40 protein-coding genes (2 of these 40 cut by a window edge) are annotated in these 57,671 nt (G+C 33.7%); 26 read left to right on the forward strand and 14 right to left on the reverse strand.

Translation table 11 applies throughout. From position 1 onward, the window contains the following. The 16 genes from Q0912_RS00260 to Q0912_RS00335 form a co-directional block, all read left to right on the forward strand. A protein-coding gene (locus Q0912_RS00260) for a glycoside hydrolase family 2 TIM barrel-domain containing protein (protein ID WP_299110693.1) crosses the window boundary here: on the forward strand, nucleotides 1-2,579 show its 3' portion. The gene continues 616 nt to the left of window position 1, outside the view; only the last 2,579 of its 3,195 coding nucleotides appear in the window; the start codon falls outside the window, past its left edge; it ends in the stop codon at nucleotides 2,577-2,579. A gap of 12 nt (nucleotides 2,580-2,591) precedes the next feature. Beyond that, nucleotides 2,592-4,052, forward strand: coding sequence for an Ig-like domain-containing protein (locus Q0912_RS00265; RefSeq protein WP_299110695.1), 1,461 nt, complete (start codon nucleotides 2,592-2,594; stop codon nucleotides 4,050-4,052). A gap of 10 nt (nucleotides 4,053-4,062) precedes the next feature. Beyond that, nucleotides 4,063-4,932: a glycoside hydrolase family 16 protein gene (locus Q0912_RS00270; protein WP_299110697.1), complete on the forward strand. Its 870-nt coding sequence runs from the start codon at nucleotides 4,063-4,065 to the stop codon at nucleotides 4,930-4,932. Between the two features lie 16 nt (nucleotides 4,933-4,948). Beyond that, nucleotides 4,949-5,776, forward strand: a complete 828-nt coding sequence (locus Q0912_RS00275; protein ID WP_299110698.1) for a PKD domain-containing protein — start codon at nucleotides 4,949-4,951, stop codon at nucleotides 5,774-5,776. A 126-nt stretch (nucleotides 5,777-5,902) separates the two neighbouring features. Continuing rightward, a complete protein-coding gene (locus Q0912_RS00280; RefSeq protein ID WP_299110701.1) occupies nucleotides 5,903-9,349 on the forward strand; it encodes a hypothetical protein in 3,447 nt (1,148 codons plus the stop codon). Between the two features lie 10 nt (nucleotides 9,350-9,359). Further along, nucleotides 9,360-10,652 (forward strand): glycosyl hydrolase family 17 protein, encoded by a 1,293-nt coding sequence (locus tag Q0912_RS00285; RefSeq protein ID WP_299110703.1) that lies wholly within the window; start codon nucleotides 9,360-9,362, stop codon nucleotides 10,650-10,652. A 93-nt stretch (nucleotides 10,653-10,745) separates the two neighbouring features. Next, nucleotides 10,746-12,254: a glycoside hydrolase family 30 protein gene (locus tag Q0912_RS00290; RefSeq protein WP_299110705.1), complete on the forward strand. Its 1,509-nt coding sequence runs from the start codon at nucleotides 10,746-10,748 to the stop codon at nucleotides 12,252-12,254. A 2-nt stretch (nucleotides 12,255-12,256) separates the two neighbouring features. Continuing rightward, nucleotides 12,257-13,687, forward strand: coding sequence for an MFS transporter (locus Q0912_RS00295; RefSeq protein WP_299110706.1), 1,431 nt, complete (start codon nucleotides 12,257-12,259; stop codon nucleotides 13,685-13,687). 187 nt (nucleotides 13,688-13,874) lie between these two features. Beyond that, on the forward strand, nucleotides 13,875-14,414 hold the full coding sequence (locus Q0912_RS00300; RefSeq protein WP_299110708.1) for a hypothetical protein: 540 nt from the start codon (nucleotides 13,875-13,877) through the stop codon (nucleotides 14,412-14,414). A gap of 45 nt (nucleotides 14,415-14,459) precedes the next feature. Beyond that, the gene (locus Q0912_RS00305; RefSeq protein ID WP_299110710.1) at nucleotides 14,460-15,887 is read left to right on the forward strand and encodes an MFS transporter; all 1,428 of its coding nucleotides are present in this window, start codon (nucleotides 14,460-14,462) and stop codon (nucleotides 15,885-15,887) included. Between the two features lie 6 nt (nucleotides 15,888-15,893). Continuing rightward, nucleotides 15,894-16,811: a glycosyl hydrolase family 17 protein gene (locus Q0912_RS00310; RefSeq protein WP_299110712.1), complete on the forward strand. Its 918-nt coding sequence runs from the start codon at nucleotides 15,894-15,896 to the stop codon at nucleotides 16,809-16,811. A gap of 19 nt (nucleotides 16,812-16,830) precedes the next feature. Further along, on the forward strand, nucleotides 16,831-17,721 hold the full coding sequence (locus tag Q0912_RS00315) for a glycosyl hydrolase family 17 protein (protein ID WP_299110714.1): 891 nt from the start codon (nucleotides 16,831-16,833) through the stop codon (nucleotides 17,719-17,721). A gap of 83 nt (nucleotides 17,722-17,804) precedes the next feature. Further along, a complete protein-coding gene (locus tag Q0912_RS00320; RefSeq protein WP_299110716.1) occupies nucleotides 17,805-21,101 on the forward strand; it encodes a CRTAC1 family protein in 3,297 nt (1,098 codons plus the stop codon). A gap of 197 nt (nucleotides 21,102-21,298) precedes the next feature. Further along, on the forward strand, nucleotides 21,299-22,804 hold the full coding sequence (locus Q0912_RS00325; protein WP_299110718.1) for a T9SS type A sorting domain-containing protein: 1,506 nt from the start codon (nucleotides 21,299-21,301) through the stop codon (nucleotides 22,802-22,804). A 106-nt stretch (nucleotides 22,805-22,910) separates the two neighbouring features. Then, the gene (locus tag Q0912_RS00330; RefSeq protein WP_299110721.1) at nucleotides 22,911-25,028 is read left to right on the forward strand and encodes a thioredoxin domain-containing protein; all 2,118 of its coding nucleotides are present in this window, start codon (nucleotides 22,911-22,913) and stop codon (nucleotides 25,026-25,028) included. 36 nt (nucleotides 25,029-25,064) lie between these two features. Next, nucleotides 25,065-26,078 (forward strand): LacI family DNA-binding transcriptional regulator, encoded by a 1,014-nt coding sequence (locus tag Q0912_RS00335; RefSeq protein WP_299110723.1) that lies wholly within the window; start codon nucleotides 25,065-25,067, stop codon nucleotides 26,076-26,078. Here Q0912_RS00335 and Q0912_RS00340 read toward each other — a convergent pair. From Q0912_RS00340 to Q0912_RS00360, 5 genes are all read right to left on the reverse strand, one after another. After that, a complete protein-coding gene (locus Q0912_RS00340; RefSeq protein WP_299110725.1) occupies nucleotides 26,068-28,032 on the reverse strand; it encodes a DUF3857 domain-containing protein in 1,965 nt (654 codons plus the stop codon). The two genes, Q0912_RS00335 and Q0912_RS00340, sit on opposite strands and share 11 nt — an antisense overlap. 9 nt (nucleotides 28,033-28,041) lie before the next feature. Continuing rightward, nucleotides 28,042-29,997 (reverse strand): DUF3857 domain-containing protein, encoded by a 1,956-nt coding sequence (locus tag Q0912_RS00345; protein WP_299110727.1) that lies wholly within the window; start codon nucleotides 29,995-29,997, stop codon nucleotides 28,042-28,044. After that, nucleotides 29,972-33,265 carry a tetratricopeptide repeat protein gene (locus Q0912_RS00350; protein ID WP_299110729.1) on the reverse strand — a complete coding sequence of 1,098 codons (3,294 nt, stop codon included), beginning with the start codon at nucleotides 33,263-33,265 and terminating at the stop codon, nucleotides 29,972-29,974. Before Q0912_RS00350 ends, Q0912_RS00345 begins: the two co-directional genes overlap by 26 nt. Nucleotides 33,266-33,375: 110 nt before the next feature. Continuing rightward, nucleotides 33,376-33,756: a hypothetical protein gene (locus Q0912_RS00355; protein WP_299110731.1), complete on the reverse strand. Its 381-nt coding sequence runs from the start codon at nucleotides 33,754-33,756 to the stop codon at nucleotides 33,376-33,378. Nucleotides 33,757-33,854: 98 nt separating this feature from the next. Further along, complete coding sequence (locus Q0912_RS00360) at nucleotides 33,855-35,090, reverse strand: glycosyltransferase N-terminal domain-containing protein (protein WP_299110733.1); 1,236 nt, start codon at nucleotides 35,088-35,090, stop codon at nucleotides 33,855-33,857. Between the two features lie 123 nt (nucleotides 35,091-35,213). On the opposite strand from Q0912_RS00360, the gene Q0912_RS00365 reads away from it, so the two are divergent. The 7 genes from Q0912_RS00365 to Q0912_RS00395 all read left to right on the forward strand — a co-directional run bounded on the left by Q0912_RS00365 (nucleotide 35,214) and on the right by Q0912_RS00395 (nucleotide 46,503). Continuing rightward, entirely contained in the window at nucleotides 35,214-36,374 is a 1,161-nt protein-coding gene (locus Q0912_RS00365) for a DegT/DnrJ/EryC1/StrS family aminotransferase (protein WP_299110735.1), read from the forward strand. Nucleotides 36,375-36,377: 3 nt separating this feature from the next. Then, nucleotides 36,378-37,397 (forward strand): UDP-glucose 4-epimerase GalE, encoded by a 1,020-nt coding sequence (gene galE / locus Q0912_RS00370; protein WP_299110737.1) that lies wholly within the window; start codon nucleotides 36,378-36,380, stop codon nucleotides 37,395-37,397. Between the two features lie 4 nt (nucleotides 37,398-37,401). Further along, the gene (locus Q0912_RS00375) at nucleotides 37,402-38,682 is read left to right on the forward strand and encodes an amidohydrolase family protein (RefSeq protein ID WP_299110739.1); all 1,281 of its coding nucleotides are present in this window, start codon (nucleotides 37,402-37,404) and stop codon (nucleotides 38,680-38,682) included. Nucleotides 38,683-38,964: 282 nt separating this feature from the next. After that, nucleotides 38,965-40,521: a helix-turn-helix domain-containing protein gene (locus tag Q0912_RS00380; protein ID WP_299110741.1), complete on the forward strand. Its 1,557-nt coding sequence runs from the start codon at nucleotides 38,965-38,967 to the stop codon at nucleotides 40,519-40,521. 517 nt (nucleotides 40,522-41,038) lie between these two features. Next, nucleotides 41,039-44,275: a TonB-dependent receptor gene (locus Q0912_RS00385; RefSeq protein WP_299110743.1), complete on the forward strand. Its 3,237-nt coding sequence runs from the start codon at nucleotides 41,039-41,041 to the stop codon at nucleotides 44,273-44,275. A gap of 13 nt (nucleotides 44,276-44,288) precedes the next feature. Beyond that, entirely contained in the window at nucleotides 44,289-45,731 is a 1,443-nt protein-coding gene (locus Q0912_RS00390; protein WP_299110745.1) for a RagB/SusD family nutrient uptake outer membrane protein, read from the forward strand. Nucleotides 45,732-45,744: 13 nt separating this feature from the next. After that, the gene (locus Q0912_RS00395; protein ID WP_299110747.1) at nucleotides 45,745-46,503 is read left to right on the forward strand and encodes a hypothetical protein; all 759 of its coding nucleotides are present in this window, start codon (nucleotides 45,745-45,747) and stop codon (nucleotides 46,501-46,503) included. Between the two features lie 61 nt (nucleotides 46,504-46,564). Here Q0912_RS00395 and lspA read toward each other — a convergent pair whose 3' ends face one another. The 3 genes from lspA to Q0912_RS00410 are packed head-to-tail and all read right to left on the reverse strand — an operon-like array spanning nucleotide 46,565 to nucleotide 48,940. Continuing rightward, nucleotides 46,565-47,065 carry a signal peptidase II gene (lspA, locus tag Q0912_RS00400; protein WP_299110749.1) on the reverse strand — a complete coding sequence of 167 codons (501 nt, stop codon included), beginning with the start codon at nucleotides 47,063-47,065 and terminating at the stop codon, nucleotides 46,565-46,567. Between the two features lie 12 nt (nucleotides 47,066-47,077). Continuing rightward, complete coding sequence (fabD, locus tag Q0912_RS00405; RefSeq protein ID WP_299110751.1) at nucleotides 47,078-47,971, reverse strand: ACP S-malonyltransferase; 894 nt, start codon at nucleotides 47,969-47,971, stop codon at nucleotides 47,078-47,080. Nucleotides 47,972-48,007: 36 nt separating this feature from the next. Then, the gene (locus Q0912_RS00410; RefSeq protein WP_299110753.1) at nucleotides 48,008-48,940 is read right to left on the reverse strand and encodes a dihydrofolate reductase; all 933 of its coding nucleotides are present in this window, start codon (nucleotides 48,938-48,940) and stop codon (nucleotides 48,008-48,010) included. Between the two features lie 298 nt (nucleotides 48,941-49,238). Between Q0912_RS00410 and Q0912_RS00415 the strand changes: the two genes are divergently transcribed. After that, nucleotides 49,239-49,535, forward strand: a complete 297-nt coding sequence (locus Q0912_RS00415; RefSeq protein WP_299110755.1) for an isoamylase early set domain-containing protein — start codon at nucleotides 49,239-49,241, stop codon at nucleotides 49,533-49,535. A gap of 76 nt (nucleotides 49,536-49,611) precedes the next feature. On the opposite strand, the gene Q0912_RS00420 is transcribed toward Q0912_RS00415, so the two are convergent. From Q0912_RS00420 to Q0912_RS00445, 6 genes are all read right to left on the reverse strand, one after another. Continuing rightward, nucleotides 49,612-50,436: a thymidylate synthase gene (locus tag Q0912_RS00420; RefSeq protein WP_299110757.1), complete on the reverse strand. Its 825-nt coding sequence runs from the start codon at nucleotides 50,434-50,436 to the stop codon at nucleotides 49,612-49,614. Between the two features lie 207 nt (nucleotides 50,437-50,643). Then, nucleotides 50,644-52,443, reverse strand: a complete 1,800-nt coding sequence (locus Q0912_RS00425) for a nucleoside transporter C-terminal domain-containing protein (protein WP_299110759.1) — start codon at nucleotides 52,441-52,443, stop codon at nucleotides 50,644-50,646. A 16-nt stretch (nucleotides 52,444-52,459) separates the two neighbouring features. Continuing rightward, nucleotides 52,460-53,074, reverse strand: a complete 615-nt coding sequence (locus tag Q0912_RS00430; protein WP_299110761.1) for a bifunctional nuclease domain-containing protein — start codon at nucleotides 53,072-53,074, stop codon at nucleotides 52,460-52,462. A 154-nt stretch (nucleotides 53,075-53,228) separates the two neighbouring features. Continuing rightward, the gene (locus Q0912_RS00435) at nucleotides 53,229-54,191 is read right to left on the reverse strand and encodes an electron transfer flavoprotein subunit alpha/FixB family protein (protein WP_299110763.1); all 963 of its coding nucleotides are present in this window, start codon (nucleotides 54,189-54,191) and stop codon (nucleotides 53,229-53,231) included. A 99-nt stretch (nucleotides 54,192-54,290) separates the two neighbouring features. Beyond that, nucleotides 54,291-55,037, reverse strand: a complete 747-nt coding sequence (locus Q0912_RS00440; protein WP_299110765.1) for an electron transfer flavoprotein subunit beta/FixA family protein — start codon at nucleotides 55,035-55,037, stop codon at nucleotides 54,291-54,293. Between the two features lie 196 nt (nucleotides 55,038-55,233). Continuing rightward, a complete protein-coding gene (locus Q0912_RS00445; RefSeq protein WP_299110767.1) occupies nucleotides 55,234-56,361 on the reverse strand; it encodes a T9SS type A sorting domain-containing protein in 1,128 nt (375 codons plus the stop codon). Nucleotides 56,362-56,480: 119 nt separating this feature from the next. On the opposite strand from Q0912_RS00445, the gene Q0912_RS00450 reads away from it, so the two are divergent. Continuing rightward, the gene (locus Q0912_RS00450; protein ID WP_299110769.1) at nucleotides 56,481-57,458 is read left to right on the forward strand and encodes a pyruvate dehydrogenase complex E1 component subunit beta; all 978 of its coding nucleotides are present in this window, start codon (nucleotides 56,481-56,483) and stop codon (nucleotides 57,456-57,458) included. Between the two features lie 78 nt (nucleotides 57,459-57,536). Beyond that, on the forward strand, nucleotides 57,537-57,671 hold the 5' end (the start) of the coding sequence (locus Q0912_RS00455; RefSeq protein WP_299110771.1) for a DUF5686 and carboxypeptidase-like regulatory domain-containing protein. Its footprint extends 2,376 nt past the window's final position; the window shows 135 of its 2,511 coding nt (coding positions 1-135); the start codon lies at nucleotides 57,537-57,539; the stop codon falls past the right edge of the window.

Genomic DNA, 57,671 nt, shown 5'->3' on the forward strand with positions numbered 1-57,671 from the left:
TGAATGAAGTTACTAAAGCTATGAAAGCTATAGATACTAATCACCCAGTTGCAATATGTAATGGTGATGTTTTATTTATAGATATAATAGCTGAGGAATGCCCTGATATAGATATTTATGGAACTAATACTTATAGAGGTGTATCGTTTGGCGATATGTTTCAAGTTGTAAAAGACAAGCTAAATAAGCCTGTAATGTTTACTGAGTTTGGTGCTGATGCATTTAGCGCAAAAGATAACAAAGAAGATCAGTACTCTCAGGCTTTTTATATGGTTGGAAATTGGAAAGAAATTTATGAAAATGCTGCAGGATTAGGAAAAACAGGAAACTCAATAGGAGGGTTTACATTTCAATTTAGCGATGGTTGGTGGAAATTTGGTTTTGACGATAGAAAGAATGCTGATGTTCATGATAATAATGCATCTTGGTCTAATGGTGGTTATTCCCGAGATATGGCAAAGCCTGGTGATAATAATATGAACGAAGAATGGTTTGGGATTTGTGCCAAAGGTCCAACAGATCCAAGAGGACTTTACGAATTATATCCTAGAGCAGCATATTATGCCTTAAAAGATGCGCATCAACTAAATCCGTATTCCGAAGGAATGACCTTAGAGTTTGTAAATGATTATTTCAATAATATACAACTCATGGATGCTGTTTTGAGAGCCCGAGGAGATAAAGCTGCACTAGATGGTGGGGGTGATCAAAAAATTAGAATAAGTAATTTACAGGCTAGGTTTACTACTTTTAATACTGGTGGATCATTAATAACCACACCTGATAATGAAAATCCTAATGAGAATGTATTTCCAAACCAGCTAGGATTTGATCATATGCAATCTTACTTTGTAGGGGTTGAAGGTAATCCTGCTCCTAATATGAGGGCTAAGGTTAATTTTAACATATTAGGTAATGTAGCAGAAAACCCTATTAATGAAATATTCTATGAAAGTGTAGGAAGACCTATTACAGTAACAGGTGTTGATGGTGGTAATAATACAGATGTAGAAATTAATGATTTTAACAGGCTAAGGGTTTATCAAGCAGAATTTGAATGGAATGCCAAAGATTTTGATTTAAGAGGGTTTTATAGAACAGGACATTATCATTGGGGTTATGAAGGGGATTTCTTTGGTCTTTATCCAGAGTCTAACTATGGTCCAAACCTAGATATTTACAATGGTGAGATTTTAGGTTTAGAAATTGATGCTAAAGGAAAACTAGATGGATTAAAAGCTGCTTTTGGCCCTCAACTATGGTGGGGAGCCAACCCAACAGCATTATTAAAATATCATAGAAGGTTTGGACATTATGACGTTACAGGTATATATCACAGAGATTTACAAACAGAATTAACCTTTGATGATACTGGCCGACGTGTATTAGATGCAAATCAGGTTCGAAGTGGTGTGATTCCCGCTTGGCCAATGGAAAGAGCTACAATTGCAGTAGAACGAGAGTTTGGCAAGGTAGGTGTTACTTTAGGTGGAATCTGGGCTGGTAATCCTCTTAATGGAAGTTCGTTTCAGGCAATGGATGGTAATACTGTAGTGGTAGATAAAATTACAAGTAAAGATAATTGGGGTGGTAAAGCAAAAGTCACTTATGAAGGAGGAAAGTTTAATTGGTATGCCCAAGGCTCGGTAATGGGATTGGTTGCTAATGGAGGAGTTGATCAGACATTAACCTTTACGGGATGGAGATTGAAGGATAGTGGTAGTGGTAATATGTCTAATTTCCTTACAGGATTTACTTATGCTACTGGCGATTTCCAAATAGCGCCAAACTTTATGTATCAGAAACCATTAGTTGATCCAATGCCTAGTGGAGTAAATGGGCCAGGTAGATTAAGAAATTTTATAGATGACCCCTTTGCAGTAAGAGGAGGTAACCGGGAAATGACAGCAGGAGAGATTTTAATTACATATGACCCTGAGCCAGGAACTTGGTTCTATGAATGGAATAATGATAGAGCTGAGGATGCGAAATTTGCAATGAATTTAGGTTTTGTTTATCGCAGTTTGCCTACAGCTCAAGATGCTCACATTGGTTTCTTAGCTAATCGTACTTTCTTTGCATTTCCTGATTCTGCACCAGCTGAAGATTTATGGGAAGTGCACTCAAGAATGGTATCTAAATTAGGTTCGGATTTTGGCGTAATTGGTAATTTCTATTATGGCAACGGACAAGGTAATGGAGATAGTGATAGAACTATTAAGCGATTTGGAGGAGATATCAGAGCTATTTATAAAAAGTTAAAGTTAGAAGGTCATGTAAAAGTCAACGATTGGGGACCTTTCGATTATCATAGAGATTTTAACTTAACCTACCCTTTACAGTTAATGCTAGATTTATCTACTTCACTGGGCAAGCCAGATTGGTTCATTTTACCTAGCACAACAGTTGGTATTAGAGGTATGTGGCGTTCATTAGATAGATTTTCACCAAGGTATTCACCAACTAACACCTTCACACCTAATACATTTCCTCCAGAACTTACATTAAGTCCTGCTGGATTTCCTAATGGTTCAGAATGGGAAATAAGAACCTATGTACATATTAATATTGGCAAATAAAATAAGCAGACGATGAAAAACATTAAATTATTTAAATTAAGAAACACCATCATTGCAGGATTATTACTTGTAATTACCTATGGTTGTGATAGAGATCTTACTGATGATATTGTTGATGCGACTTTTCCAAGTACAGCAGATGTGTTTATTGATAATCCAGTAGGACTTACAGATGAATTTTTTGAATCGTTCGATCCAGCAGAGGGTTATAATACAGAAGATACTTTTGAGGTTGTTGATGATGAGGCTTACGAAGGAACATCTTCTATAAGAATTGACGTTCCTTCTCCCGATAACCCTAATGGATTTCTAGCAGGTGGTATTTTTAGAGACCGTGGAACAGGCCGTGATTTAACAAGTTACGATGCTTTAACATTTTGGGCTAAGGCTACAACAACAGCCACTTTAGCTAGTGTTGGTTTTGGTGCAGATTTTGACGAAGACAAATTTACAGTTGTTAGATCAGATGTTCAACTAAATACAAATTGGACTAAATATATAATACCTATTCCAGATGCGTCTAAACTTGTCCAAGAAAGAGGTTTGTTTTCATTTATCGCTGCTCCTTTCGATGTGTTAGGAGATGGTCCTAATGGCAATGAAATAGGGTGGACATTATGGATAGATGAAATACGATATGAAGCACTAGGAACCCTAGGTCAATCGCGACCTCGCATTTATAATGGAGCAGATTTAGTAGAAGAAACGTTTACGGGTTCTTCTTTTCAGGTTACTCCCCTAACTTATACTGCTAATTTGCCGACAGGTATTGATGCAACGGTTACTCCTGCATTTAGTTATTTTACATTTGAAAGTTCAAACCCTTCTGTGGCATCTGTAAGTGAGTCAGGTGAGGTTTTTGTTTTAGGGGATGGTACGGCTACCATTACAGCTACGTTAGCAAATAATCAAGCCGAAGGCTCTTTACAAATTAATGCCGCAGGAGCATTTGTAAATGCCCCTGACCCAACCGAACCTGCCGCTAATGTTATCTCTATATACAGTGATTCTTATACAGGAGTTAATGGTTTAAATGTTGGCGCTTTTAATAATGCAGATATTAATATTCAAACGCAGACATTTGATAGTAATGGGCATATTGTATATGAGAATCTTGAATTTGTTGGCATGAGTTGGGATGGTACTATAGATGTGTCTGGTATGACCCATGTACACTTAGATGTTCAGTTAACTAGCCCAGGTTCAACGCTTATCGTAGAATTGATAGATTTTGGACCTGATAATACCGATAATGGATTAGTAGGAACAGATGGTTCTGCAGGTGGATTTAATGCAACAAGTCAACTTATGGAAGGTGACTGGGTCGGTATTGACATTCCGCTTAATGCGTTTACCCTACCAACAGGAGGTGGTGGAGCAGGAAACCCTAATTTAAATAATATGGGGTATGTTGTTTTAGTCTCTAATGGCGGATCTGTTTTAGTTGATAATGTTTATTTCTACAATCAATAAATTTTAAATCATGAATGTAATAATTAAAAAAAATATAACGGCATTGATATTAATCTCTGGATTAATTTTCACTAGTTGTGATCTTGATGAAACCCAAGAAGTAGCAACACTAGATAATTTAGTAATGCAAGATGAGTTTGATGTAGATGGGGCACCTAACCCAGGCATGTGGAACTACGAAATTGGCGATGGAACTGCGCAAGGCATCCCAGGGTGGGGAAATAATGAATTACAATATTACACAGATCGACCAGAAAATGTAAAAGTTGAAAACGGTATGCTAGTACTTACAGCTCGCGAAGAATTATTTGAAGGGTCAAGTTATACTTCGGCGAGAATTACTACGCAAAACCTATTCGAACAGAAATATGGCCGTTTCGAAGCACGCATTCGTTTACCTTGGGGTAAAGGAATATGGCCAGCATTTTGGTTATTAGGCAACGATTGTGATCAAAACCCTTGGCCAAATTGTGGTGAAATAGACATTATGGAATACCTTGGCAATTCACCGACGGTAGTGTTTGGTAGTGTTCATGGTCCAGGATATAATGGTGGTGATTCTGTTTCAAAAGAATATGGGATTGAAGATGGTCGTTTTGATACTGATTTCCACGTATTTGGTATAGAATGGAGTCCTAACCGCATTAACTACTATGTTGATGACGAATTGTACCAATCTATAACTCCAGAATCCATAGCCGAAGATGCTCAAGAATCTATTGAAGATAGTGAACTTTCTAATGCTGGAGACTGGGTATTTAATCGTCCGTTTTATATCATTATAAATATGGCTGTAGGTGGAGATTTACCTGGTCCGCCAAATGCTCAAACTGTATTTCCGCAAACAATGTTAGTGGACTATGTTAGAGTTTATAATTAATTAAAAAACTAAAAGCATGAAATCATTAAAATATAAAATAGCATTACTTTCTATTATTATTCTATCGTCTTCAATCATATCTTGTGAGGATAATGATAGTGGTGTTTCCTTATTAGGTTTAGAGGCAAGGTTTTTAGCAGAAGTTCAATCTAGTACTATAACTTTTACTAATATCTCAAATGATGCAACGAGCTATATGTGGAATTTTGGAAATGGTGATACATCCACTCTTGTAAACCCTGTAGTCACCTTTGACAATGGAACATATAATGTAACCTTAACTGCATATGATGATAATGGAAATTCTGACATATTTTCTGAAACGTTTACAATAGATTGCGAAACATCAGAAAACATTGACCCTGCTAACGGTAATCTTAACTGGACGTTTTTTACTGTATCAGATGATACAACATTTGATGCATTTGGTAATACAGCAGGTTTTATCGTAGAAAATCCTGTTATAGATGCGGTTAACTCTAGTTGTAGTGTGCAACGTTATGAAAAAACAGCAGGATGTTTCACTTTTGCAGGATTAGGTGTTGGGTTTGATACGCCAATAGATTTTTCTCTGCCAGAAACGGGAAAAACCTTTACAATGAAGGTACTTGCTGAAACACAACTAACAGATGTTACATTACGATTAGAATTTATGCCATTTCCAAATACAGAACCTTCTCAAGACAGAGTGGCTAGTATTACACAATTGGGAGAGTGGCAAGAACTAACATTTGACTTTACTGATGTGCCTTCTGGAACGTTTCAGAGTATGATTATTTACTTCGAAAGAAATGCACCTTGTGACGGCGATATCTATTATTTTGATGATATAATTCAACAGTAAAAACATATCAAATATGGTTTTGTTAAGTCTATAAATGACTAACAAGTTTTAATAAAAATCACTAATAATTTTCAAGATTTCAGTTTTACTACAATATGTTAAACTGAAATGTTAAGTAGCTAGCTAATGCCTAACACACAAATATTAGATAAGACAGTGAAATTAGAAGAAGTTTCAATTGATAATAAAGCTTATTTTAAGATTTCAAATAGCAATGAGATGCGCCCATTTTTTATGAGCATTGTCAGTGATTCTAACCATTGGATGTTTATATCGAGCAATGGTGGGCTAACTGCAGGGCGAAAAAACTCAGAATTTGCGTTATTCCCCTATTATTCTGATGATAAAATTACAGAATCCTCAGAAATTACAGGTGCAAAATCTATTTTTCAAATCATAAAAAATGGTGAGAAATTTATTTGGGAACCTTTCTCAATAAGATTTCAGGATAACTACGATACAAGAAATAATCTTTATAAAAGTGTTTATGGCAATTCCATCATTTTTGAAGAAGAAAACCTGGATTTAGAGCTTACGTTTAAATACGAATGGTGCTCTAGTAATGCTTATGGGTTTATTAAAAAATCCACCTTAAGTAATAATTCGGATTTGCCTGTTGAGATAAGTGTATTAGATGGTATTCAAAATGTTATGCCATATGGTGTTAGTAGTGCATTACAAAATGCAAGTAGCAATTTAGTGGATGCATATAAACGTACAGAATTAATTGAACAAACAGGTATTGGGATTTTTGCATTAAGTGCCATTATTGTAGATAAGGCTGAGCCAAGCGAAGCTTTAAAAGCAAATATAGCTTGGTCTCTAGGCTTAGATAATCCCAAATACCTTTTGTCATCATTACAATTGGATAACTTTAGGAATTTTGAAAACGTAAGTCAAGAAACAGACATTAAAGCAGAAAAGGGTGCTTACTTTGTTAATTCTAGAATTCAATTATCTCCTCAAGAGCATAAAGATTGGGTTATCGCAGCTAATGTAAATCAAGATACTTCAGATATAGTTCATATTTCTAAACAAATAAATGAGGATAGTCAATTATTAAATAAACTTGAAAAAAGCATTGCGCTGGGTACAAAACGACTTATTAAGTTAAATGCATCTTCAGACGCATTACAATTAACATCAGATAGTTTTAGAGATACAAGACACTTTTCGAATACACTTTTCAATATTATGAGAGGTGGTATTTTTGATGATGGTTATACTATTGAAAAATGGGATTTTAATAAGTATATGGTTAATGCTAATGAAAAAGTTGCAAAGCATAATGAAACTATTATTGAGGCTTTACCAGAAAAATTTACTATAAGTGACCTAAAACAAATGGCAGACAAAAGCTCTGATAAAGATTTTTCACGTCTTTGTTTAGAATATATGCCTTTAAAATTTAGTCGCCGTCATGGTGATCCAAGTCGTCCTTGGAACAAATTTTCCATTAATACAAGAAGCGAAATAGATGGCTCTAAAATATTAGACTACGAAGGCAACTGGCGTGATATTTTTCAAAATTGGGAAGCATTAGCCTATTCTTACCCAGAGTTTATTGAGAGTATGATTCATAAGTTTTTAAATGCCACAACTTTTGATGGTTACAATCCTTATCGCGTAACTAAAGGTGGCTTTGACTGGGAAATTAGCGAACCAGATGATCCTTGGTCTTATATTGGCTATTGGGGCGACCATCAAATTATTTACCTACTCAAGTTTTTAGAGTTTATAGAAGATTATAAACCAGGTAAATTAAAAAGTCTGTTTAATAAAGAGCTGTTTGTATATGCCAATGTGCCCTACAGAATTAAATCTTATCAGGATTTATTAAAAAATCCAAAAGATACCATAGAGTTTGATGAAGATTCTGACGAAGAAATTAGAGCAAAACGAGATAAAATAGGTGCAGATGGAGCATTATTGCAATATGCAAATGGTAATGTGGTTAGAGCCAATTTTATAGAAAAAATATTGGCAACAACTTTAGCTAAACTTTCCAATTTTATCCCAGAAGGAGGTATATGGATGAATACACAACGCCCAGAGTGGAACGATGCCAACAATGCATTAGTTGGTAATGGAATCTCAATGGTTACGTTATACTATTTACGACGATTCTTAAAGTTCTTTGAAGGTGTATTTGAAAACAATTCTACAGATACAGTAGAGGTCGCTTCTGAGGTCGCTGACTTTTTTAACGCCGTTAAATCTACTTTTATACAGAATGAGAGTCTATTAAATAAACCTATAGATGATAGGAGTAGAAAAGAAATATTAGATGCTGTAGGTAATGCTGGTAGTGTTTTTAGAGAGAATATTTATAAAAATTCATTTTCAGGAGATAAATCTAAACTTCAATTTAAAGCTATTAAAGCATTTACTCATTCAGCATTAAAACATTTAGAACATTCAATTGAGGCTAACAAACGTCATGATAAAATTTATCATGCCTATAATTTAATGACAATTGAGGATGGTAATGCGGTTTCAATTGCTTATTTAGATGAAATGTTAGAAGGCCAGGTAGCGGTTCTAAGTTCAGGATATTTAAGTTCTAAAGAAAATTTAGCAGTACTAGATGGACTTAAACAAAGCAAACTATTTAGAGACGATCAGTACAGCTATGTTTTATATCCATATAAAAACCTAAAAGGGTTTATGGATAGAAATACTATACCAGTAAACGCAGTAGAGAGTTCAGAATTACTAAAAACTTTAATTGTAGATGGAAATACGCTTATAATAGAAAAAGATGTAAACAACGACTACCATTTTAACGGTAACTTTAAAAACGCTAATGATCTTAGTGAAGCACTGAAAAATTTATCAGGAACAGATTATGAGAATCTAGCCTCTAACGATGAATCTAAAGTGCTTAAGATTTTTGAAGATGTCTTTAACCATAAAGCATTTACAGGTCGTTCAGGTACTTTCTATGGTTATGAAGGGTTGGGTTCTATATACTGGCATATGGTATCTAAACTTCTATTAGCTGTTATGGAATGTTGCCAAAAAGCAATAGAAGAAAACGAAAGAGATGAAGTCATAGGTAGGTTATTAGAACATTACTATGAAATTAATGAAGGTATAGGTGTACATAAGTCACCAGAACTATACGGAGCCTTTCCAACAGATCCATATTCTCATACTCCAGCAGGTAAAGGAGCTCAGCAACCTGGCATGACAGGGCAAGTCAAAGAAGACATTCTAAGTCGTTTTGGCGAATTGGGTGTATTTATGAAGGAAGGAAAATTAGTGTTTAACCCATGCATGCTTCGTAAAGAAGAATTTTTAGACGAGACCAGAACATTCAATTATATTAATGTTGAAGGGAATACATCTCAACTAAAAATTAATAAAGGAGAATTAGTGTTTACATATTGTCAGGTCCCAGTAATTTATAGCCTATCAGAAACACACAAATCTGAAGCTAAACTAAAAGGTAGTTCAGCACAGACTTTTGAGGGCTTAGGTCTTAATAAAACCATGAGTCGAGAAGTATTTAACCGTTCAGGTGAGGTAGAACTTATTAGAGTATATATTAAAGAAAATTATTTAAAATAGTATAAGTGTCATGAAAAAAGGAGTAATTGTAGTTTTTGTTTTATCTCTAGTGTTCATGATGTCTTGTAGTAAAAATAAAAAAGGCGAACCGTCTTCAACCCAAATTAAGAAAGAAGTGACAGCAAAAGATATATTAGGTAATCCAGAGTATTTAGCCATTTCGTATGGCGGGTATCGCAAAAAATCGAGGGACAGTCAACCTACGCTATCAGAGCTTAAAGAAGATTTAAGAATCTTATCTGCTATGGGCATTAAAGTATTAAGAACATATAACGTTCAGCCTAAATTACCACATGCTTCAAATGTATTAAAAGCAATTTCCGAACTTAAAAAGGAGGATGCAAACTTTGAGATGTATGTTATGTTAGGAGCTTGGATTGATTGTTTAAACGCATGGACAGGTAAAGAACCAGACCATGATACTGAAAGCCCAAATAATGCAGGTGAGATAAAAAGAGCTGTTAAATTAGCAAACAAGTATCCAGATATCGTTAAGGTTATAGCTGTTGGTAACGAAGCCATGGTAAAATGGGCTACTGAATATTACGTTCAACCTGGTGTTATTTTAAAATGGGTTAATCATCTTCAAAATTTAAAGACAGAAGGGAAGCTGTCAAAAGACTTGTGGATTACCAGTTCAGATGATTTTGCATCTTGGGGTGGTGGAGAAACGCAGTATCATGTTGAAGATTTAAATAAGCTCATCAAAGCTGTAGATTACATTTCTATGCATACCTACCCATATCACAATACACATTACAACCCAGAATTTTGGGGAGTGCCAGAAGCGCATGTAGATATGCCAGATACAACAAAGATAGAAATGGCTATGGAGCGTGCTATAAAGTTTTCTCAAAAACAATACGATAGCGTTACCAATTACATGAAAAGTGTTGGAGTTAACAAACCTATACATATTGGTGAGACAGGATGGGCAACAATTTCTAATGGTCAATATGGCGATAATGGATCTCGTGCTACTGATGAGTACAAACAAGGCTTGTACCATGAGCAAATGCGAAAGTGGAATAATAGAGCTGGTATTTCCTGTTTTTATTTTGAAGCCTTCAATGAGCAATGGAAGGATGCCCATAATGCGAAAGGATCAGAAAATCACTTTGGGTTGTTTACTATTGATGGTAAGGCTAAATATCCTATTTGGGATTTGGTAGATAAAGGAATTTTTGAAAGCTTAACCAGAAATGGTAATGCGATTACAAAAACCTATAATGGTAATAAAGAAGCACTTTTAAAAGAAGTCTTAGTGCCACCATCAGAAGAAGAAATCATGGCAAATAGATAAATCATGAAATGAGCCATGTCATAAAGGTTAATCTGACTTTAAACGATTAATGGGGAATTATACGTGACCTATAAAGCAATAAAAACAGAACACATGAAACTATTAAGATTTGGCATTTGTTGTCTTTTAATAACGACTATGAGTTGTAATAAAGAAGAAAAAAACGAACTGGTATTAGAAGTTTTTGAAACTTCTGCAAGTGGTAATAAATTAACTAAAATTAATGAATATACTAAAGTAGATTCTGCTACAGTCATTAAAATAAACCCAGATAAAAAATTTCAAACCTTAACAGGTTTTGGTGGTGCTTTTACAGAATCTTCGGCTTATCTTCTTAATAAGTTGAGTAAAAAAAACAGAGATACCATTATGCAAGCTTACTTTGCTGAAGATGGAGCTAATTACTCATTGTGTAGAACACACATGAATTCTTGCGATTTTTCCTTGTCTCAATATTCATATACTCCAACAGAAGATAAAGAGTTAAAGGATTTTTCGGTTAAAGAAGATATGGATGATTTAATTCCAATGATAAAAGAGGCTAACCTTATTTCAAAAGATGGATTTAAGCTGTTTGCTTCACCATGGACAGCTCCACCGTGGATGAAGGATAATAAAGAATGGGTTGGTGGTAAGCTATTATCAGAACATTACCCTACTTGGGCATTATTTTTTTCAAAATATATAGAAGCCTACAAAGCTCAAGGCATAGAACTTTGGGGTTTTACTGTAGAGAACGAACCTCATGGTAATGGTAATAATTGGGAGAGTATGCATTTTTCACCTGAAGAGATGACAGATTTTGTTCAAAATCATTTAGGACCAAAATTAGAAGCCGATGGTTATGGTGATAAAATCATTCTGGGATATGATCAAAACAGGGCTGGTCTAAAAGAATGGGTCGATGTTATGTATGCTACTGAAGCTTCTTCTAAATATTATGATGGTACAGCTATTCATTGGTACGAAAGTACTTATAAAATTTTTGCAGAAGATTTACAATATGCTCACAACAAAGCTCCAGACAAATATTTAATAGAAACTGAAGGTTGTATAGATTCTCAAGTTCCAGAATGGAAAGATGATGCATGGTACTGGAAAAAAGAAGCCACAGATTGGGGCTGGGATTGGGCGGCAGAAGACGAAAAATACTTACATCCAAAGTATTCTCCAGTAAATAGATATGCAAGAGATATTATAGGATGTTTAAATAATTGGGTAGACGGTTGGGTCGATTGGAATATGGTTTTAGACCGACAAGGTGGGCCTAATTGGTTTGAAAACTGGTGCGTAGCACCAGTCATTGTAGACCCTGATGCAGATGAGGTATACTTTACTCCACTATATTATACAATGGCGCACTTTAGCAAATACATGAGACCAGGAGCCGAGGTGTTAGGTGTAGAAAATACAGATGATGATTTAATGGTTACAGCCTGTAAAAATCCTGATGGTTCCATCGCAGTTGTAATTTTTAATGAAGGAAAAAAAGCTAAGAATTATGCCCTAAACCTAGACGGTAAAACGAAAAACATCGGTATAAAAGGACAAGCAATACAAACTATAGTAATACCTAATAAAGAACTAACTAACACCAAATAATTATGTCAAACCAAAAAACAGCCGCAATTGATAAAGTTCCTTTAGGTCAAAAGGCAGCCTTCGGAGCAGGGCATTTAGTTCTTAATTTATTACCAGGTGCCTTAGGTGTCTTTATGTTTTTCTTATTAACGGTCTTTGGAATGGATCCTCTACAGGCCGGAATATTAGGGGGATTACCGCGAATTTTTGATGCCATTACCGATCCTGTAATGGGTTTTATATCAGATAATACGAGCTCAAAATATGGGAGAAGAAGACCTTACATTTTTGTTGGTGCCATTTTAAGTGCCATATTTTTCGTTTTGCTTTGGCAGATGGATGAAAACAATACTGCCACGTTCAACTTTTGGTATTTTTTGATAATGTCTTTAGTTTTTTTAATAGGTAATACCATGTTTGCGACACCATTGGTTGGATTAGGTTTTGAGATGACCTCAGATTATAATGAACGTACCAAATTAATGGCCTTTTCACAAACCGTTGGTCTAATAGCCTGGGTAATAGTCCCGTGGTTTTGGCCAATGATACCAAATGAAAACCTTTTCGAAAGTCAGGCAATTGGGATAAGAACATTAGCTCTATATGTTGGGTTAGGCTGTTTGCTTTTGGGAATTCTACCTGCCATATTTTGTCGAGGTATAGATGCTGGACATATGGAGGATAGAAAAAAATTGACGCTTAAGACCATATTCAGTAACTTAAAAGATTTAGTTTCGAGTATAGGTGAAGCCGTAAAAAATAAGCCTTTTATGAAGCTGTGTGGTGCAACATTTTTAGTCTTTAATGGATTTCAAATCGTAGCTTCATTTAGTTTCTTTATCATAGTATTTTATTTATTTAATGGTGATTATGGCGCAACGGGTTTTTGGCCTGCTTGGTTTAGTTCAATAAGTGCTTTAGTATCTGCTATAGTGGTAATTCCTATTGTGTCTGCTATGGCCTCAAAATGGGGCAAAAAGAATGCTTTTATTATAGCAACCGCAATTTCTATAGTTGGATATATTTTAAAATGGTGGACATTTATACCAGATAATCCTTGGTTAATGTTTATTCCAATACCATTGATGTCATTTGGTTTAGGAAGTTTATTTACATTGATGATGTCTATGACTGCGGATGTTTGTGATTTAGATGAATTAGTAAATGGCATGCCCCGTAAAGAAGGAACCTTTGGTGCATTGTATTGGTGGGTTGTAAAATTAGGGCAAGGTCTGGCTCTAGTGTTCGGAGGTCTCGTGCTACAAATTATAGGATTTGATGGTGGTCTCGCAACACAATCTGAAGAAACTTTAGTGAATCTTAGAATTGCTGATATTGTTTTTCCAGTAGTCACAGCGGCTTTAGCTATATGGGTCATGTGGAAATATAGCCTATCTGAGGAAAGAGCTAAGGACATCAAAAATGAACTAGAAGAAAGAAGAGGTAAGCTATAAGTTTTATAGTGCCTGTAAACATATATAATCATTAAGAAATAAAAATTTGAAATACAATTTTATATTATCTCTTAATAAATACTAAATCAAAATGTCAACAAAAGAAATAATCTTATTAATTGGAATTATTTTAATAATAATTGCAATTTTAAGTAGTATAAAAAGAAAAAATTCTGAGGCTCGGTTATTGAGCACAAAAGTTGGTGTACCTATAGGAATATTAGGCGTTCTAATGGTAATGTATACAAGTTACTCTGGATCTGGTTACAGTCATAACCAACTCGAGCAAATCTCATCAGGTAACAAATTAAAAATAGAAGGGCCAGTTAATACTATTAAGGTGATATCACCTATTGATCAAGATTCCGTGGATTGTCGTATTCTCACAATGGGAGTTTATCCAGAATCCCACAATAAAGATATTTGGGTAATAATAAGACCAACTGATGATAGATATTACCCGCAATCTGATCATACAAATACATCTTATAAAAGAGATGGTGAGTGGCAAGTTGTTACGCGTTTTGGGGGAGATAAAGGTGAAGCTTATGGTCTGATTATTTATGAAGCTGATTCTGTAGCTTCATCATTTTTTAGTTCAACTATTGAAAAATGGAAAGAAGCCGATGATTATCCTGGTTTAAAATTAGAAGAATTACCAACAGGAGCGAAGGAAGTAGATCGCATTAAAATTTACACCAGGAAAAACTGTAGAGGAGTTTTTTAGTATAAATTTTAAGAAATTAAATTACTTAATGTATGAATTACTATAATGCACACTGTATATAAAGATAAAGTTCCATTTGGTCAAAAAGTAGCTTTTGGTATTGGTATGCTTGCCAATCAAATGTTTCCTGCTGCACTTGGAATATTTATGGTAGTCTTAGTGAAAGATTTAGGTTTTGAAGGATGGCAATGGAGCCTTATTTATTTTTTACCTAGAATTTTTGATGCATTCACTGACCCAATAATGGGCTTCATTTCTGATAATACAAAATCAAAATGGGGCAGAAGAAGGCAATATGTATTTCTTGGGGCTATTATAATGGGTATCTCTTTTGTTATAATGTGGCAACTTTATCGCGAGAACACTATTGAATATAATTTCTACTATTTTATGTTCTGGTCCTTTATATTCTATTTAGGCCTTACTATTTTTAGTGTTCCATATGTAGCCATGGGTTATGAAATGAGTGATGATTTTCATGAGCGAACTAATATAATGGCTGTTGCTCAGTGGATCGGACAATGGGCTTGGGTTATTGCACCTTGGTTTTGGGTGATTATGTATGATCCAGAATGGTTTTCAACTGCAGATGTCGCAACAAGATCACTTGCTATTTGGGTAGGTGTTGGCTGTGCTATCCTAGCGATTGTACCTGCTATATTTATTAAAAGTAAATCTACGGTAAATGAAGATTATATGCCTTTAACTTTGGGTAACGCAAGAAAAAGTTTAGTTGAGATTTTTGATGGATTCAAAGAGGCGTTTAAATCTTTGCCATTTAGAAGACTTTGTATTGCCACATTCTTCATTTTTAATGCTTTTAATACAGTAGCTGCGTTTTCTTTCTTCATTGTTGTCTATCACTTATTCAGTGGAGATGCTGGGGCTGCTGGTATTTGGCCTACTTTGTTTGGGAGCATAGGTGCTCTTATTACAACATTCGCAGTGATTCCTATTGTTACATGGATGTCTAAAAAAATGGAGAAAAAAAGAGCGTTTTTAATATCTCAAGGAATTTCAATAATTGGTTACATATTACTATGGTTCTTATTTGTACCAGGTAAACCCTACATGTTTATTTTTGCTTTACCATTTTTCTCTTTTGGCATAGGAAGCTTGTTTACCTTAATGATGTCAATGACAGCAGATGTGATTGATTTAGATGAACTTAATACAGGCAAACGTAGAGAAGGTGTTTTTGGAGCTATTTATTGGTGGATGGTAAAATTTGGATTTGCAATTGCAGGTGGGTTAAGTGGTTTAATATTGACTTATGTGGGTTTTGACTCAACACCAAACGCTATCCAAACAGTAGAATCAATAACAGGATTAAGATTGTTTTTTTCAGGAGTACCAATATTTGGAACTTTAGTAGCTATAGCTGTGATGTGGAATTATTCTGTATCTGAGCAACGCGCAAATGAAATAAAGGAGGAACTCATAAAACGTAGAGAAAGTTTAACAATAACATAAGATTAAATGTCATATAGAGAAGGACACTATTTTAAAAAAAATTCATATAGTCAAATAGCTACGCAAGGTATTGATTTATCGAGATACAGTTTAGAGGAATTAAAAACTTTGTGGAGAAGAACTTTAGAAGAAGGTATGCATGGGATTTGCTTTAGTATGTACGAAGATGGTCAGAGACCAGGAGATACCATAACAGAGCAACAAGTAGAGCGGCGTGTAAAACTCTTAAAGCCTTACGCAAAATGGATTCGTTCGTTTTCATGTATTGAAGGTAATGAGCATGTAGCACGTTTATCAAAAAAACATGGAGTAAAAACTCTGGTTGGTGCATGGTTGGGAGATGACAAAGATGATAATGAACAAGAAATTGAAGGTTTAATTCAGTTAGCAAAGCAAGGTTGTGTTGATGTAGCTGCGGTAGGAAATGAGGTATTATACAGAAATGATTTAACGTTAGATGAACTAGTAGGTTATATCAACCGTGTTAAAGAAGCACTTTCGGGTATGAATATTCCAGTAGGTTATGTAGACGCCTATTACGAATTTTCTCGTCACCCTATACTTGTAGAAAGTACAGATGTTGTATTAGCTAATTTATATCCTTACTGGGAAGGGTGTCCAATAGAGTATGCTCTGGGTCATATGCAAGCCATGTACGGGCAGGTTGTTGACGCAGCGCAAGGCAAACCAATTATTATTACGGAAACAGGATGGCCAAGCCAAGGTGGAGGTCTAAAAGGTGCGGAGGCAGGTGAAGAAGCTGCCATGAAGTACTTTATAGATGCTATGAATTGGACTAAAGAAAATCATATCCCTATCTTTTATTTTTCATCATTTGATGAGTCATGGAAAGTAGGACCAGAAGGTGAAGTAGGTGCCTATTGGGGACTATGGGATAAGCATGAAAAACTTAAATATAGTTAATATACAAGCCTAAAAGATCATGTCCATCAGAGAAGAAAAATTTTTAGCATTAGCGTCTATTGATTACGATGGAATGTCTATTGAAGATTTACAAAAGTTCTTTAGAAAAACTTTAAAGTCTGGTATGCATGGTCTTTGCTCAAGTCCTTATGAAGAAGGACAAGAACCTGGTGATCAATTAACTGAAGAACAAATAAGAAGACGACTAGAAATCATACAACCTTACACGGATTGGATTCGCTCTTTTTCTTGCACAGACGGTAATGAGCTTATCCCTAAAATAGCTAAGGAAATGGGTATGAAAACCTTAGTAGGTGCTTGGTTAGGTGATGATGCTGAGATAAATGAAAAAGAGTTAAATGCTCTTATTAATTTAGTTAATGATGGTTTAGTGGACCTTGCTGCTGTTGGTAACGAAGTGATGTATAGAGGAGATTTAACCGAAGAAGAACTTTTACAAAAAATTTACTTTGTTAAAGATGCTATTAAGGCTACCAAAATTCCTGTAGGTTATATAGATGCTTATTACGAGTTTCAGGAAAGACCTGCAATAACCGAAGCATGCGATATAATATTAGCAAATTGTTATCCTTTCTGGGAAGGGTGTGATTTAGATTATTCCTTACTTTATATGAAAGATATGTACCATAAGGCTAAGCGTGCTGGGAATGGTAAAAGAGTAGTCATTACTGAAACAGGCTGGCCAAGTCAGGGCACAAATTTGCAAGGAGCGTTTCCCTCACAAGAGAATGCTATAAAATATTTTATAAACACACAAAAATGGTCAAAAGAAGAAGATGTAGAGATTTTCTACTTTTCATCGTTTGACGAGTCTTGGAAAGTCGGCGCAGAAGGTGATGTAGGCGCTTATTGGGGACTTTGGGACAAAAATGAAAAATTGAAGTATTAAACCTATGCTCTTAACATAGATTTAGAATTCAAAATCTACTTATTTCCATATCTTTACTAAACCGAATTAATATATTAATCTACATGAAGTATTCAAAGATTCAATTGGTAATTGTAATTAGTATTTATAGCCTTTTTTTTAGCTGTACTAATCAACCTCAAAGGGACCTTTATCCAAAAGAACTTATAGGAGGTTTTAATTTATTACCAGCAGAGCAGACAGGAATAGACTTTCAAAACACAATTAATGAGTCTACCTATTTTAATCATTATTATTATAGTCAAATGTACGTAGGGTCAGGTGTTGCTATTGGAGATATTAATAATGATGGCTTGGCAGATGTGTTTTTTGGTGGTAATCAGGTTTCTGATAGATTATATCTTAATAAAGGTAATCTTAAATTCGAAAATATTACCAAAAAATCTAAAGTTGCCACAAATTCAGGTTGGACTTGGGGAGTGACCATGGCAGATGTAAATGCCGATGGCTATCTTGATATATATGTGAGCAGAAATGGAATTTCAGCAAACCCTTCAGACCGTAGAAATCAATTGTATATTAATAACCAAGATTTAACATTTACAGAATCTGCTCAAAAGTATGGTTTAGGGGATGTAGGTTTTTCTACTCAAGCTGTATTTTTTGATATGGATAATGATGGGGACTTAGATATGTATCAGGTTAACCAACTCGCAGATAAAAAATTATTACTAATTAACAAAATACCTCGAGATCAGTTTAAATTTTTTAGAGATCGTTTATATAGAAATGACAATGGTAAATATACTGACGTGTCAGACAAGGTTGGCATTTCTAGTGATGTTTCTTATGGGTTAAGTGTAAATGCTACCGATTTTAATAATGATGGCTGGCTAGACCTTTATGTTGCAAATGATTATGCTGAGCCAGATTTTATGTATTACAATAATGGAGATGGAACCTTTAAAAATGTTATTAATCATAAGCTGAAGCATATTACGCAATACAGTATGGGGACAGATACAGGTGACATTAATAATGATGGACTGCTAGATTTGTTAACTACTGATATGACACCTGAAGATCACTATCGGTCTAAAACCAACATGGCATCTATGAGTACTGAAGCATTTAATAAAATGGTTAAAGCAGGTGCACATTACCAGTATATGACTAATACACTTCAAATAAACTCAGGGATGGGTTCTTATTCTGATATTGCTAATATGGCTGGTATTGCATACACGGATTGGAGTTGGTCGAGCCTTATGGTTGATTTAGATAATGATGGGTGGAAAGATATCATTATAGCTAATGGGATAAAAAAAGATGTTGATAACAATGACTCTAGAGCTAAAGCGCAAAATCTTCCGGCTGGTACTACGGCAGAGGGTTTATTTCAATTAAGTAAGCAAACACCATCACAACCTGTGTCTAATTATGCCTTTAAAAACAAAGGGAACTTAAAGTTTGAAAAAGTTGCTAAAGAATGGGGTTTTGATACTCCTAGCTTTTCAAATGGTATGGCATATGGTGATTTAGATAATGACGGTGACTTAGATGTGATTACAAACAATATAGATGCACCAGCATTTGTATATGAAAATAAAACAACAGGAAATTTTTTAAAGATAAATGTTGAAGGAGCCGATAAAAACAAATTTGGTATTGGTGCCAAAGCTATAATTTATTATGAAGATAAGATACAGGTCGTAGAAAACTCTGTAACCAGAGGTTTTATTTCTTCAGTTGAACATGGGATGTTTTTTGGTTTAGGAAAAACTACTCAAGTAGAAAAAGTTGAAGTGATTTGGCCTAATGGAAAAGTAAATACATATACAAATGTTGAAGCTAATCAAACGTTAACCGCTAAATTATCTGAAGCTAAGCCAAATACAAAAGAACAAAAAGAACCTGAAACATTAATTACCGAGATTAACCCACAAGATTTAGGTATTGATTTCACACATCAAGAAAACGAGTTTGACGAATATGCAGAAGAAGTACTTCTACCTCATAATGTCTCGCAAAATGGTCCATTTTCAGCATCTGGAGACGTTAATAAAGATGGTTTAGAAGATCTTTTTATTGGTGGTGCTGTTGGCCAAAGTGGAGTGTTATACCTCCAAAAGGAAAATGGCAAATTTGCGAAGAGTAATTCCCAACCATGGAATAGCGAAAAAAATTCAGAAGATTTAGGGTGCTTATTTATAGATATTGATAATGATAACGATTTAGATTTGTATATAGCCAGTGGTGGAAGTGAATATATGAGAGGTGATGTTTTATTAAGAGATAGATTGTATATCAATGATGGCTCAGGGAATTTTTTAAGAAATAATTCTTTATTACCAGACATTAGAGAGAGTTCTCAGGTGGTTAAGGCTTCAGATATTGATACAGATGGCGATTTAGATATTTTTGTAGGTACACGTTTAGTTGCCAAAGCCTATACATTTCCATCGACGAGTTATTTACTAATAAATAATAATGGAAAATTCATCAAGGCTTCACAGGACATTGTGCCTGATTTAACAAATATTGGTATGGTCACCGATGCGGTGTTTACAGATATTGATGAGGATAATGATGATGATCTAATGATTGTAGGTGAATGGATGGAAGTAAAAGTTTTGACTAACGAAAATGGTGTTTTTGAAGACGCATCCAAAACTTTTGGACTTAATGACACTAGAGGGATGTGGTGGTCAATAACAGCAAGTGATTTAGATAACGATGGTGATGATGATTATGTTCTGGGTAACCTAGGAAAGAATAATAAATTCAAAGCATCAGAAGAGCATCCATTTAAGGTGTATGCTAACGATTTTGACAATAATGGAACTAATGATATTGTATTAGCTAAGTTTTATAAGGATGATTATGTGCCCGTTCGCGGTAGAGAATGTACAAGTCAACAAATGCCTTATGTAGCAGAAAAATTCAAGGATTATCACAGTTTTGCATCTTCAAAATTAATTGATATCCTGCCAGGGGAGAAGGTAGACGATGCTGTTGTTTATGAAATTAAAAGTTTTGAAAGTATTTTATTAATTAATGATAACGGTAAATTGGTTAAAAAAGCCTTACCAAATGATGTGCAAATTTCACCGATTAAGTCTTCTATTATAATAGATATTAATAAAGATGGCTATAAGGATATCATTGTTGCTGGAAATCACTATGGAGTAGAAGTTGAAACCACACGATACGATGCTGGTTATGGGGCTGTACTTTTAGGTGATAAGGACAATAATTTCAGATTTCTTTCGCCTTATAAAAGTGGTTTCTATGTGCCACACGATAGTCGGAATATCAATCTGATAAATGAAGCAGAAAAAGCACTACTTTTTATTGCCAATAACAATAGTGAGCCAACAATTTTTAGGTTTAGAGATTAAAATAAAGCTTGTATAGTTGGTTTATTACTCCCAAACTTATTTTATTTTATTGATTATCAGAAATTTAAATTAAATTTTTGATTACAAAACAATCCATATTTTTTGATACTGTATAGTTTTTGTATAGGTCTGTTATAGTTTTAAATTAAAGAAAAATCAGTTTCTTGTACTATTCATTAACAAATAACTAAAAAAATATGAAAAAAATTACATTTTTATTTTGTCTGATGCTCATTTCTTTTGGATATGCGCAAACTGACTTAGAAACATTTGAAGGTGCTCCGCCTACATTAGCTATTGCCAATGCTACTGCAGGTACAGCAGCAAATATAGTTGCTAACCCAGATGCATCTATGGGTTCTGGAAACGAATCTGCTACCGTTTTAGAATTCATCACAGGTGATGCTGGTGATCCTTGGCAACAGGCTGAATTAACTTTACAAGGCGATTATATCGATTTAACACCAGGTACAGATTCTACAATCGAAATTGATGTGTATTCATTAGAAGCCTTTGACGTTTTAGTTAGACTCACTGATGGTGTTGTGTCTAGTTCAGATGGTACACCTGTGGCTGATACCGCAGCTGATGCAATCCATACTGGAAACGGATGGGAGACTTTAGAATTTGATTTTAATGATCCACAAGATACACAAGGATCTGGTCAGGGTATCTACGGTCGTGTTTTCATATTTAATCTGTGGGATGCTAATGATGCAGGATCTGGTGCAGGCGCATGGTCTTGTAATCCTTTTGGTGCACCATCTGAAGCTTGCCCAGCTACGACAAGATATTATGATAATATAAATGGAACCGCCTCACCTAGACCAGAGACCTGTAGTGATGGTCTTTTAAATAATGGTGAAACTGAAATAGATTGTGGTGGACCTAATTGTGCTCCTTGCCCATCACCACCAACAACTGGGGCTCCAACACCACCAAATAGGGCACCAGGTGATGTAATATCATTCTTTAGTGATGCCTATAATGATATCACAGTGGATACATTTGATACACCATGGTGTGGTAATACCACAACAGAGGTTATGGTAGATGGTAATCCAACAAAATTGACAGCAGGAGCTCAATGCGAAGGTGTAGACTGGCAAAGTAGTAGAGTTGTTGATGCATCTAGTATGACCCATTTTCACATGGATTTTTATACTGATGAAGCAGATTTAGTTGGTAAGGTGTTTAACCTTAAATTCTCTCAATGGTCTGATGACAATCCTGCAAATGACCCTGACAATGGAGAAAGATCCGCACTTGAATTAGCAATTAATACAGGTACTACACCTGCTATAGTCACTGGTTCTTGGGTGTCAATTGATGTTGAAATTGATGCTACATTTACTAACAATTTAAGGAGAGATGATATTGTACAGTTTGTAATTACGACCAATCTACCTAATGTTTGGTATGATAATTTATATCTTCATAATAACATAACGTTAAGCACACAAGATTTTGAAACAACAAAATTCAGAACTTTTCCTAATCCTACAAATGGAGACTGGAATATTTCTGGGAATGCTGTAGTTAATAGTGTTAAAGTTTATGATATCTTAGGTAAAGAAGTTTTAGCATTAAAACCTAATTCTAATGATTTTTCAATTAATGCATCATCTTTAAAAACAGGTGTGTATTTTGCAAAAATTGAAGGTGCTAATAGTTCAAAAACTATTAAGCTAGTTAGAGAATAAGATTGATAGCAATAAATTTTAATAAAAAGCGTGTTTACATCATTAAACACGCTTTTTTTATGAGATAGATATTTGAAATATTTATAATTTTATCTAAAAATATAAAATGCTTAAAACTATAGGCTATTACATATGGTGTGCTGTTCTTTTATTGGGATGCTCTCAAAGCAATACATCTATAGCAAAAAAGAAAGAAAAAAGGGCTAATGACTTAATTAATGAAACGAGTCCTTATTTACTTCAACATGCCTATAATCCAGTAGATTGGAAAGCTTGGAATGATGAGTCTTTAAATCTGGCAAAAGAGCAGAATAAATTAATTGTAATTTCCGTTGGTTATTCTGCCTGCCATTGGTGCCATGTTATGGAAGAAGAAAGTTTTGAAAATGATTCCGTGGCAAAGCTAATGAATGACAACTTTATTAATATAAAAGTAGACCGTGAAGAACGACCAGATGTAGATCAAATATACATGAATGCTGTTCAATTAATGACTGGTAGTGGTGGTTGGCCATTAAACTGTATAACATTACCAGATGGAAGACCAGTCTTTGGCGGAACTTATTTTACAAAATCTCAGTGGACAAAGATTCTTAAAGATATGTCTAGCTTGTATGAAAGCGATCCCAATAAGGTTATAGCCTATGCCAAAAAGCTCACAGAGGGTATTAAAAACGCTGATCTTATAAAGGTAAATAATGAAGAAGTGCTATTTACCAAAGCACAAATTGAAACGGTAATAAATAAACTAAAGCCATCTCTGGATTTTAAAAAAGGAGGACTGAAAAATGCTCCTAAGTTTCCGATGCCAAGTCATTTAAAATTTTTATTGAGATATAGTTTTCAATATAATGATGAAGATATAAAGAAGTTTGTTTTAAATACATTAAATAAAATGTCAAATGGCGGCATTTATGATCAAATAGGTGGAGGTTTTTCGAGATATTCGGTTGATGAGCGTTGGCATGTTCCTCATTTTGAAAAAATGTTATACGATAACGCACAATTGGTAAGTTTATATTCTAAAGCCTATCAACTCACTAAAAATGAATCTTTTAAGATTGTAGTTGCAGAAACCCTTAGTTTTATTGAAAAAGAATTAACTCAAAATGAAGGAGCATTTTATTCATCCATAGATGCAGATAGTAAAACTACAGATGGACTATTAGAAGAAGGGGTGTTTTATACATGGACAAAAGACGAATTAAAAACTACTTTGAGTAATGATTTTGATTTGTTTAAGTCGTATTACAATATCAATGCCACTGGGAAATGGGAAAAGGATAAATATATTCTCTATAAAACAGAAACTGATCAAGAGTTTATTAAGACTAACAATATTACATTAGAGGAATTACAATCAAAACTATCTTTATGGAAAACCAAATTATATAAGTTAAGAAACAAAAGAGAACGACCTAGAACTGACGACAAGGTATTAACCTCCTGGAATGCCCTTATGCTAAAAGCATATGTTGATGCTTACCGTGTCTTTGGCGAACAATCTTATATAGATAAAGCAATTGCAAATGCAACGTTTATTAAAGACAACCAGATTAAAACCGATGGTGCATTATTTCATAATTATAAAGATGGAAAGAGTACAATTGAAGGGTTTTCTGAAGATTATGCCTATACAATAGCCGCGTATATTGAATTATATCAGGCTACATTTAATGAAGAATGGCTTAATATATCAAAAGCACTAATAGATTATGCAATAACTCATTTTTTAAATGATGAAACACGTATGTTTTATTTTACGAGTGATGAAGCGACTAATTTAATAACAAGAAAAACAGAAATTCTGGATAATGTAATTCCATCTTCTAATTCTGTTTTAGCCCTTTGTTTATTTAAATTAGGACATTATTATTCTAATAAAACGTATACTGATTTAGCAAAACAAATGCTGAGTAATGTAAATGAAGATATTAAAGAAATACCCTCGGGATATACAAATTGGTTAGAACTTTATTTAAACTATTCTAATCCTTATTATGAAGTAGCAATATCGGGCCTGGAGGCACATTCAAAGTTAAAAGAATTTGATAAATCATATATACCTAATGTGTTAATCTCTGGATCTGATAAAAATACTCATCTCCCTTTATTGAAAAATAAATTTATTGAAGATGAAACGTACATATATGTTTGTGTAAATGGAACTTGTAAATTACCGGTAACTACTACTAAAGAAGCCATTGAACAAATATTAAAGTAACACTAAAGGCTATTTTTAATAATAAACAGTATCAAAATGACAACTCTAAAAGAATTATCTAAGCTCCTAAATATTTCCGTATCAACAGTTTCAAAAGCATTAAATGACAGCCATGAAATAAGCGATACTACTAAAAAACGTGTTAATGAGTTGGCAGAGAAACTTAATTATAAACCCAACAGAATAGCACAGCAATTAAAAAATAATAAAACTAAAACAATAGGTGTTATTCTGCCAACGGTAACTAATCCCTTTTTTGCTGAGGTGCTCCATGGTATTGAAATGGCTGCGACAAATAACGATTATGATATTATTGTTTGCCTTTCTAACGAAACTTTAAATAAAGAAAAGCGGAGCCTTGAGCTCTTGTCTAATGGTAGCGTGGATGGATTTATTATGGCTGTAGCTAGAGAAGGTCAAGTAAAAAATGAAATAAACCATATTCAAACGATTTTAGACAGTAAAATACCGGTTTTAATGTTTGATAGAGTCGTAAATGAGATTAATTGTGATAAAGTTATCGTTGATGATTTTCAATCTGTTTATGAAGCTACAGAACATTTGATTGAAAAAGAAGGTAGAAAGTATATTCTTTTAGTAAGTAATATTGAAGAGCTCAGTGTAGGGAAGCTAAGAATTAAAGGATATACTAAAGCGTTAGAAGAACACGATTTAAAATCAAATATTTTGAAACTCGATAATGCTCTTGATGTAGAAGAAAGCATTTATAGTTATTTAAGTGAAAATACAGAAATTGATGCCATAATATCAATAGACCATATTACAGGGATTGTAGCTATTAATATGGCAAAAAAAATGGGTAGAGTGATTCCTAACGATATGTCCGTTGTAGGGTTTGGTTATGAGCACACAGAATTATTATCTAGTCCTAAGATTTCAATTATTCACCAAAAAGCGCATAACATAGGTGAAATGTCTGTAAAACTTTTATTAGAAAGATTAAATACAGAACATCATAAAGCACAGACCATTATTGTACCTAGTGAGTTAAAACTTAGTGAGTCATCATTAAATAATTCTATTTCTTGACCAGCACTAAAGTAATTTTGTTAAAATCTGCTGCACTATTGATAATACGTCTATAGTCTTCATAGATTTCTACAGGAATACGATTAGTTTTATAATACTCATCTGCTGTGATTTTCAAGGTATTACCATTTAATTCGTAAGACGATTTAAAACTTAGCAAATCTTTCCCATCTTTTGTATAAACATTGTCAATATTTATGTCGTCTAGGTTGGCTATTGTATAACCTTCAGGTATTTTAACATTTATAGTTCTTTCGTATGTACGTTGAAATTCGTTTTCTAAGGGAAGCACTCTTTCTTTTTCTTGATATAATTCCATTTGAGAACCTATAAGCTCACCTACCTTAAAAAGATATTTATTACCTGCTTTTTCAACAAATACATCAGATGAAAAATCAATGTTAAAAATAAGTGGTTTAGTACCAAATAGATCTGGATTTTCGTTTTCAACTTCTGCTTTGTTAATGGTTACACTTTCGTTAAGGCTTTTTGCATAGCTTTCTACCACTTCTTTCTTGTTTTCAGGTTTTATAATGTTCATAAAAGGATGTAGAAACATACCATAATAACCAGACATCGATTTTTTTAGCTTTACGTTTGTAATGGAGATGTCATCAGTATCAAAGCTTACATCAATAATCATGTTATCTTTAGAATGAGATGCTTTTACAGGTTTTATACGTTTAACTTTGCCTATTGCAGAAATAAAATCACCAACCTTTACCCGTTTGATAAAGAGGCCATAAGTGTCAGTAAGATAGCCAGGAGGAAAACCATATCTAGATTCATTTTCGTTAGGTGCTAAATATTTTTTGGTCTTTGGAAAATATATTAAGATGTCTTGAAGATAAATATTGGCTTCAAATGTTTTATCAAAATGCATAAATTCTCTACTGCATGTAAAAACGATATCGTGCTTAATATCTAATTCCTTAAACAAAGCTATAAAAAGCTTAATTATACCACTTTCACTGGCTACTTTTTCTTCAATAATTGTATCTAGATCTGATAGTTTATCATTACTAAACTCAGCAACAAAAATGTTTGTTTTAATATAGTTTTCTATAGCTCTTAATTTTGAGTCTAAATCGGTATCGCTATTTAAATTTAATTCTTTTACTAATTTCTGGAGTGATTTTTTAGTTTTTTTGGAAAGTTCTGAATTGTAATAGTTAAATACATTTTGAGCTACTGAACCATATGAGGTAATGTCTTTGGTATTATTCGCTGTATTTTCATCTAAAGCATAGATTATAAACTGACGTTCTGCAGCAAACAGTGATTGAGTTTCATGCTCTAATTTTTTGATTTCAGGAATTTTGAAAGACCAGTGGTTTTTAGTGTCAATTATAGTATCAACTTCTACATTCTTTAAGCCATTATAACTTTTAAACTTAAACAATAGGTTTGATGGAGCAAAAACATCGAATTCTACATTTTTTTTATCAAACTCATCCTGAAAACTTATGCGTTTACCGCTGTATGACGGACTTCGCTTTTCAACATATATAAACTCAATAAAACTACCTTTTTCTATGCCTTCAAAAGCAAAATACTTATAGGTTTTTTGGGTTTCATCGTCAGTTGCAGTTAATATTTTTGAGTCATCTAAATCAATGACCTTCCCTTTTGGTGTAATTACTCTTGCTTTGTTAACCAATAGCTCAGAATCCGAATCATATGGTAAATATACTTTGTTGTATTCTTCAATAGCATCATCGGAGTTGAGGTATAATGCTTTATGTTCTAAATAATACTCAACAAATTTTCCATCTTCTGTAAAAAAAAACTCTGTTGCTATTTTTTCTTTAGCCGATACTAAATTTTCGTTAATATAATCTTTAGCATTAAAATTAGGTGTTTTGTCCCAATCATAATCTTTGTAAAATGCTTGTCCAAATAATGTGGTTGCAAATACGGTGTATAGGAGTAAGCTTAGTTTTAATAGTCGCATGTAATATATTTAATTTGTTTTTTTAAAGACAACGGTTTCTTTATACTGTTTTTCTACTTTTTTTATGGCAGCATTAACAAGTTTTTGCTCCTCAGCTGAGAGTGTTAAAAAATTCATATTTAGTTCGTGCTTGTAAATTACTTTATTGAGTTCTTTTGTATAAGAAATATTGCATTTAAAGTATTTGTTGCTAAGCTTAAAATTTTCTGGTAAATAGTCTATGGAGTAATGCTCTGGCACTTCAAGAGAATTCTCAAAATGATAGTAGCTTTTATATTTTACCTCAATTTCATTTTCTCTATCGTCCTCAGATCTAAAATAACTGATTTCCCTGTTGAGGTTGAGGTTAACATAAATTTCATCTCCTAATTGTTTTGCATAGTCATTAATGCTAAACTGATAATTAATTTTAAAATCCTTGTTGTAACTATACTTGTTAAGTTCTTCAAAACTTTGTATTAGAAATTTATTACTCCCTTTTTGTAGTTTTCTGGTGTAGTAATCTTTGAGCTCTTTTTCTGAGTTTTTACTTTCTAATTGATTGAAATAGTCAATTTTATAATAGCCAGATAGGCTGGTTTCCCCTATGCCTACAAGTTGTTCCTCTTTAAGACTTAACTGTGATTTTTCAATATAGGAATTGTTTTCTGGAGGCATTATTGGTACGGTTTCTATATAGAAATCACCCTCTCCGTTGCCAATGAGTGCCTCTTTACCTTGTATAAAAGACGAAGGCATCTCTAAGGGTAAATACCGACCTGTAGCATCAAGAAAATAGGTTTTATCATCTTCTTTATAAGATAAAATCATATGATTATCTACCATTGGAGTGGGTAATTCTGTATAGGAATACGGAATACTCCGAGTACCAATCCATGTAAGATAACCTTTAAGCCCTGCAACTTTTAGCATCTCAAACAAAATACTTGAGTTGTCCTTGCAATCTCCATATTTTTTATTAAATACATCATTGGCTTCTCGGGGAATAAAACCTCCCAATGCATATTCAAAATCTATGTATTTAATATTTTTTTGTGTCCAATAATAAATTGCTCTTACCTTTTCTAAGTTTGTTTTACAATCTTTAGTAATATCATTTACTAAACTTACCAAGGCAACATCAGTTGGTTGCTGGTTAATGTCCTTAACCATGGAATAATACCAATCATACAAGTCAGATACGTCTTCTAAGACTTTAACTTCTTTGTCTTTAGTTTTATAAGATGTAATTATTGGAATAATATGGGGTAATACTTTTTTGTAAGTTGGTACAGCGCTTTCATACTTTATTTCATCGACATCAGAAATTTCCCAGGTATATATATTAGAACCTCTTTTATTTTCTTTGCTAAATTTAATGTTATACCCTTTGGTATTAAATTCTTTAAACCTAAGTGTAATTTCATCATCAGCAATTAAGATGACCTTTTTATTTTTAATAGGATAAAAGTTTCCAAAATATATAGGGCTTATAAATCTTGGATTCTTTACAATTTCGGTATACTCTAATTTTGTTTTCCCGCCTTCAGCTAAGTTTGGATAAATAAAATTTAGAGATTTTGTGTCATCATGAAATGAATTGTCTAGCTCGTCCTTTTCAACAAAGTCTTCTACTTTGTATGCTTTGTATTTTCCGTCTTTATATTCATATGATGTAGCCTCTACAGATTCTAATTCGAAAAAAGCTGAAAAGTCTAAGGCCTTTTTAGATCCATAGGTAGCTGATTCATCTAAAAATAAATCTTCTTCAAAGAAAGATTGTTTAATCTCTAGCTCATCATTATTTTTTAACTTCACTGAAATTTGAATTTTATCTATAAGTCTTATAAATGAAGCTTCAGGGTATTTGTTTTTTAGAGTATTAAATTCTTCCGTATGTTGTGCTTGAGCAATAAATAAAGCGCCAAATAAAAAGAGTATTAACGATAAGTATTGAATTCTATTTTGTTTTATAAACTGAGCCATTGAAATAATATTCTGTTTTAATTAACTTACCTGTTTCGTTATAGAGTTTGCGTTCTCCATGTCTTTCATTGTTATTATAATTTATAACCTCTTTAGTTTTTCCATTAGGAAAATTTTTGATGGTTTCTCCATCTAAGAGCCCATAATAATATTTAGACTTTTTCTTTATTGTACCGTCTTCGTAATAGTCTATATAGTCTCCATGATATTCACCATTTTTGTATTGTATCTCATTTTCTATAGCACCAGAGTAATAATAACTCTTGTAATCACCAACAAACTGACCGTTTTTATATTCCATAGTTCTTGATGGCTTTCCATTATCATAAAATGCTTCGATTTTATGGGTTTCTTTTATTATAGGAATCATATCTATCTCCATGCCAGAACTATCTAAATAAGCATAACCAATAAGTGTACCATGATTGTAGAACCTTATTAATTGTAAGTTTCCGTTTCTACCGTAAAACTCCTTCCTCCCATGTTGCTGGTCTTTGACATAAGTAGTTTTGGTATCTATAGTTCCATCTTCAAAATAGGAAAGCCAAGTTCCACTTTTTATACCATATTCGTAATATGACTCGTCTTCTATTTGTCCATTTTTATGGTAACGCAAAGATTTGCCATTTTCACTTCCGTTGAGGTATGTCTCTTTATATTTTATAGTACCATCTTCATAACGCCAAATCCATTCTCCATGCATCAAATTATTTAGATAGCTTCCAGATATATTTAGACTGCCATCAAAATTATAGTTATTGTAATTACCGTGCTGTAAACCATTAACATAATCAATTTCTAACTCTTTTTTACCATTAAAATGATTAACTATGAGGGTATACTGTTGTTTAGCGTTTTCAAAGTCTATAGTTTGGTGAACTTCATTCTTATTATTATAAATAACTTCTTTTATGCTTTTACCATATTTATAATGATTTTCTTTTATTAGATTACCATTTACACCAAATATTTGTTGTGTTCCATTAATATCTCCTTTGTGATAAAAGCTAATATTACTTAATGTGCCATCCAGATTGTAATAATGCCATTCACCATGTTGGTAACCATCTTTGTACCAACCTTGAGCCTGAAGTTTACCATTGATATGAAATCCCTGATAGTAGCCCGTTAAGTCTCCTTTTTCAAATTGAGAAATACTCGAAATTTGTCCATCAGTATGATAAGATTTATGAGTTCCTATCGCTAAGTCTTCTTCGTAATTACCACTTTCTGTTAAGACCCCATTTTTATCGAAGAATTTCCATTCTCCCATTTTACCACCCTTAATGTCGTATTTTCCTTCGGACATTGTATTACCATTAGCATAGAATCCTTTAAAATAAAACTTACCACCTTTTTTGCGATTTTCTGTTAGTACTTTTCCATCTTTATCGTAATATTTATAACTTATGACTTCACCACGTCTATATTCAAATTCGTAGTGTAGTTTTCCGTCTGTGTCATAGTACTTGTAGAGCCCTGTAATCTTTCCTTTGTCATATTCAAAAACAGACTCTAAAGTGCCATCTTGGTAAAATGTTTTCCAGGGACCATCAAAAAAGTTATCTTGGCTTTGACCTTGTTCACTAATTTGACCGTTAAAATGATACTTTGTATACGATCCATTTAGTTCATTATTAGTATAGGTCGCTTCTAACGATTTTTGTTTGTTCCAGTAGTATTGAGTTTCTTTACCATTGCGTTGCCCGTCTTTAAATTCGATATTAGAGTAAATATCTCCATGAGCATAATATTCTAAAACATTATTTATGGCTTTATCATTATTGTAGTCTACATCAAACTCTGGTTGAATAATATCTCCAACATTAAAATAGGCTAAGTATTTTCCATCTAACTTACCATCTTTGAAGTGCTTCTTTTGTTTTAGTGCACCTGAAGAAAGATAGTATAAGTATTCACCATCAAAATTGCTATTTTTTAAATCGGTCTTTATGTAAGGCTTACCATTTTCGTACCAAGATTCATTTTTACCATTCAACTCACCGTTAACATAAATAGTAGTTTCTTTTAATTGCCCATTCTTATGATACCAAGACCATTTACCTTCTCTTTTACCTTTATTATTATAAGCACCTTTACCTGATACCGCGCCATTTTCTTCATAGAACACCCAATCGCCAACTGAAACATCTCCATTCATTTCTCCTTCTGCCTGAATTATACGATTTGAATAGTAATAATAGGTGTTTTTAGTTGTACCATCTATCATTTGTTTTTGTGGTGCCATAACATCATAAGTGTTGGTCGTAAATGCTGAAATAAAACTTTTTACATCGTCGGTTTTCTTTGCTACTAATTTTTTTAATTCTTCATTTTTTATAGAATAAGTAAGTGTGTAAACAAAATTATCGAATTGATCGTTTTCTTTTATCCACTTAAATAGTGGTACATAACGTTTGTCCCAAAAACCATCACTACCTTCATAATCTTCGAGCTGTTCAATCATTGCATGGCTTTGTTTTACCAATGCGATATCTATTTCGTTATCTATTTTATATTTATTACTTAGCGCAATCCTATTGTCTAGTATTAAGTTAAGATCTTCAAAAGCTTCATCATCTTCAGAGACCACCAAATCGTCATTGGGCTCATATTCATTTTTGCCAGCGATAGCTTCATTTAAGTACTTAAGTAATGAAAAGGCACGTTCAGAATCTGGTTCAACCAGAAGTGCCATATTATAGCACATTAATGCCTGAGCAGTAAGATTTTGTCTATAGCATATGTTACCAAGAAATAAATGCGCGTTTCTGTAAGTAGGACTCATTAAAATGACCTTTTGATAAGCATCTATAGCTTTAGGTATATCTTTCATTTTTTCATAACAAGTTGCCTTATTAAACCATAATTTATGATTTGCTGGATAATACTGCAGTGCTTTATCATATATATCAATAGCATCCTGATATTTTTCTAAATTTTCTAGAGCTACACCTTTGTTCATCATAAAAAATAGCTTAGAACTACTATCGCAATCTAAAGCTAATCCTTCATCAGTAGTCTTAATGGCTTCCTCATAGTTTTCTAGTTGAATTAAATAGTATGATTTAGAGGTTAGTATGGTGCAGTAAGTAGAATCATTTTTGTTTATTTTATTTAGCGATTCAAGAACTTTATCATATTGCTCTTCGCCAGAGAATTTAGCTACTTCTTCAACGATATTATCGTAGTCTATATATTTAATTTTATCTTGTGAGTGTATTAGACAGGCAAAAAGTAAAAACGATAGTGATAGGATTTTTTTCATGTAAGAGATATGATTTATAGAACAAGCAATATAGCAATACGCGAGATAAAGGCATAAAAAAAAGCCTGATTTTCATCAGACTTTTAAGTTTTATAACGAAAAGATTCTAACTAGTTATCTTTCATTTTATCCATAGCATCTTTACCAGCTTTTTTAACGTCGTCTGCAGCTTCGTTAGCAGCATCCTTAGCATCGTCAGCCATGTCTTTAGCACCTTCTTTAACATTATCTACTGCGTCATTAGCAGCATCTTTAACATCTTTTGCCATGTCTTCAGCACCTTCTTTAACATCATCGGCAGCATCTTTAACTGCATCGCCAGCCTCATCAGCAGCATCTTTAACCGCATCACCTGCGTCTTCCATAGCGTCGCCTGCATCTTTAGCCGTTTCTTCGATTTTGTCTTCAGTGTTTTCTTTTGTCTCTCTACAAGAGTTTAATGATAGTCCCAGAAATGCAACTAGAGCTAAACTTAATACAACTTTTTTCATTTTAATAGTTTTAGTGTTAATTGTTGTTAATGTACGAAAATACTAATTTTAATGAAACTTTAACAATATTTCATTTGTATTAGTATATTAATATACGCTTATATACGTAGATAATTAAGGATTTGGACGACAGCACCTTTGTTTTTTTCAATAAAGATTTTATTGATTTTACCTTGTTTCTCCCTTATTTCTTTATTCGATATTAGAGTATTTAGCTCAGTTTCGAATTCTGAAGCATTAGTAACAGAGACCACACCTTTTAGTTCTATAAGCTTTTTAGCCTCAGGAAATTTTTCATAATTTTTACCAATTAGTATTGGTACACCAAAGACAGCAGGTTCTAAGATATTATGTAGACCTGTATTACCAGCCGCTCCACCTACATAAGCTATGTTTGCATAACTATAAACTTTGCTTAAATATCCAATAGTATCTAAAATGAATACTCCATTTCTTGAAAGGTTTTTGTTACTCATTTCAGAAAAACATGTAGTTTTTATTTTAAGCTGAGATTTTATAGACTGAATATAACTAGGTTTCATATTATGCGGAGCAATAATAAATTTTAAATCTTGGGTAGAACTTTTATTGATATAATCTATGTAGAGTTTGTCATCATCTGGCCATGTACTTCCAAAGACCATACACAGCTTATCTGCTTTAAAATCTTCAATAAACGAAATAGAATTGTCTGTTTTTAGCTGACTGGAAACACGATCGAAACGTGTGTCTCCAGAAACCGAAACGTTATTATATCCAATATCTTTAAGTAATTCTTTAGAGTTTTCATCTTGTGTGAAAATGTGTTTAAAAGCAAATAGAGCAGATTTCATAAACCCACCATACCATTTAAAAAAGCTTTGAGTTTCTCTAAAAATAGCAGAAATGAGTATAGCGTCTATGTCTCGTTTTTTTATTTCTTGCAAAAAATTTGGCCAAATGTCGTACTTAACAAATACGATATAATCTGGATTTACGCTATTTAAAAAGCGTTTAGCATTCGTTGTGGTGTCAAGTGGAAGATAAACTACGACATCAGCAATCTTAGTGTTTTTTCTAACATCATAACCAGATGGAGAAAAAAAGGATAAAACAACTTTATAATCTGGATATTTAATTTTTAAGGCTTCAAAAACAGGAAGACCTTGTTCGTATTCTCCAAGAGAAGCACAGTGAAACCAAAAAGTTTTGTCATTAGGCTTTATAGCTTTTCTAAGCTTTTCTATAGTTTCTTTTCTCCCATCAACACCTAATTTTAATTTTGAATTAAAAAGTGACAAAAGCCCAATAACAAAGTGTGCTATAAAGATTCCTATGGAATAAAGTCTTCTCAATAGTAAAGATTTGTGCTAAAATACATTACTTTCAATTAATTGCATTGGCATAGCGATTACAATTTTGTATTTTCGTTCATGGCTTAAGTCTAAGCCATATACAATAAATTTAGAATCTTCCGAATGAAAAAAATTCAAATGGTTGACCTTCAGGGTCAATATGCAAAAATTAAAGCTGTTGTAGATCCCTCAATTCAAGAGGTAATGGATAGTGCAGCATTTATAAATGGTCCAATAGTACATCAATTTCAAAAAAATCTTGAGGATTATCTTGGCGTTAAACATGTTATTCCGTGTGCTAATGGTACAGATGCACTCCAAATTGCCATGATGGGTTTAGGTTTGCAGCCTGGTGATGAGGTTATTACTGCAGACTTTACGTTTGCAGCAACTGTTGAGGTTATAGCTTTATTACAGCTAACACCTGTTTTAGTCGACGTAGATCCTATAAATTTTAACATAGATATTGATGCTATTGAAAAGGCCATTACTCCAAAAACTAAAGCAATTGTGCCTGTTCATTTATTTGGGTTGGCAGCGGATATGGATGCCATCATGGATTTAGCAAAAAAACATAACCTATATGTAATTGAGGATAATGCCCAAGGCATAGGAGCAGATTATACGCATAAAGACGGTTCTAAAACTAAAACAGGCGCAATAGGCCATGTAGCTTCTACATCCTTTTTCCCATCAAAAAATTTAGGTTGTTATGGTGATGGCGGAGCTATTTTTACCAATGATGATGAATTAGCACATACTATAAGAGGTATTGTAAATCATGGTATGTATAAGCGTTATCATCATGATGTGGTTGGTGTTAATTCTAGATTAGATTCTATACAGGCTGCAGTATTAGATGCAAAGCTACCATATTTAGACAGCTATAATAAAGCAAGGCGAAATGCTGCTAAAAAATATTCTGAAGCTTTTAAAAATCACCCAAAGGTTGTTACCCCTAGCGGAAGAGCAAACTGCGAAGGTATTTGTGATACTTGCGATTGCCATGTTTTTCATCAGTATACTTTGAATTTAAAAAATGTTGATAGAGATGCCTTAGTAGCACATTTACAAGCCGCCAATATTCCATGTGGGGTTTATTATCCTATTCCGTTACACAGGCAAAAGGCGTATCAAGACAAGCGCTATAAAGAAGAGGACTTCAAAGTTACTAACCAATTGGTTAAATCCGTAATTTCTTTACCAATGCATACAGAACTAGATGATGAACAAATTGAATTTATAACTACTACCGTTCTAAGTTTTATAAATAGTAATTCTTAAAATATGAAGATTTTAGTTACCGGAGGTTTAGGCTTTATCGGTTCGCATACAGTTGTAGAATTACAAAACGAAGGTTACGAGGTTGTAATTATAGATAATTTAAGTAATTCATCCGTTGAGGTCTTGGACGGAATAACTGCAATTACAGGCACAAAACCCTATTTTGAAAAATTAGATCTTAAAATTAAAGGCGATGTGCAATCGTTCTTCAAAAAGCATAATGATATTGCAGGAGTTATTCATTTTGCTGCTAGTAAAGCTGTTGGGGAGAGCGTAAATAATCCTTTGATGTATTATGAAAATAACATAAACACTTTGGTATATGTGCTTCAAGAGATGAAACAACTTAACTCTCAAAACTTTATTTTTAGCTCTTCTTGTACTGTATATGGTCAGGCAGATGAATTACCAATCACAGAAAATGCACCAGTGAAACTAGCTGAATCACCTTATGGAAATACAAAACAGATTGGCGAAGAAATTATAAAGGATACCTGTAAAGTCAATAAAAATTTTAATTCTATTGCTTTGCGTTATTTTAACCCCATTGGCGCACATCCTTCAACTAAAATAGGCGAATTACCAATTGGAGTGCCACAAAATTTAGTACCATTTATTACCCAAACTGCTATTGGGATGCGCGAGCAGCTTTTAGTTTTTGGAGGGGATTATCCAACGCGAGATGGAACTTGCATTAGAGATTATATTCATGTCGTAGATTTGGCAAAAGCACATGTAGTTGCTTTACAACGTTTATTATCAGGAAAAAACAATTCAAATTTTGAATTTTTTAATTTAGGAACAGGGAAAGGTAGCTCTGTCTTAGAAGCCATTAAGTCATTTGAAAGTGTTTGGGGTAAAAAGTTAAACTACAAAGTAGTGGGTAGAAGATCTGGAGATGTAATCTCAGCTTATGCAGACACTAATAAGGTTAATAATGTTTTAGGCTGGAAAACCAAACTAACACTTGATGATGCTATGGAGTCTGCGTGGAAATGGGAACAGAAAATCAGAAATAAATAAATATATGAAGACTTTTTTTAGAGTATTAGTATTGTTAATTTCAGTAACAATAACTGCTCAAGACACATATTTACATTGTGGGAAATTGATTGATACTAAATCTGGGGAAATACTTATTGAGAAAACAGTTGTCGTTTCTGGAGATATTATTGTTTCTGTTGAAGATGGCTATAGAACTTCTCAAAATTCTAATGATAGAGTAATAGATTTAAAATCTAAAACGGTAATGCCTGGTTTAATTGATATGCATGTGCATATTGAGTCAGAAACCAATCCAAAGAGATACTTACAGGCTTATACACAGAACGATGCAGATGTGGCTTTTAGTTCTGTAAAGTATGCAGAAATTACTCTAATGAACGGATTTACAACCGTAAGAGATTTAGGCGGAACAGGTGTAAATGTAGCACTCCGAAATGCAATTAACGCTGGTAAAGTTGATGGGCCAAGAATTTTTACAGCAGAAAAAGCCTTGGCGACAACAGGTGGTCATGCAGACCCAACTAACGGGTCTAAGAAAAGCCTAATGGGTAATCCTGGACCAAAAGAAGGTGTCGTTAATGGTGTAGAAGACGCTAAAAAAGCGGTTAGACAACGTTATAAAAATGGAGCGGACTTAATAAAAATTACAGCCACAGGAGGTGTATTGAGTGTTGCTAAAAGTGGTCAAAACCCTCAGTTTACAATAGAAGAAATTAAAGCTATATGTCAAACTGCTAAAGATTATGGGTTTCATGTAGCTGCACATGCACATGGGGACGAAGGGATGCAACGCGCCATTTTGGGTGGAGTAAAAACCATAGAACATGGTACCTTAATGAGTGCAGAAACTATGGAGCTCATGAAAAAGCACGATGTATATCTAGTTCCAACTATAACTGCTGGTAAATTTGTTACTGAAAAAGCTAAAATAAAAGGCTATTACCCAGAAATTATTGTACCCAAAGCTTTAGATATTGGTCCTAAAATTCAAAATATGTTTGGTAGAGCTTATAAAGCAGATGTTGGTATAGCATTTGGTACCGATGCTGCTGTTTTTTATCATGGAGATAATGGAAAAGAGTTTGGTTATATGGTTGAAGCTGGTATGCCTGCTATGGAGGCTATACAGAGTGCTACATTGACCAATGCCAAGATTTTAAAAATGGAAAGTCAATTAGGACAAATTAAGTCTGGTTATTTAGCAGATATTGTGGCTGTTAATGATGACCCTACAGAAGATATTTCTACTATGGAGAATATCACTTTTGTAATGAAAAACGGTGTGATTTATAAAAACCAGTAATTTTTTGATTATTTAAACTCGTTTGAGAGTCTATCCAGTTTAAGAAAATGTTATTGATTTTATAGACCGATTTTTTTTAAAACAATTGATGTGTTTTCAAATTGACAAGTTAAACTATGCATTCATTTTTCTGTTAAATTGCTCTATTATGAGTAAACTTTTATCGGTTTTTACATTTATTTACCATTTTTAAGAAGTCTTTAAGAGTTTAATTCATCTGATGAATATAACTTGAAGATTATCTAGCCATCTTTATTATTATAACCACCTTAAGTCTCAAAAATGATTTTTCTAAGGCGTATTTTTATATTTACTGCCCTGCTCTTATTTTTCAATATGGGTAATGCAAAAATCAATGGAGAATTTGATCCTACGACCAATTTTAAATTGATGTCAAATAAAGCTCTGGATAGTATTCTTCAAGATGTGCAAGTAAGAGATTCCCTAAAACGTATTGATTTAATAAAGGTTAATGAAGCTTTGTTGTCTAATAAGACTGAAGACTCAGTATCTATAAATAAAGCCTTAGCTATATTGTATTCAGAAAATAATAACGCAGAAAAGGCCTCAAAGCATATTAAGACGTATATTAAATCTACCCAAGATTTATCCATTTTAAATGATCATGTGTTTTCGGAAATTAGAAATGAAAAACCCTATAATGATTTAGTTAAGGAATATAGACCGAATTTTAATTTTTCTGCTATAGCTCATATGTTAACTGGAGTTATAGGGATTTTTATGGTTATAATTCTTTTTGCTAAAAAGAGTTTAGATAGAACTTCCGTTCTTTTAATAGGAGCATTTGTTCTTTTTCATTCATTGTTCTTGATACATATTAGCTTGTTTAAATCTAACTATCATTTAAAATTTCCTCATACGTATTATATATCTACACCCTTTTCTTTTCTATATGGGCCATTACTTTACTTTTACTTTAAAAGAGTTGTCCAAAATTATAAACTATCACTTAAGGATTCACTACATCTAATACCAACTTTTTTATTGGTAATTTGGTTGCTGCCACAGTATATGTTAAGCGGAACAGAGAAGTTTTATTTGTTACTTGATGGTACACAGTCTGTTCTTAATAGCACTAAAATATTGGTATTGTTAAAAGCTTTGTCTTTAAGTATATATGCTATAGGTATTTATAATATTTATAGAAATAAAAAACGAAGTAAACAAACCGAAGATCCAGAATTTAAAAGTAGATTTATTTGGGAGCGAAATATAATGCTTGTATTCTTTTGTTATGTATTAGCCTATATTCTTCACGGCACTGTTGTTGTAAGATTAATAGAATATGAGCCTTTTAATTTTATAAATGCCATTTTTATGATTACCATGATATTTTACATAGCATTAATGTCTGGATTAAGGCCAGAAATAATTATGAATGCCAGCAGTAGTAATTCTAAACAAACCGAAAAACTACCATCTATAAAGCCAAAACCTTTAAAATACGAGAAATCAAACCTTACAGAAAGCCTTTCTATTGAATTAAAGTCACAGTTGACAGAATTGTTAACCCACGATAAAGTATACAAAAACAATGATATAAGTTTAGAGCTACTTTCGGAGATGTTGGGAACAACTAGGCATAATACGTCTCAAGTAATTAATGAACATTTTGATATGAGTTTTTACGACCTTATTAATTATTTCAGAATTATGGAAGCGATAGATATTTTTGACCAAGATGAAAAGCGAAATCTAAATATTATAGATGTTGCATATGAGGTCGGTTATAATAACAAAGTAACTTTTAATAAAGCATTTAAGAAATACATGAATAAAACACCTAGTAGCTATATAAGATCTCTCTACTTAGTTTAATAGCGTCTAAGATATTCTCTTTCCCTCCATATTTTGTTTCTAGGGGTTATTTATTGAATATTCTCTGTATCAAAAACTACATTTTATTGTATTAATTAGTTATTCTAACAATGGACATATATTTTTAGAATTTTAAAAGCTTTATTTTTTCATTGGTAGGTAGTAAGTGGTATTACAATGTTTGAGCTGTGAGAGAAAACAACACCTTTATTATATATACATATTATTATGATAAATTATCATTGAACATCTAAATTTTCTTAAAATCGTAAATAAAGAGTAATCATTCATCGGTATAAGTAAACTCTTATAGCTATTAACTCACATTAGTCCCCTTGTTGGTTTTTTTACTAAAGCAATTGCAAAGGGAGGCAGTGTGACCTTACTTTATTCTATGAAATAACCATGTTAACTTTAATTTCATCAAAGTAATTATTTTAAGTTAGTCTTTAAAATATACTTCACTGCCGACCTTTCTTTTTGCAACAAACTAACTGTATAACTTAAATTAAAATTTATGAAAGTAAAAAATTATGGTTTGGTTCTGTTGTATTTATTTTTCGGATTTCAATTGGCTAATGCCCAAGAAAAAACAATTACAGGAACCATAACTACCGAATCGGATGGATTGCCCCTTCCAGGTGCTAACGTGATTGTAAAAAATACCGCAAGAGGTGTTCAATCAGATTTCGATGGTAATTATACCATCAATGTTGCACAAGGTGATGTTTTGGTAATCTCTTATGTTGGGATGGAGTCAGCAGAAGTGGTAATCGGTACGGCTAATGTTTATAATGTTGCCTTAAAAGAAGGTAACGCCCTTGAGGAAGTGGTTGTTGTTGCTTATGGTACACAGAAAAAGGAGGCCATAGTAGGTTCGGTTGCAGTTGTAAGCTCCGAAATTATCGAGAACCAACAGGTAACCTCACCATTAAGAGCCTTACAAGGTACCGTTGCGGGTGTCAACTTAATCACTGCTGGTGGTCAGCCCGGAAGCAATCCAAATTTTGTTATTAGAGGTTTTGGTAGTTTTACTGGAGGTAATGGTCCACTTATCGTTATCGATGGTGCACCATTTAATGGTAACCTTAATACAATAAGTCAGGATCAGATCGAGTCTATCTCTGTATTAAAGGATGCGGCTTCTGCTTCGCTTTATGGTTCGCGTGCAGCAAATGGTGTTGTATTGATAACTACCAAGAGAGGTAAGCGAAATACAAAGACCAGTGTAAGACTTAGAACACAGTACGGTGTTTCAAACCCAGCTGTAGGTATCCATGATATCACAGATTCTGAAGATTATCTAAGACTTATGTGGTCAGCACTTAGAAACGATAATATCTATAATAATGGTCAGGATGCGGCGACGGCTTCAGCCAATGCTTCTAACGCCTTAATACCAACTTTAGGGTATAACCCTTATGGTGTAACCAACCCTATTGGTACAGATGGAAATTTAGTACAAGGTGCTAGTTTACAATGGGAAACAGATTGGGAAGATGCGGTATTGAGAGAAAATGTACCAAGGATTAATCATAATATTAATATTTCTGGTGGAACAGACAACACCAATTATTTCTTCTCTGTAGATTACCTTAGTGAAGATGGACCAGTAATAAAATCAGATTTCGAAAGAATCGCTTCAAGAGTTGGATTGGACTCTCAGGTTAACGATTGGTTAAAGTTAGGAATCACCAGTGGTTATTCAAGATCATACTCAAACAATCCTGATCAAACCTCAGGAAGTACAACTCAGGCCATTTCATGGATATATAGCGTTAATGGTATATACCCAATATTTGTAAGAGATGCCAATGGCGAGTTAATATTAGATGATTCGGGGAACAGAATCTATGACCTTGGTAATGGTAACGGAAGACCAATAGGTCAACCAGTTAACTTTAACAGACCAATTAATGGTGGTGAGAATATTTTAGCTTCAATTTTACTTGGGTCTGAGCAACGTATAAGAACTAACTTCTTAGGTTCTGTATATGCAGAGGCAAAATTCTTAAAGAACTTCACTTTTAGAACGACCTTTAACTACGAAAACTTTGTTTTTGACAGTCACAGTTTTGATGATGATGAGATCGGTGCTGCCTCTAATGTTCAGGGTAGGGTAAGTAAGGCAAGAAATGTAACAACAGGTCTTAACGCTATTCAGGCACTTAATTATAAGACAACTATAGCAGATGTACACAATGTCTCTGTAGATGCGATCTACGAGGCTAATACATCGACCTTTGATGGCTTCAGTGCGTCATCGACAGGATTTTTACCTGGTCAGGAAGAATTAGGTAACGGTACCGTAGCAGAAACTTTTGGAGGATTTAGAACCGAACAAAGAATTGTAAGTTACTTGGGTCGATTGGCCTATAACTATGACAACAGATACTTTGTAGAGGGTTCTTTCAGACAGGATAAGTCTTCTCAGTTTGGTGAGGATTTCAATACGGGTGATTTCTTCTCAGTTGGTGGAGCCTGGAATGTTACCAATGAGAGCTTTATGGAAGATATCGATTGGCTTAACAATCTTAAGTTAAGAGGTTCTTATGGCGAATTGGGTAACATAAATATTAGCGGAGGTTTCTTTCCGGTAAGTTTCTTATTTGGAGGTACTAATTTTGGAAATATTGTGATATCACCAGTAGAGGGTCAGCCAACGAATTTACCTGCAGCGACATTGCCAGATCCAGCATTACAGTGGGAGACTTCTACAACATTGAACTTTGGTATGGATTTCACGATATTTAATGGTGCACTTTCAGGAACTGTTGAATATTTCAAAAGACGAAGTGAAGATTTAATACAAGATATTACGGCAACACCATCACCAGGTGTACCAACAGTAAGAGCTAATGCGGGTACTATAGAGAACTCAGGTTGGGAAGTTACTTTAAACAGTAACATTATCAATAAGAATGATTTCAGTTGGAGTGTAGGTGGTAACTTCTCAATATTGAAAAACGAGATTATCCAAGTATCACCATTTTCAGATACTCAAGTTAATGGCTCAAAATTATGGGCTGTAGGAAATTCGTTATTTGAGTTTTATATTAGAGAGTGGGCCGGTGTTAACCCAGCTAATGGTGATGCTATGTGGTACCAATATTTTGACGATGTAAATGGAGATGGTGTCTTTAATGCAGGTGATAATACTATAACAGGTTTAACACAGTATAGGGAAGCTAACCCTAATGCACAGATCGTAAGAACGGTTACTAACCAATATGATGATGCTACACGAGTTGAGACTGGGAAAGAATCTTTACCAGATATCCAAGGTGGATTTAACACCAATATCAGATACAAGCAATTTGATTTAAGTGCTTTGTTTAACTTTAGTTTAGGTGCATATATATTAGACACAGACTACTCAGGATTGGTAAACAACTTTGATGCAATTGGAGCATCTGCACACCCAGATAACTTTAAGGCTTGGTCACAACCAGGAGACATTACTGATTTCCCTAGGTTGACCACATCAAACAACAATTTCAATTCAAGATCTACAAGATGGTTGTTTAAAAATGACTATGTACGTCTTAGAAGTTTAACATTGGGTTATAACCTTTCTCAAGATGCTTTAAAAGAGATTGGGTTGAGTTCGGTAAGATTCTATTTCCAAGGGGATAACTTAATCACTTGGCAATCGCATGCTGGTATTGATCCAGAACAAGCGTTTAATGGACTTACGGCTAACAGATCTCCGTTACAGAGAACCTTCACTTTTGGAACATTGATTGAATTTTAAAATAAAAATGGATATGAAAAATAGATTTAAATTAATTCGACCTTTAGCGTTTTTCTTTACGCTATGTATGGTTGTGTCCTGTAATGAGGATTTTGTTGAAGAGCCTGTAGATACTACAGGTGTAACGGATCAGTTGATATTTTCAACTAGAGCTAATGCCCAAACCTTTGTCAATGGTATATTGTCAAACTATAAGGGGCAGTATGGGTCAGTAGACGCAGGTGGAATTTACGCTATGTATTTTGCAAGAGCGGTAAAGGGTAATGATATTATCCAGGATTTTAATTGGTATACTTTTGATTATGGTCATGAGAATAGAGAGCCAAACTTTAGAAGAACCAATTTTACATGGGATTTCAACTATGAGAATGTCAATTTTGCCAACACCTTAATTGCTGGTGTTAACAATAGTAGCGGATTAAATGCTGAAACAAAGAAAGAATTTGTTGCTAAAGGTAAGTTTTTTAGAGGTTTACACTTGTTTGAGTTAGCCTTAGAATTTGCGCCTAACCTTAATAATGATCCAAGTTTAGAGCGTATACCAATTTATACAGCACCAACATCATTAGCAACGGTTGGTGGTAACCCACCAGTAGCAATGAGTGAGGTATATGCACAGGTTATTCAGGATTTGGAAGATGCTGTAGCAGATTTACCAGATTCTAGAATAGGAAAGAGTTTTTTAAACAAAGCAGTAGCTCAGGCGGTATTAACCCGAGTATATGCAGTTACGCAAAATAACTGGCAACGAGTATCTGAATTGGCAAGTGCAGCCTATGGTGGTAATGCATCACAAGCCGTACAATCTACTAACTGGGGCAATGGCTTCGGTGATATGCAAGATCAGGAATGGTTATGGGGCTTGTTCCAAAATGGCTCTGACGAGACTAACTTTTTCTGGGGACATGCGGCACCAATGATGGATCATTTGACCTTAAGTTATAATGCCAGTTATTTTGATCCTGATTTTGTAGACGAATTTTCTGCAACTGATGTAAGAAATACATTTGTAGATATTTACGGTGTTTCAGCAACGACTCCATGGAGAGAATATGTATCTACCAAATATGCATTTACATTCAGTACTGATATTCCGATTTTAAGAAAATCAGAGATGGTATTATTCGATGCAGAAGCACAGTACCACCTAGGTAATTTACCAGCAGCGAGAAACCTTTTGTTTGCATTACAATCGGCAAGAGATCCTAATGCTACAATGAGTAATAATTCAGGTCAGGCATTACTGAATGAGATTTTATTGGAGAGAAAGAAGGAATTTTACGGCGAGTTTGGACCACAATGGTTTGATGCAAAGCGTTATAACCTTCCTATAAATAGAAACGATATCCATAGAATTTCTATTGATATACCTGCGAATAGTAACCTTTTCTTCTTAAAGATTCCAGAAGATGAGATTGACTTAAATGAGAACTATACAGGATTTGATAACATTTAAAAAAAAGAATATTATGAAAAAAATTTTATTAGGAGCCTTAGTTCTTTCAATGGCCATCTTCACATCTTGTGAAAGTGATATTGATGCAGACGTTCCAAGCGTATCGGATTACAACTTTATAAGTTTTGAGGACGACAATGTGGTTTTCGAATTGAACCAGGATGGTTCTTCGACTCAGACTATTACAGTTTATAATTCAAGAAGATCATCATCAGCGAGAACTTATAATTTACAGGTTTTACCTGCAGGTTTCAGTGCTCTATATGGCACAGACATAAGTTCAGATGCTTATAGTGTACCAGCTTCTGTAACTATTCCAGCAAATGAGCGATCTGCTCAATTTGATGTAACTATTACAGATAATGGTGTAGCAAGTGGTCAACGATTGACTATTGGATTCTCTAATGATACAACAGCTGAGAATCCACACCCAATGAATCTAAATATTACAATTGTGTGCCCTGTGAACGAGCTGATTCTGGATATCAACTTTGATAACTTTGCAGAGGAGACCAGTTGGGAGCTTTATGACCTAACCAGTGGGACAGTTCTTATAGCATCTGGTGATGGTTACGATGATTTAGATGGTGGATCAATTCAGGAACGTATATGTTTAGAGGATGGTGATTATGGATTTGTTATCTATGATGTATATTCCGATGGTATATGCTGTGCTTACGGACAGGGAAGTTATACTTTAACACTTAACGGTGAAGTTATTAAGGAAGGTGGTTCTTTTGGTGCCAATGAGGTTACGCTCTTTACACCTTAAGCTTATATATTTTTACTTTTAAAGTTTTAAGAACGCTACAAACTTAGTTTGTAGCGTTTTTTTATGAGATAGACTTTTCGTTTTTATTATTAAATATACCACTGAAAAGCAACATAATCATTCCAATAGTTACAGAGAGGTCCGCTACATTAAAAATTCCTGTTTTTATAGTCTCAGTAATTTTAATAAAGAAAAAATCGGTGACTTCACCAAAAACTATTCGGTCAAAGACATTAGCTATACCACCGCCAATAATGCAACAAAAAGCGATTAGACTCAGACGATCTAACTCTTTAGTTTTAATGATGTAATATATCACATATAGGAGTACAATGGTAGGTAAAATTAAAAGAAAAATAAGACGGAGAGTAGGATTAATATCGCTCCCCATACCAAGGAAAGCCCCTTTGTTTTCAACCCAAATTAGTTGAAAGTAATCTTTTATCACATCAATTTGACCTCTAGCCCCTTGTATCATATTATTTCTTACTATGACCTTTGTGATTTGATCAATAGCAATATTAAACACTATAAGTAGAGTAATAAAGACATTTCTATTCAAAACTGAGAGGTTTTAGACGTTATTTCCAAATGTTGCTGAAGTCGTTTCTGCTTCTCTGTGTATTTTTTTAACTAAGCCTTGTAAAACCTTACCAGGACCAACTTCGGTAAAATGTGTTGCTCCATCAGCAATCATTTGTTGCACAGATTGTGTCCAACGTACAGGAGCTGTTAACTGAGCAATTAAATTGGCTTTTATTTCGTTTTCATCTGTAACAGCTGAAGCAGTTACATTTTGGTATATTGGGCAGTTAGGTTTATTAAACGTTGTGCTTTCAATAGCTGCAGCTAATTCTTCTCTAGCAGGCTCCATCATTGGCGAATGAAATGCACCACCAACAGGTAAAACTAACGCACGTCTTGCACCTTCTTCTTTGAGTGTCTCACAAGCGTTATTTATCGCATCAATTTCTCCTGAAATAACTAACTGACCTGGGCAGTTATAATTGGCAGCAACCACGACGCCTTCAGTCATGGCACAAACCTTTTCTACAATATCATCATCTAAGCCTAAAACGGCAGCCATAGTACTTGGCTGTAATTCACATGCTTTTTGCATGGTTTGAGCACGTTGAGACACTAATTTTAAACCATCCTCAAATGTTAAACCATCAGCAGTAACCAAAGCAGAAAATTCTCCAAGAGAATGACCAGCAACCATATCAGGTTGAAAATTATCCCCTAAGGTTTTTGCTAAAATCACAGAATGTAAAAAGATAGCGGGTTGTGTCACCTTAGTTTCCTTTAAGTCTTCGGCAGAGCCTTCAAACATAATATCGGTAATAGAAAAGCCTAAAATGTCATTTGCTTTTTCAAATAACTCTTGTGCTAACGGTGAATTTTCATAGAGGTCTAAACCCATTCCTGAGAATTGTGCTCCTTGACCTGGAAATATATATGCGTTCATTTTTATTTTAATTTAGTGCTGCAAAAATAGGAATATTTATCGTCTTTTATATGTTATAAACGAATAGGCATAATTGTGTTTTTCATCAGCATCATGAGTAGTTCTATTAACTTCTTTCCATTTACTAGAATCTATCTCTGGAAAGTGAGTATCTGCACCTTCAAAAGTGGAATGTACTCTTGTAATTTCAAGTTTGTCAGCTAAATGCATAGATAACTTATAGATTTCACCGCCTCCAATAATAAATGGTTGTGTATCTGTTTTTGCGGCATCTATTGCATCTTCGAGATTATTAACTACAATCACTCCGCTTGGTACCTTGTAATCTAATTGTCTTGTGATGACAATATGTATTCGATTGGGAAGTGGTTTTGGGAAGCTTTCAAAGGTTTTTCTTCCCATTATAATATGATGGCCCGAAGTCAATTTTTTAAAGCGTTTTAAATCATTACTCAAATGCCATATAAGATTATTATCCTTACCAATAGCATTATCTTCACCAGCGGCTACAATAATGGTTAGCTCATTAGTGCTTTTTTTTTCTTCAGTTTTAGACTCAGTAAGGGTTTCGTTAAAAGCTTGTGATTGTGCTATTTTCCTTTCTTCTTTTAGAAAACTTTCTTTTAACTTATCTATGCGTTGCTGTTGCTGATTTACTAGTTTTTCGAGCTGTTGTTTCTCCCAGGCTTTACCCATAAATTTATTGGTGATGAATACACTTATAAAGTGATAAACAAATAAAAATAACCAGGCTAAAATGGCATATACAAACCAATTAATACCAACTATGGTAAAATCCTTACCAATACCTAAAACTGTATTGGCTATAATTAAAAATACGGCACCGATTAAAAAAATGACAAAATGAATATATAAACGCTTTTTTTGTCTAATACGTTTTTGAGCATTCTCTATTAATTCTAACTGGTCCTTATCTATAGTGGAAACTTGTTTTTTCTTTCCGAACATAATCATAATTTAATAAGATAAAGATACCTTTTTTTCACTAAAACGTTATCGTGTTTTTTTAATATGAAAAACATGTATTTTTCGAAAACGATATAGTTATAATCAGATAAAAATGCGCCCAAATTTTGTTATCAATACGCTAAAATTCCAATAAGAATATTGCATAGTTTAATAAAAAATAAGTCTAAAATTATCAAATTGATAATTCTTTCATTTCAAGGAAGTTAAATAATATATTGTCTTTTTTTCTTTTATACTTTTGTGCTGTAAAACTAATTTATTTTATAACTCATTTATTATGGCAATTAAAAAGCAGTATTTAAAAAGTAAGCCAGTTTGTAAGGTGACATTTTCTGTTCCTGCAGAGGAGGCAAAATGTGTAGCAGTGGTTGGAAGCTTTAACGAGTGGAATACTGAAGCTACTGAATTAAAAAAATTGAAGAACGGAACTTTTAAAGGTACCGTAGATTTAGAAAGTGATAACTCTTATGAATTTAGATACGTTGTTGACGGAACTTACGTTAATGATGAACAAGCAGATGCTTATGCTTGGAACGACTTTGCATCAGCAGAGAATGGTGTTTTAAATTTGTAATCACTACTACAGAGATTAGAAAAGCGTCCCGAATTCCGAGACGCTTTTTTTATTAATATATGTATTACCTGTTACTTTATACAGCAACCACGCCTTTAATATGTGGATGCGGATTATAATCAACTAAAGTAAAATCTTCAAACTTAAAATCGAAAATATCTCTTACTTGTGGATTTAACATCATTTTTGGTAGTGGTCTTATGTCTCTAGATAATTGTAATTCTAGTTGTTCCATATGATTATTATAGATATGCGCGTCACCAAAGGTATGTATAAAATCTCCTGGTTGGTAACTACAAACCTGTGCCATCATCATGGTGAATAAAGCATAAGATGCAATATTAAAAGGGACACCCAAAAAGATATCTGCACTTCTTTGGTAGAGTTGACAAGACAACTTACCATCAGCTACATAAAATTGAAAAAACGCATGGCATGGAGGTAGAGCAGCTTTACCGTTGGCTACATTTTCAGAGAATGATTTTGACGTATCAGGTAGAACAGATGGATTCCACGCAGATACTAACATTCTTCGACTATTTGGATTGTTTTTTAGGGTTTGGATAACTTCTTTTATTTGATCAATTTCTTCACTAGCCCAGTTACGCCATTGATGGCCATAAACCGGACCTAAGTCACCATTTTCATCAGCCCATTCGTTCCAGATTCGCACACCATTTTCCGTTAAATACTTTGTATTGGTATCACCTTTTAAAAACCATAATAATTCGTGGATAATAGATTTAAGATGTAACTTTTTAGTAGTTACCATCGGGAAACCTTCACTTAAATCGAAACGCATTTGGTAACCAAAAACACTTTTTGTTCCTGTTCCTGTTCTATCTCCTTTTTCGTTTCCGTTCTCTAAAACGTATTTTACTAAATCGTGGTATTGTTTCATGCGCATTTCCTGCAAAAGCAGGAACCTCTTTAAATTAAACTGAAATATTTATTGGAATTGAAATGCTAAATTAAGTTCAGCAAGCCAACAAACGAAAATATAAAAAAGCTTCAAGTCAAGATGATTTGAAGCTGTAAATTATATTAAAAGTTATTAACGATATTCTTTAAAATAGGTGAGCTGTAAATTATCTATGTCAATTCGATATTAGCCAATGATCATACCAGCAATAGTAGCGGAAATCAAAGATGCTATTGTACCACCAATAAGAGCTTTCATGCCAAACTTAGACAATTGTTTGCGTTGTCCTGGCGCTAATGAACCTATACCGCCAATTTGAATTCCGATAGAAGCGAAATTGGCAAAACCACAAAGCATATAAGTTGCCATAATAATCGACTTTTCATAGGTGAGATGTGTAGCATTTGATACGTTTTTTAAATCCGCTAATTGAATATATCCAACAAATTCGCTGGCTGCGAGTTTAATACCTAGTAGCTGTCCCATCATCATCATGTCTTCTTTTGCAACTCCAACTAACCACATTAATGGAGCAAAAACAGTTCCTAAAATAGCCTCAAGTGAAAAGCTTTGATACGGTGTGTTAGCTGCCATCCATGTGTTAAGTGTTGTGACATCGCCAACCCAACCTAAAATACCATTTATCATAGCTATAAAAGCAACAAAAACAAGTAACATCGCGCCTACGTTTACGGCCAATTTTAAACCTTCAGTAGTTCCGTTAGCAATAGCATCTAATAAGTTAGATCCAATTTTTTCTTGAGAAACAGTAACATCCTTATTTATCTCTTTAGTTTGAGGGAATAAGATTTTTGAAATAACAATTGCGCCAGGAGCAGCCATAACTGATGCTGCTAATAAGTGTTTAGCATACACCAATCTTAAAGCAGGATCATCACCACCTAAAAACCCAATATAAGCAGCTAGTACGGCGCCAGCAACAGTAGCCATACCGCCAATCATTACTAACAAAATTTCAGACTTATTCATTTTTTCTAAATAAGCCTTGATTAATAAAGGAGCTTCGGTTTGTCCTAAGAATATATTACCAGCAACACTTAAACTCTCTGCGCCAGAAATTCCAAGAAGTTTTGTTAAAAGCCATCCAAATGCTTTTACGACTTTTTGAATGATACCTAAGTAAAATAAAACTGATGTTAAAGCCGAAAAGAATAAAATAGTTGGTAATACTTGGAAGGCGAAAATGAATCCATAAGAATTGACATCCATAACACCACTAAAAAGAAATTCACTACCAGCTCTAGTGAAATCTAAAATATTTATAAATACTTGTCCAACAGCTTCAAAAGCATTTTTAATAAAATCTACTCTTAGTACACCTATAGCGATTAATAATTGAAATGTTAATCCAATACCGACAGTTCTCCAATTAATTCCTTTACGATTGCTACTAAACAAGAAAGCAATAAATATCAAGGAGATCATACCTAAAGCACCTCTCCAAAAACTTGTAAATGTAAATCCTTCACTAGGAATTATGGTGTCTGTAGTTGCTTTTTGCTGTAAATAACTTTCGTGATTCTCAGAAACATAGGTCAATACATTATTTCCATTTTTTAATTGAAGGGTAGTATTGTCTTGTTTAATAATTTCATAATATACATCAACCGTTGTAGGTACTTTTTGCTTAAATACCAAAAGGTTATTATTCTGAAGCCAAACACCTTTGTTGAAGGTGTTATTTAATGTTGATATATATTCACCGTTTTTATTTAAGTTTAAAAACTCCTTTCCTTTTGTAAAGTCATTTTTAATTAAAATACTATCAGGATAGCTCTCGTATATAATATTCTCAGCAAGCTGCCAGTTATTAATTTTAGGATCTTCAAGATCGCTAATTTGAACAGAGCTTTTTTGTACAGTTTGTACATATAAAGAATCACTTATAGGTTTCTCAAGCTCTTGTGCCGTAATTGATAAAAGTCCAATAAAAATAGCAATAAGGGCTTTAAAAAAACGATTCATAAAAGTGAGTTGTTAATTAACGTTTAGAGATTTCGTCTCGTATTTTAGCCGCTTTTTCATAATCTTCATTATTTACGGCTTCTTCTAAGAGGCTGTGAAGTTCTTCTAGAGACTTTTCGCTGTAACCTTCTTGTTCAATAGCTGCAGTTTCGATTTCTTCAGCAATAAGGTCATCAACAAGTATACTATCTTGCTCTTCATCCTCTTTTTTGGGATTGACTTTTAGGTAGATACCTGCTTTATCTAAAATATTTTTATAAGTAAATATTGGAGCTTGAAAACGCAAAGCCAGAGCAATAGCATCACTAGTTCTGGCATCTATAATTTCTTCAATCTTATCGCGCTCGCAAATTAAACTCGAGTAAAACACGCCATCTACTAATTTATGAATAATCACTTGCTTCACAATAATATCAAACCGATCTGCGAAATTTTTAAATAAATCGTGAGTTAATGGACGAGGAGGACGAATTTCTTTTTCTAAAGCGATAGCAATAGACTGTGCTTCAAAAGCACCAATAACGATAGGTAGTTTTCTATCACCATCAACTTCATTGAGAATTAAGGCATATGCGCCATTTTGGGTCTGGCTATATGAAATACCCTTGATATTTAAACGAACTAAGCTCATAAATTATAAAACACAAAGAACTGTTTAAATTTGGACTTTACCAACTGCAAAAAGCAGATTTGGATATTTTTCTCAATACTTTCGATAAAACGTTAGCTATGTAATTGAGAATTCTAAATTTAAACAGCCCTTTATCTATTACAAGGTAATAAAATTATGCGTTTTGTGCTTTAAAAGCCTTTAATTTTTCTATGAGCTTTGGCACGACTTCAAAAGCATCACCAACAACTCCATAGTCTGCGGCTTTAAAGAAAGGTGCTTCAGGGTCTGTATTAATGACAACTTTCACTTTTGATGAGTTAATACCTGCCAAATGCTGAATAGCACCTGATATTCCTATCGCGATGTATAGATTAGAAGCTACTGGTTTTCCAGTTTGCCCAACGTGTTCGCTATGAGGTCTCCACCCTAAATCTGATACAGGCTTAGAGCACGCAGTAGCTGCTCCTAGAACTTCAGCAAGCTCCTCTACCATTCCCCAATTTTCTGGACCCTTTAATCCTCTTCCGCCAGATACAACAGTTTCTGCATCTGCGATACTTACTTTATCAGTAGCCTTATCAACGGATTCTACACTTACACCAGAATCTGGTATTGAAGGTGAGAAATCTTCAACCGTAGCACTACCTCCAGATTCAACCAATCCAAATGAATTATTTGATAATCCAACAATTTTTGCATCAGTAGTTATTTCTGTATTAGCAAATGCTTTATTTGTAAAGGCAGTACGTTTAACAGTAAAAGGCGATACATTTGATGGTACTGCAACAACATTGGATACATAACCTGCATCTAAACCAACTGATAATAGTGGCGCTAAGTATTTGCTGTCTGCACTAGAGCTAAGTACCACAACTTTGGCACCATCTTGCTTTGAAGCTTCAGCGATAGCAGCAGCATATTTTTTTGCATTGAATTTGTCTAATGCATCACTTTTAATTGAAAGCACTTTAGAAGCTCCGTAATTACCTAAGCTTTCAGTATTATCAGCATTTACAGCGACTGCAGTAACTGAGGTTCCCATTTGGTCAGCAATTGCTTTTGCGTAAGACACAACTTCTAAGGCTGCTTTTTTAAATTTTCCGTTTTCGGATTCTGTATATACTAAAATGGACATATTTGTTTGTTTTGTCATCCTGAACATGGTTCAGGGTATCATTAATCATTTCTTTAATTTCATAAGATTCCGAAACAAGTTCGGAATAATTTAGTTACACTAAATCACTTTAGCTTCGTTATGAAGTAAGTTTACTAATTCATCTATATTTTCTGCATCCACTAATTTCACAGCACCTTTAGGAGCTGGTTTTTCAAAGCTCACGGCTTTGGTTTCAGCACTAATACTAGTTGGTTCAACAACATTTAAGGGCTTTTTTCTTGCCATCATGATTCCTCTCATGTTAGGTATGCGTAAATCACTTTCTTCAACTAATCCTTTTTGACCACCAATAACTAGCGGTAAAAATGTACTTACCGTTTCTTTTCCTCCATCAATTTCTCTTACGGCTTTTACATTTGTACCATCTACTTCTATGCTAATACAATTAGCAACAAAGTTCGCTTCTGTCATAGCAGCTAGCATACCAGGTACCATTCCGCCATTGTAGTCAATAGACTCTCTGCCAGCAATTACCAAATCGTAACCACCATCTTTAACTACGCTTGCTAAGTGTTTAGCTACTGCAAACCCATCAGTGGCCTCAGTATTCACTCTAATAGCAGAGTCTGCGCCAATTGCTAAAGCCTTTCTTAACGTAGGTTCTGTTTCTGCTCCGCCAACATTTACAACATCTACACTTGCTCCTTGCTTTTCCTTAAACCACATAGCACGTGTTAACCCAAATTCGTCATTTGGATTAATTACAAATTGTACACCATTAGTATCAAATTTGGTGTCCCCATCTGTAAAGTTAATCTTTGATGTTGTATCAGGTACATGGCTAATACACACTAAAATCTTCATAATTTTATCTAGTTTTTGTTAAATAAAACCACTATAACGTTTTCGTTAAAAGTGGTTGATAATCTTAATTTTTTAGAATTTAAGAGCGCTTTTTTGCTCTAAAATATGCGGTAGCGAAGATAATTATTTTATTTCGAATATTTACTATGCGCGCATAGTAAATATTCTTAAAATCTTTAAATAGTATTTATGTAGATTAATCTAAAAGATACTTAAAAACTTTGTATTTATTATTATCACTAGATAGTTTGATAAAGTAAAGCCCAGTTTCAAGACTCGATATATCTAAACTATTGTTTTCAAATTTGTCTGTAATCAATACAGATTGACCTAAGGTGTTAATAATCTCAACAGAAAGGTTTTGATTAGATAAATTAGAAATTAGCAGATAAGGATTGCCAGTAATTTGATAGGGCTTCATTTTATCGAAATTTTCTTCGTCAATGGAAAGATTTGCTTTGGAAAACTCAACTATATGTTCGCCAAAGAAAACATGAGATCTGGAGAATTGTACTGTTTCTGCTACAGAATTAACTGTAAACAAAATATTGTCGTAAGCATAATCATAAGGAGAGCATGCTATATTTAATAAATCAAACACAGTAGCTTCTATATTATGGCAAGGTTCAGAAAAATCAGTTTCGGTTGCTACTTGTGGATAGGATTCCCAAAGTTGTAACATGTTTTCAGGATTAACATAGCCACTAGGATTACCACCTCTTAAACCAATTGAGAAATAATTTCCACATGATGTTGTTTCATTTGTCTCCATATACAAGATGTCTTCAGTGGAATTATAATTAAAGTCAACTTTAAAATTAAAATTTTCAGGAACATCATACAGAGGACAATTTCCGCATTGATCTGCGTCAGAAGTAGTTCTATATTTAGTAACAACAAAAGTGTTGTCGTGAAGTAATTGAATAAGATTAGTGCCAATTGGTATTGCCAGAGGTATCTCAGTTTCGGGATGCCCTTGAACAAATATGGTCATTGTGGTTGTGGGAACTTGTGTAATAACAGATTCAATTATGTCTTTTGAATTAGTGACTATGTTATAGTATTTTTGTAATTCTTCAGAACCAGTTGGATAGGTTTGGTTAAAATCGTAAATCTCATAATCTGCAAATATGTCTGTTATGTATTGCTGAGAGAAATTCAAATTAACTGTCCCGTCATTATTAGAGGTTACAGTTGGTACATCTGAAGTGTTTTCTATTTTTAATTCAAAACGTTGTAAGGAGCAAAGTAAGGTTTCTTGGCCATATGTAACACAAAAACATAATGGAAAAAAAAGGGTTAAGATGTAATTTTTATAAATCACTATGTTTCATTATATAGTAGTTAATAAAGTTAGCATATTTTTCTATATTTTCGATCCAAAATAAATATAGATTTCTTTTTAAGAATTCTTATTTTTGCTATTCGTTTAAAAACAAGATAATGAGAACAATTCAATTTAGAGAGGCGATTGCTGAAGCTATGAGTGAAGAAATGCGTAGAGATGAAAGCATTTATCTTATGGGTGAAGAAGTTGCAGAATATAATGGAGCATATAAGGCATCAAAAGGTATGTTAGATGAGTTTGGTGCAAAACGTGTTATTGACACACCTATTGCAGAGCTTGGTTTTGCAGGTATTGCAATTGGTTCTACAATGACAGGTAATCGCCCTATTGTAGAATATATGACCTTTAATTTCTCTTTAGTTGGGATTGATCAAATTATTAATAATGCGGCTAAGATTAGACAAATGTCTGGTGGGCAATTTAAATGTCCAATAGTGTTTAGAGGACCAACAGCTTCGGCAGGACAGTTAGCAGCAACCCATTCACAAGCTTTTGAAAGTTGGTTTGCCAACACTCCAGGACTTAAAGTTATAGTGCCTTCAAACCCTTATGATGCAAAAGGATTATTGAAATCTGCAATTAGAGATGATGACCCAGTAATTTTTATGGAGAGTGAGCAGATGTATGGTGATAAAGGAGAAGTGCCAGAAGGTGAGTATGTATTACCTATTGGTGTGGCTGACATTAAGCGGACAGGAACTGATGTTACAATCGTATCATTTGGAAAAATTATTAAAGAAGCCTATAAAGCGGCAGATATATTAGAAAAAGAAGGGATTTCTTGTGAGATTATAGATTTACGAACTGTACGCCCAATGGATCGAAATGCGATTTTAGAATCCGTTAAGAAAACAAATCGATTAGTGGTTTTAGAAGAAGCATGGCCTTTTGGAAATGTAGCAACAGAAATCACTTATTTAGTTCAATCTGAAGCTTTTGATTATTTAGACGCTCCAGTGGTTAAAATAAATACTGCAGATACTCCAGCTCCTTATTCACCTGTTTTATTAGAAGAGTGGTTGCCAAACAGTAATGACGTGGTAAATGCTGTGAAAAAAGTTATGTACAAATAAATCGCATTTTTTTGCGTTATACAGACTTCATCAAGTAAAGTGTAAGTTTTGCACGATAGTTGATGAAGTTTTTTTAATATGAACAAGAAACTACTTACACTTATAGTATTATTCGTATGTATGGTTGGCTACTCCCAAACTAAAGTCAGCGGTTATATATACGACGAGAATAAAGAACCTGTTCCTTTTGCCAATGTTTTGTTTAAGGGGTCT

Source organism: uncultured Winogradskyella sp. (genome assembly GCF_947498345.1).
Taxonomy (GTDB): Bacteria; Bacteroidota; Bacteroidia; order Flavobacteriales; family Flavobacteriaceae; genus Winogradskyella.

Bases quoted from the DNA above. Each gene is read 5' to 3' on its own strand.
- Q0912_RS00390 (WP_299110745.1), top strand. From the start codon at position 44,289: ATGAAAAATAGATTTAAATTAATTCGACCTTTAGCGTTTTTCTTTACG.
- Q0912_RS00305 (WP_299110710.1), top strand. From the start codon at position 14,460: ATGCACACTGTATATAAAGATAAAGTTCCATTTGGTCAAAAAGTAGCT.
- Q0912_RS00425 (WP_299110759.1), bottom strand. From the start codon at position 52,443: ATGAATCGTTTTTTTAAAGCCCTTATTGCTATTTTTATTGGACTTTTA.
- Q0912_RS00280 (WP_299110701.1), top strand. From the start codon at position 5,903: ATGCCTAACACACAAATATTAGATAAGACAGTGAAATTAGAAGAAGTT.
- Q0912_RS00270 (WP_299110697.1), top strand. From the start codon at position 4,063: ATGAATGTAATAATTAAAAAAAATATAACGGCATTGATATTAATCTCT.
- Q0912_RS00430 (WP_299110761.1), bottom strand. From the start codon at position 53,074: ATGAGCTTAGTTCGTTTAAATATCAAGGGTATTTCATATAGCCAGACC.
- Q0912_RS00375 (WP_299110739.1), top strand. From the start codon at position 37,402: ATGAAGACTTTTTTTAGAGTATTAGTATTGTTAATTTCAGTAACAATA.
- Q0912_RS00415 (WP_299110755.1), top strand. From the start codon at position 49,239: ATGGCAATTAAAAAGCAGTATTTAAAAAGTAAGCCAGTTTGTAAGGTG.
- Q0912_RS00395 (WP_299110747.1), top strand. From the start codon at position 45,745: ATGAAAAAAATTTTATTAGGAGCCTTAGTTCTTTCAATGGCCATCTTC.
- Q0912_RS00340 (WP_299110725.1), bottom strand. From the start codon at position 28,032: ATGCGACTATTAAAACTAAGCTTACTCCTATACACCGTATTTGCAACC.
- Q0912_RS00440 (WP_299110765.1), bottom strand. From the start codon at position 55,037: ATGAAGATTTTAGTGTGTATTAGCCATGTACCTGATACAACATCAAAG.
- Q0912_RS00315 (WP_299110714.1), top strand. From the start codon at position 16,831: ATGTCCATCAGAGAAGAAAAATTTTTAGCATTAGCGTCTATTGATTAC.
- Q0912_RS00320 (WP_299110716.1), top strand. From the start codon at position 17,805: ATGAAGTATTCAAAGATTCAATTGGTAATTGTAATTAGTATTTATAGC.
- Q0912_RS00265 (WP_299110695.1), top strand. From the start codon at position 2,592: ATGAAAAACATTAAATTATTTAAATTAAGAAACACCATCATTGCAGGA.
- Q0912_RS00330 (WP_299110721.1), top strand. From the start codon at position 22,911: ATGCTTAAAACTATAGGCTATTACATATGGTGTGCTGTTCTTTTATTG.
- Q0912_RS00290 (WP_299110705.1), top strand. From the start codon at position 10,746: ATGAAACTATTAAGATTTGGCATTTGTTGTCTTTTAATAACGACTATG.
- Q0912_RS00345 (WP_299110727.1), bottom strand. From the start codon at position 29,997: ATGGCTCAGTTTATAAAACAAAATAGAATTCAATACTTATCGTTAATA.
- Q0912_RS00295 (WP_299110706.1), top strand. From the start codon at position 12,257: ATGTCAAACCAAAAAACAGCCGCAATTGATAAAGTTCCTTTAGGTCAA.
- Q0912_RS00450 (WP_299110769.1), top strand. From the start codon at position 56,481: ATGAGAACAATTCAATTTAGAGAGGCGATTGCTGAAGCTATGAGTGAA.
- Q0912_RS00435 (WP_299110763.1), bottom strand. From the start codon at position 54,191: ATGTCCATTTTAGTATATACAGAATCCGAAAACGGAAAATTTAAAAAA.
- Q0912_RS00365 (WP_299110735.1), top strand. From the start codon at position 35,214: ATGAAAAAAATTCAAATGGTTGACCTTCAGGGTCAATATGCAAAAATT.
- galE (WP_299110737.1), top strand. From the start codon at position 36,378: ATGAAGATTTTAGTTACCGGAGGTTTAGGCTTTATCGGTTCGCATACA.
- Q0912_RS00380 (WP_299110741.1), top strand. From the start codon at position 38,965: ATGATTTTTCTAAGGCGTATTTTTATATTTACTGCCCTGCTCTTATTT.
- Q0912_RS00310 (WP_299110712.1), top strand. From the start codon at position 15,894: ATGTCATATAGAGAAGGACACTATTTTAAAAAAAATTCATATAGTCAA.
- Q0912_RS00410 (WP_299110753.1), bottom strand. From the start codon at position 48,940: ATGTTCGGAAAGAAAAAACAAGTTTCCACTATAGATAAGGACCAGTTA.
- fabD (WP_299110751.1), bottom strand. From the start codon at position 47,971: ATGAACGCATATATATTTCCAGGTCAAGGAGCACAATTCTCAGGAATG.
- Q0912_RS00355 (WP_299110731.1), bottom strand. From the start codon at position 33,756: ATGAAAAAAGTTGTATTAAGTTTAGCTCTAGTTGCATTTCTGGGACTA.
- Q0912_RS00385 (WP_299110743.1), top strand. From the start codon at position 41,039: ATGAAAGTAAAAAATTATGGTTTGGTTCTGTTGTATTTATTTTTCGGA.
- Q0912_RS00335 (WP_299110723.1), top strand. From the start codon at position 25,065: ATGACAACTCTAAAAGAATTATCTAAGCTCCTAAATATTTCCGTATCA.
- Q0912_RS00325 (WP_299110718.1), top strand. From the start codon at position 21,299: ATGAAAAAAATTACATTTTTATTTTGTCTGATGCTCATTTCTTTTGGA.
- Q0912_RS00350 (WP_299110729.1), bottom strand. From the start codon at position 33,265: ATGAAAAAAATCCTATCACTATCGTTTTTACTTTTTGCCTGTCTAATA.
- Q0912_RS00420 (WP_299110757.1), bottom strand. From the start codon at position 50,436: ATGAAACAATACCACGATTTAGTAAAATACGTTTTAGAGAACGGAAAC.
- Q0912_RS00275 (WP_299110698.1), top strand. From the start codon at position 4,949: ATGAAATCATTAAAATATAAAATAGCATTACTTTCTATTATTATTCTA.
- Q0912_RS00285 (WP_299110703.1), top strand. From the start codon at position 9,360: ATGAAAAAAGGAGTAATTGTAGTTTTTGTTTTATCTCTAGTGTTCATG.